Below are 57,671 nucleotides of genomic sequence, written 5' to 3'. Positions count from 1 at the left end.
AGTTGTGGCGAAGCCGGTGATTAATTGGTACAGCTTTGTGCTCACAGCTGACATGTACAATTACTTCACCAAATACTGGTTCCCAGGCTTACCGTGGGAGAACCAGGAACATTACATGAAGTATTCGCCGATTAGCTACGTGGGTAATGTAACAACACCAACCATGCTGTTAACCGGTGAGGCAGATTACCGCACACCAATTTCAGAATCTGAGCAGTATTACCAAGCGTTGAAATTAGCGGGTGTTGAAACCGCTATGGTGCGCGTACCGGATGCACCGCACGGCATCGCTGGGCGCCCATCAAATCTAATGGCAAAAGTTGCGTATATTCTGCATTGGTTTGGCAAATACGAATAAACGCAATAGGGTAAACTTTACCTTACAAGCGCGGCGTTTTACGTCGCGCTTTTTTATTATCAAAATACAAGCCAACTTGATGCTTCAGTCGCCGCCAACCGCTTTTACGCGCATGGTGCCTATTTTCGACCGCAAAAATATCGCTGCTGTGTTGATGAGTATTATCAACGGTATAAGGCACCAACCCGAACGTCCGAATGCCAAGTTCGTACGACCACTGCAAATCAACGTCCACGGGACGGAAAATCGGCGGACGCAACTTTAACAACTGCCGCGCACCCGAAGAACTTACGGCTTGAGCACAAGCACCCATAGGTGGCTTGCGTCGGTAGCTCACAACATGAAGGCGAGTACCCGCCTCAATAACGTCGTAGGGCTGGTCTTTAAAGGGCGCTGCAAGCTTGATGAAATCCCACTCTGCTTTAAAGGTGGCGATGCTATTTGGAACCTCGGTAAATAGCGCATTGATCGTGATATCGTCCTCAAGGACAATCCCAAAATCTAGCCCTTCATCTACAATCTTTTGCCAGGCTTTAAGGTGTGAAAGGTAACAAGCAATCTCGCCGCGCGTGAGGCGATAATGGAAATGCTTATCGGCAAGTTGGGTTGAGAATACGGCATTAATCTGAGCTTCCGTGAGTAATTTGCCGTTCACGGCATCAAGGCGCTCGTACGGCAGGTGAAGCCTATCGAGTTGCTGTGAAACATGCTTCCAGCGCTCAGTGGAGTGAGCTAAGTTGATAACAAATATCTTGAAATTTGGCTGAATAAATGGATTCACAGCACCCCCTCATGAACATCAACTACTCATTTTTTTGTGTACCCTTTTGCTGCTTTTGACGGTATTGAATTTCATAAAGTTTCGCTTCGGTTAAAAAGAAATGAAACGCATCAATATTGGCTTTAATAAACCCCCGCCAGCCGGACCAAATCATTTGACGGCCCAGATAAAACTTTAAAAACATCAGTGGAAAAATCAGTAACAAGCGCGGCAAGCTGCATGGGCGGCCTTGCTCTATACGCTGCTCAGCCTTGAGCAGTGAATATTTGTTGAGCTTGTCCATGTAGCCGTGCGCGGAATCGTAACCGTAGTGTTTTAGATAAATCGGCAGATAGGCGGTCGGCTCATCCACGTGAATGTGCTCATGCACTCGTACCGAAGTGTCCATGTGGCTACGATCTTTGCGGTACACCCGGCGGTATTTGTGATGCCGCGCTTTCTTCAAGCTGTGGCCCATAAAAATATCATCGTGGTGTATCCAAATACCATTGATATCGCCTTGGGCGATGCGCTCGCGAATCATCTGCAAGCCGCCTTCCGGCATCACTTCGTCGCCGTCCAAGTTCAACACCCAATTGTGGGTGCATTGCTCAATACCAAAAGCTTTTTGCTTGGCGTAGCCGGGCCAATCGTTGTGAACAACACGTGCACCATGCTTTTTAGCAATCTCCAGGGTACCGTCGGTAGAGCCCGAATCAATAACCACAATCTCCTCAACACCACGAACACTCGCTAAAACTTCATCCAAGTGTTCGGCTTCATTAAGTGTAATTACAAACACACTCATTGGCGGGTAGGGCTTACTCATTGGGCGCTCTCTTTTATTGGTACAACAATTTAGTACAGTGTTAGGATACATGCATAGTATGAACTACTAATAATACAAAGGTTAGTCGGTAAATGACAGAACAGGCATTAAGTTGGAGCGACTTGCTCAGCGAAGAAAAAAAGCAACCGTACTTTATTGATCTTTTGCAGCGTGTACAGAACCAACGCGATGCAGGGAAAGTCATTTATCCGCCCAGCGAGCAAGTATTCCAAGCGTTCAAAATTACGCCTTTGCCTGACTTAAAGGTGGTAATTTTAGGGCAAGACCCCTATCACGGCCCCGGCCAAGCCCATGGTTTGTGCTTTTCAGTGCCCGACGGTGCCAAGCATCCACCTTCGTTGCGTAATATCTTTAAAGCTATCCAGCACGACTATCCAGAGTATCAGGTACCAAAATCCGGCAATCTGGAGCATTGGGCCAAACAAGGCGTGCTGTTGTTAAATACCGTACTTACAGTTGAGCAGGGCAAGGCGCATTCGCATGCCAGTTGGGGTTGGGAAACGTTTACAGACAAAGTGGTTGAGCAAATCAATATACAGTGCAGCGGGGTGGTATTTCTGCTCTGGGGCGCGCATGCGCAAAAGAAAGGGGCGCTGATTGATCGCCAGCGCCATCATGTGTTGGAAACCGTTCACCCATCGCCACTGTCGGCGCACCGCGGGTTTCTCACCGCAGGGCATTTCCGCCGCACCAACGAGCTGCTGGCAGAGCAGGGCAAGGGCGTTATTCGTTATTAGTACGCTTCGCTGTTCGTGCGCGCTTCGCGCTGTTCGGAAAAACCAATATCGAATAGTGAGGCATCGCCGAACGGACGAACAGCGAAGCGCACGAACAACGAGTAACGAATTTAAAACTCCAAACTATCGAGTTCGGCATCGAACTCGAAATCAATATCCTGCAGTTCATCGCGTAAACGATATTTTTCTTTCAGCGTTTCAATTTCACGCCACTTACGCGGGGCACCTTTTTTATTCGACTTAGATTCAACTTGTTTTAGCTCTTGTGAATGATCCATGGGACCCTCCGGCTTTTGTGTTGTTATTCTAAATTAGCGCAACATCGTTATAACACGGTATGGGTAAAAAGTGAACAGATCCATTCACTTGGGTAATTCTTGCTTAAACTTTGTAAGCTGCGTATAATTCGCGCCCTCAAAATCGTTCTTTCACAGTACAGGTAATTGGTATGCATCCGATGTTAAACATAGCGGTGCGCGCAGCGCGTGTGGCCGGCAAAATTTTAGTCAAAAACTTTGGTGTTGAGGTTGATCTGAATGTTCAAACCAAAACCCAAAACGATTTCGTGACCGAACTCGACAAAGCGGCTGAAAGTGCCATCATTCGCACCATTCAAAAAGCCTACCCACAGCACTCATTCCTTGCGGAAGAAAGTGGTGAAGTGGTTGGCGGCGAGCCAGACCACCAGTGGATTATTGACCCGCTTGATGGAACCACCAATTACCTGCGCGGAATACCGCATTTCTCAATTTCTATCGCATACCTGCACAAAGGTGTGGTGCAAGCAGCCGTTGTTTATGACCCGCTGCGCGAAGAGCTATTTAGTGCTTCACGCGGTCAAGGCGCACAATTAAACGGCAAACGCTTACGTGCCACCAAACAACGTGACCTTAACGGCGCGTTATTAGCAACTGGCTTCCCATTCAAACGTAAAGACATGACCAAAGACTACATGGCCGTGTTTGCATCACTGTTCGAGTACACCTCAGACATGCGTCGCAGCGGTTCTGCAGCGCTCGATCTTGCCTATGTAGCTAATGGCCGCATTGACGGATTCTGGGAATTTAGCTTGAAGCCGTGGGACATTGCGGCAGGCCAGTTATTGGTGCGTGAAGCGGGCGGTATTGTTACTGATTTCGCTGGTGGCCATGGCTTTATGACCAGCGGCAACGTGGTTGCGGGCAACCCGAAAGTTGTGCAACATTTGCTAACTACTGCGCGTCCACATTTACCAGCAAGCTTAAAATAACATGAACAACATTCGTATTGTCTTAGTCAACACCAGCCACACCGGCAACATCGGGTCGGTCGCGCGTGCCATGAAAACCATGGGACTAAACGATTTGTATTTGGTTGATCCAGTACAAGCGCCTGACAGCCATGCTTCGGCATTGGCAGCCGGTGCTACGGATGTGTTACATCAAGCAAAAATCGTCAAAACCTTACCAGAAGCAATTCAAGATTGTGGCTTGGTGGTCGGAACCAGCGCCCGTAACCGCACGCTGGATTGGCCATTGCTTGGCCCACGAGAAACGGCGGCAAAAGTACTGGCAGAAGCACCGAATTATCCGGTGGCTATGGTATTTGGTCGTGAAAGTAGCGGTTTAACCAATGAAGAGCTGCAACAATGCACCCACCACGTGCATATACCATCAAACCCTGAGTACAGCTCATTAAATTTGGCCATGGCGGTACAAACACTGGCCTATGAAGTGCGCATGCAGTTCTTAGAAGCCGATGCCAAACCACCCGTCAGTGACGTGGACTATCCGCTGGCTGGCGACCTGGAACGCTTTTACCAGCACCTTGAAGACACTCTCGGTGAAACCGGGTTTATCATTAAAAACCACCCCGGTCAGGTTATGGCGAAGCTACGCCGAATGTTTAGCCGCGCTCGCCCTGAGTCAGCGGAACTGAATATCCTGCGCGGCATTTTGACGTCAATTGATAAGAAAAACAAAAACGATATTAGCTAAAAGATATTGGATATTAGAAGAAGTAGCCATTACCGCTAATAGCTAATATCCAATAGCTAATATCGACTTTGCCGTTCAAGTGAATACTTGACTAAAATAGTCGGGAATGGCACACTTAAGGCCTAAGACAAAGGAGGCAATACCGCTATGCGCTTAACCTCAAAAGGCCGCTACGCCGTGACCGCTATGATCGACGTCGCGCTTCATACAGAAAATGGTCCAGTACCATTGGCAGATATTTCAGAACGCCAAGGTATTTCTTTAAGCTATCTTGAACAATTGTTCGCGCGCCTGCGTAAACAAGGTCTGGTTAGCAGTGTGCGCGGCCCAGGTGGCGGTTATCGGTTGGGCCTTGAGTCGCACCAAATTTCCATCAGCGCCGTAATACAAGCCGTTGATGAAAGTATTGACGCCACACGTTGCCAAGGCAAAGGCGGATGCCAAAGCGGTAGCCGTTGCTTAACGCATTCACTCTGGACCGACCTAAGTGAGCGTATTGAAGACTTTCTCGCCAACATTAGTTTGGCAGAACTGGTCAAGCAAGAAGACATTGCCCGCGTGGCCTTACGTCAAAACAACTTAATTTCCGAACAGAAAAAACGCGAAAACCAAATTGCATTGAGCCAGTAAGCAGTCTGGCAAGAGGAGTAGCTTGATGAAATTACCGATTTATTTTGATTACGCAGCAACCACGCCGGTTGACCCGCGCGTGGCCGAAAAGATGATGCAATTCCTGACCCCAGATGGTCAGTTTGGTAACCCTGCATCGCGTTCGCACCGGTTCGGTTGGCAAGCTGAAGAAGCGATTGATATCGCCCGTAATCAGATTGCTGATCTGATCAATGCGGACCCGCGTGAAATTGTCTTCACCTCGGGTGCTACCGAATCAGACAACTTAGCCATTAAAGGCGCGGCTGAGTTTTACAGCAAGAAAGGTAAGCACATCATTACGGTTAAAACCGAGCACAAAGCTGTGCTGGATACGTGCCGCCAAATGGAGCGCGAAGGCTTCGAAGTAACCTACCTAGACGTTAAAGAAGACGGCTTGGTTGACCTTGATGCATTCAAAGCTGCCCTGCGTGAAGACACCGTATTGGTTAGCATCATGCACGTAAACAACGAAATTGGCGTGATTCAAGACATCGAAGCTATCGGTAACCTGTGTCGTGCAAACAAAACAGTATTCCACGTTGATGGCGCGCAGAGCACCGGTAAAATTGAAGTGGATATGGAAAAGCTACCAGTTGATATGTTCAGCATTTCAGCCCACAAGATGTATGGCCCGAAAGGTATTGGCGCATTGTATGTACGTCGTAAGCCACGGGTACGCTTAAATGCACAAATGCATGGTGGTGGGCACGAACGTGGTATGCGTTCAGGCACATTGCCAACGCATCAAATCGTCGGCTTCGGTGAAGCTGCACGCATTGCCAAAGAAGAAATGGGCGCAGAATTTGAGCGTTTCAAAATGCTCCACGACCGTTTATGGAATGGCGTAAAAGACATCGAAGAAGTGTACATTAACGGCAATCAAGAACACGCTGTGCCGCACATCTTCAACATCAGCTTTAACTTTGTTGAAGGCGAAAGCCTGATTATGGCGCTGAAAGACCTCGCGGTTTCTTCAGGTTCAGCCTGCACATCAGCAAGCCTTGAGCCTTCGTACGTATTGCGCGCCTTGGGCCGCAACGACGAACTGGCACACAGCTCAATCCGTTTCAGCTTCGGCCGCTTTACTACTGAAGAAGAAGTGGATTACGCCATTAAGCAAATTCAAAATTCTATTGGTCGTCTACGCGACATGTCACCCCTTTGGGATATGTACAAAGACGGCGTCGACCTAAGTAAAGTCGAATGGGTCGCACACTAAGAGAGGTAACACGGTATGGCATACAGCGAAAAAGTAATCGACCATTATGAAAACCCGCGCAACGTAGGCGCGTTTGACAAAAATGATCCGTCAATCGCAACCGGAATGGTCGGCGCACCAGCGTGCGGCGACGTTATGAAATTGCAGTTGAAAATTAATGCCGAAGGCATCATTGAAGACGCAAAATTCAAAACCTACGGCTGTGGTTCTGCAATCGCTTCAAGCTCACTTGTTACCGAGTGGGTTAAAGGCAAGTCAATTGCCGAAGCTGAGCAGTTGAAAAACACGCAAATTGCTGAAGAACTTGCATTGCCACCAGTGAAAATTCACTGTTCAATTTTGGCAGAAGACGCAATTAAAGCAGCAATTGCTGACTACAAAAAGAAACACGTAGCGTAATCGGGTTATAAGATGGCAATTACCATAACTGAAGCGGCGGCGCATCGCGCCCGCTCGTTTTTAGAACAACGCGGTAAAGGTGTGGGCATTCGGTTGGGTATTAAAACCACCGGCTGCTCCGGGCTCGCCTACGTGATGGAATTTGTTGACGAAGTGGACGATACCGATACGATTATCGAAGCCAACGGCGTGAACATTGTCGTCGACGGCAAGAGCTTGGTGTACCTTGATGGCACCGAAATCGACTTTGTCAAAGAAGGCCTAAACGAAGGTTTTGAGTTCCGTAATCCAAACGCCAAAGGCGAGTGCGGTTGCGGAGAAAGCTTCAACGTATAACAGGCAAGCAATGAATCATTTTGAACTGTTTGATATGCCCGCCGCATTCTCTTTAGATGCGGCGGAATTGCAACAGCGCTACCGCAAATTGCAGCAAACGCTGCACCCTGATCGCTTTGCCACTGGCAGTGAACGCGAAAAATTACGTGCCGTGCAACGTACCGCACAGCTGAACGATGCCTATCAAACCTTGCGCTCACCGCTCTCGCGCGCTGAGTACTTGCTGGAATTACGCGGTATTGATTTGGCGCACGAACAAACCACCCTGCAAGACCCTGACTTTTTAATGGCGCAAATGGAATGGCGCGAACGCATTGAAGAAGTCACTGACTTGGAGGCGCTTGATAACGCCTACAAAGACTTGCAAGAACAAATGAATGCGTTGCAAGGCGAGCTTGAGCAACACCTTGAAGCGGGTGCCAATGAAGACGCCGCCATTGCGATACGCAAGCTGAAATTCATGCACAAGCTGCATCACGAACTCGATTTAATCGAAGACAAACTCGAGTAACGTTCGCTACGCTATTCGTCCGCGCTTGTGCGCTATTCGAACAGCGAAGCGCACGAACAGCGAAGCGTACTAACAACGAATAACGAATTTGAGGTTTTAAATGGCTTTACTACAAATTGCGGAACCAGGTCAAAGCACCGCCCCGCACCAACATCGCCTTGCCGCTGGCATCGATTTGGGCACCACCAATTCATTAGTGGCGAGCGTGCGTAGTGGCGAAGCCGCAGTACTCAAAGATCAAGAAGATCGCGCCATTTTACCGTCCGTGGTTTATTACGGTGCCGATGAAATTCTTACCGGTAACGAAGCCCTGGCAAAACACGCCGACAAGAGCATTGAAACACAGAATACCATTGTTTCTGTAAAGCGCTTTATTGGCCGCACCATTGCCGACGTGCAGAAAAACTTCTCAAACTTGCCGTATCGCATGAGCGAAACCGACAATGGCGTGCCGGTATTCCATACCGCCGCGGGCGAGAAAAACGCAGTAGAAGTCTCTGCTGATATCTTGCGTACCTTGGCAGCACGCGCTGAAGCCTCATTAGGTGGTGAGCTTACTGGCGTGGTGATTACCGTGCCAGCTTACTTCGATGACGCACAGCGCCAAAGCACCAAAGACGCTGCGCAACTTGCCGGTTTAAAAGTCTTACGTCTATTGAATGAGCCAACCGCAGCAGCGGTTGCGTATGGTCTCGACTCAGGCCGTGAAGGCTTGATTGCGGTTTATGATTTAGGTGGCGGTACCTTTGATATTTCCATTTTGCGATTGCAAGGTGGGGTATTCGAAGTGCTGGCAACCGGTGGTGACAGCGCCCTTGGCGGGGATGACTTTGATCAGCTCATCGTTAACTGGTTTAAAGAGCAGTGGTCACTGCCCGAGAATGTTGATGCGCGCCATGAACGTGATCTGATCAATGCAGCCAAAGCGGCGAAAGAACAGCTGACGGAAGCTGAATCTGTGGTCATCAATCGGCCTTCTTCAGCCAGCGAAGACGATGCACTCACGTTAACCCGCGCCAAGCTTAATGAATTGATTGAACCTATGGTGCGCAAAACCTTAGCGTCTTGCCGCCGCGCATTGAAAGATGCCGAAGTTAGTGCCGATGAAATACTTGATGTCGTGATGGTTGGCGGCTCAACCCGCGTGCCACGTGTGCGCGAAGCTGTTGGCGAATTCTTCGGTCGCGAACCGTTAACCTCCATTGACCCAGACCAAGTAGTAGCCTTAGGCGCTGCCATTCAAGCTGACATTCTAGCCGGTAACAAACCTGACTCTGACATGTTGTTGCTGGATGTAATTCCACTCTCGCTAGGCCTGGAAACTATGGGCGGCTTGGTAGAAAAAGTCGTTGCGCGCAACACCACGATTCCAGTCGCAAAAGCGCAAGAATTCACCACCTTTAAAGACGGCCAAACCGCCATGATGATTCATGTGGTGCAGGGCGAACGTGAGCTGGTCGATGACTGCCGTAGTTTGGCTCGTTTCGTGTTGACCGATATACCACCCATGGCAGCTGGTGCCGCACACATTCGGGTAACCTTCCAAGTGGATGCAGACGGCTTATTGAGTGTTACCGCCATGGAAAAATCAACCGGCGTGAGCGCATCAATTCAGGTGAAACCTTCCTATGGTTTGGGTGATAATGACATCACTAAAATGATTGAAGCATCTATGAGCAACGCCAAAGAAGACATGGCGGCGCGCATGTTGCGTGAACAGCAAGTTGAAGCCGACCGCGTTATCGAGGCGCTTAGCAGTGCCTTAGCCGCAGACGGCAAACTGCTTGACGAGAACGAGCGCGCAACCCTGGATGCCGCCATGGAGCAACTTCGCGTGGCTCGAAGCGGCACAGATGTTGCAGCCATTGAACAAGCTATTGAAGCCGTAGACAAAGCCAGCGATGATTTCGCCGCGCGTCGCATGGACGCCAGCATTCGCAAAGCACTCTCCGGCACGAAAGTCGACGAATTATAAAAGCAAAAACGCAATTGGATAGCGATAATGCGATATTAGATCCGTTTTTTTAGGGGGTTAGCTAATATCGAATATCTAATAGCTAATATCGAACTTGAGGTTTTATTTATGCCAAAGATTGTATTTTTACCCCATGAAGAGCTTTGTCCAGAAGGTGCAGCCCTCGAAGCAAAAGACGGCGAAACTGTGCTTGACGTGGCTTTGCGCAACGGCATCGGCATAGAGCATGCCTGCGAAAAAGTGTGCGCCTGCACCACCTGCCACGTTTACATTCGCGAAGGTATGGACTCAATTAACGAAATTGAAGAAAACGAAGACGACATGCTCGATAAAGCGTGGGGCCTCGACCCAGATTCACGCTTAAGCTGTCAGGCTAAAGTTGACGGCGAAGACCTCGTTGTAGAAATCCCGAAATACAGCATCAACCACGCCAAAGAAAACCATTAGTAAGAAGGGGGTGCAGTCCAAGGACTGCACCCCTCTTAATTGTTTTATCCGTCGAGTTTCTCGGCGAAAGTACGTTTGAATTTTGCCAATTTCGGATGAACAACGGCTTGGCAATACGCGTTTTCCGGATTACGCTCCACGTAATTCTCGTGATAATCCTCAGCTGGCCAGAACTTCTCAAGCGGCTCAATGGTCGTCACAATCGGCGCATCCCACGTATGTTCGCGCTCCATTTCGGCAATAATTTCTTCCGCTAAACGCTTTTGCTCGTCAGTTTGATAGAAAATCGACGTGCGATATTGCGTCCCAACATCGTTACCCTGACGGTTCACTTGGGTTGGATCGTGCAGCGCAAAAAATATTTCTAAAATTTCCCGCACACTTAAAGCCGTTGGCTCAAAGGTTACCTGCAGCACTTCAGCATGCCCAGTGCTGCCTGAGCAGACTTCTTCATAGGTTGGGTTTTCTTTGTGCCCACCGGCATAACCAGACTGCACCTTTAACACCCCACGAACTTGCTTAAAAGCACCTTCAAGGCACCAAAAACAACCGCCACCTAAAGTAATTTGTTGCGTCATAACCACCTCATATACTGCAAAATAAATAGACGTCTAGATGCCCACACTTTACGCCCGTTGCACCCAAAGCGCAAGAGGAGGGGGGTAGTCCATGGACTGCACCCCTCTTTTATATCGGCACGTGCCAGGTGAGTACCCACAGATCGAGTCCATCATTCGGGCGCTTGATGTCGGCTTGCGAGTAATGTGAATAGCCGAAACTCAAACGTGCCTTGCTAACCGGGTCGTACTGCCAAGCGAGCGCAATACGATCTTCGAACTGAAACGAAATAGACAAATCACGATCGGAAATTTTCTGATCATCCAGTAATGATACACCAATGCCTGCTTCGAGCAGCAAAGGCTGCGAACCACCGGTTAATTCCCACTGCAGAACGGGACTGAAGGTAACAGCATTGATGCGGTCATTCGAGTTACGCGAATTCACCCAAGTATTGACTGCAACCTCCCAGTGTACGCGAGGCGAACCAATTAAATTGAACCAGCTTTGCGGCAATAGTTTCGGACCATCTGTCCAACGGTACCCAGCACGAACACCATTAATATGTTCAGCAGAATAGCTGACAGCCAAATGCGCCTCATCAGCATGCGCTTTAGGTGCAACCGTCGCGAAGAATGCAACACTATAAAATATCAAACCAAGAATAATATTCTGTAACCTTTTCATACGCCTACGTCCTTACTACAAGCGCTAATAACTCTGTAAATACAAGGCGGCATTTTACATACATTCACGTATGTATGTAAGCGAGCAAAGGCAACTAAAATTCGATTACAGCATTCGAAAAATTAGGATGAAATAAAAAAAAGAAGGGGGTGCAGTTCATGGACCGCACCCCCTTCTTTCACTTAACCGCCCACTAGCCGCGTAGACGGCTTTTATGTATAATCCGCGCGACTCTAACTTCGACAACCTTTCACTTATAAAACTTGATTGGAGAAAATCATGGCTCTAGAACGCACCTTATCAATTATCAAGCCGGATGCCGTTGGCAAAAACGTAATCGGCGCTATCTATAACCGTTTTGAAACTGCGGGCTTCCGTATCGTTGCAGCAAAAATGATGCACTTAAGCACTGAACAAGCTGAAGGCTTCTACGCTGAACACAAAGAGCGTCCTTTCTTCCGCGCATTGGTAGACTTCATGACTTCTGGCCCAATCATGGTGCAAGTACTTGAAGGCGAGAACGCAGTAAAACGTCACCGTGACATCATGGGCGCAACTAACCCAGCTGATGCATTGGCAGGAACTTTACGCGCAGACTATGCTGTATCTATCGACGAGAACGCAACGCACGGTTCTGACGCATTAGAATCTGCAGCACGTGAAATTGCATATTTCTTCTCTGACGAAGAACTCTGCCCACGCACGCGCTAATAACCAATAACGAATAACGCACTTAAGGTTTTATATGAATGCAGTAGACAAAAAAGTGAATTTACTCGACTTGAACCGTGAAGCAATGCGCGAGTTCTTCAAAGAGTTGGGTGAAAAACCATTTCGCGCCGATCAGGTCATGAAGTGGGTGTATCACTATTGTGTCGATGACTTTGACGAGATGACCAATCTCAACAAGGTGCTGCGTGAAAAACTGAAACAGGTGGCCGAAATTCGGGCACCTGAAGTGCGTGTTCAACAACAATCGTCGGACGGTACCATCAAGTTCGCGATGACCTTATTTGACGGTCAGGATGTGGAAACTGTATGGATTCCAGATCGCGACCGTGCCACCTTGTGTGTGAGTTCGCAAGTAGGCTGTGCACTGGAGTGCACCTTCTGCTCAACCGCGCAGCAAGGGTTCAACCGTAACTTAAAAGTGGCCGAAATTATTGGCCAGGTATGGCGGGTGAGCAAACTCATCGGGGCCTTTGGCGACACCGGCGTAAAAGCTGTCACCAACGTGGTGATGATGGGCATGGGTGAACCGCTGTTGAACCTGAATAATGTGGTTCCAGCTATGGACTTAATGCTCGACGACAACGCTTTTGGTTTATCGAAACGTCGCGTCACCTTAAGTACCTCGGGTGTGGTGCCAGCTTTGTATAAGCTGAAAGAGCAAATCGACGTTGCTTTGGCGATTTCCCTGCACGCGCCAAACGATGAATTGCGCAACGAGATTGTGCCAATTAATAAAAAGTACAATATTCAAGAATTCCTCAAAGCCAGCCGTGACTACATTGACGGCTCAAAGGCAAATAAAAACATCACCATTGAATATGTGATGTTGGACCACATCAATGACTCGATGGAGCAGGCGGCCGAATTGGCCGAAGTGCTGAAAGACACGCCGTGCAAAATCAACCTCATTCCGTTTAATCCATTCCCAGGTTCAGACTATGGCCGATCGAGCAATTCACGCATCGACCGCTTCGCCAAAGTGCTGATGGATAAAGGCTACATCGTTGTTGTACGGCGCACCCGTGGTGACGACATTGATGCTGCTTGCGGCCAACTTGTCGGGGATGTGATTGACCGCACCAAGCGCATCTTGAAAAAGCAACAAGCGCAACGCGGCGGCGACGGCATCGAAATCAAAGCGGTTTAATCGCACGCTGAAGACAAACTTAACATAGCTTTGACGCCACACAGCTTGATCTGCCGCCGATAAAGGTTAAGATAGTTTCTTTATGGGGGAGATTTACATGCGGATTCTGCTGTTAGCGCTGATCACCGTGGTGTTCAGCACAGGTTGTGTGAGCCAACGTACGGTCGATGGTAAACAAGAACCGGCACAGCAATTCAATGCACAAGAGGCTTCGCGCACGCGCTTGGCTCTTGGGTTGCAGTATTTGCGCTCCGGTAATTTTGAACAAGCTAAAGCAAATTTAGAACGCGCCCGCGAATACACCCCCAATAATCCAGATGTTTATACCGGTCTTGCTTACTATTATCAGCAAGTTCGCGACGTAAAAAATGCCGAAGCGTATTATCGTAAGGCCATTGATCTACGCCCCAATGACGGCGACAGCTATAATAATCTGGGCGTGTTGTTGTGCGGTCAAGATCGCTACAATGAAGCCGACCAAATGTTTCGTAAAGCAGTTGCGCAGCCCGGTTACGTTAAGATTGCCAGCACTTACCAGAATGCTGGGCGCTGTGCAGCCGAGCAAAAAGATATGGCCAACGCCGACCGATATTATCTGTTGGCGCTTAACCACAGTGGTGGCAGCGTCAATATTTTAGAGAATTATGCATCCTTGTTGCTCGAGCAGAAACGCTATGACAAGGCTGCGGACATGATAGAGCGCCGAGCCAATTACCCTCAGTTGTCGGCGCAATATTTATGGTTAGAAGTGCAGTTAGCTCACGCCTTAAACAATAAAAACAAACGGCAGCAATTCGGCGATCTGCTTGTGCAGCGCTTTCCGGCTTCTCAGCAAGCGCGTGATTATCAGCAATTAACTAAATAGCGAACGAGAATGGCATCAGATAAAGACTTATTCGAAGAGAACAGCGAAGAAGAACAGCCTAAGCCAGAACCTTATACAGGGGAGACGCCCGGCCAGTTATTTCGTGAAGCGCGTGAAGCGAAAGGGTTAACCACGCAGCAAGTGGCGGATAGCCTGCGCCTGCGCAAAACCGTCATTGAACTGCTCGAAGCCGATGAGTTTGACCAGCTATCGTCAGCAACTTATGTGCGTGGCTACTTGCGCTCAGTGAGTAAAGCGCTTGAGGTTGACGAAAAGCGCGTATTTGAAGCCTACGGTAAAATGGGTTTCGGTGAAGTGCCGGTCAGCACCATTACCATGCAAAGCTTTTCAAAACGCAAGGTGCGCGAGCGCAACGACAGCCGTTTAATGTTGTTTAGCTATTTTATTATTGCCATTGTTATCGCCATGGCGGTGGTTTGGTGGTGGCAAGATACCAATAACGGCAAAATCTTTAATGACAATGGCAACGGTTCTGCCAGCAATGGTAGTAGCCAGCAAGTCGATAATCGCACCGCAGTGCGTCGCGACTCACCCACAGAGCGGGTTACTGAAGACCAAGCTCGTGGCCAAACGACCAACAGTGACGACCAGCAGGCCAATGAAACCGAAGGCCTGACGGTTACCAGCCGTAACGACGACAGTGCACCTGTGGTGACAGACGAGCCCACGGAAACCCCAACCGAGAACACCACAGCAGCGCGCGATACCAATGAGCCAACCGTTGTGGCTGACACCGCAGCCGACGCCGAAGTTGTTACTGACCCCATTCCCAACAACCAGCCAAGCGCAACCCAAGGCGCGGATCTCGTCATGGCGTTTAGCGGTGACTGCTGGATAAAAGTAACCGATGCTACGGGCACCGACATTGCCATCGGCGTAAAAAAGGCGGGTTACACAATGCCGCTGACGGGCGAGCCTCCTTTTGATATCATTTTATGCAAGCCAGAAGTTGTCACAATGACGTATAATGGTGAACCGGTGGACTTAAGCAGTTATCGCCGCAACCGCAGCGTCACAATGACCGTTGAGTAAGAGCAACTAAGATATTAGCTATCAGATATTAGATATTAAAACCGAGCTGGTTTTTGCTAATATCCAATATCTAACAGCTAATATCGCACTAAGGTTTTAACCCAATGCATTCAAACCCGATCAAACGTCGACCTTCACGCCGCATTTATGTGGGCAACGTGCCTATTGGCGACGGCGCACCTATTGCCGTTCAGTCCATGACCAATACCGAAACCACCGACGTTGCCGCCACAGTCAAACAAATTAAGGCCATTGCCGCGGCCGGTGCTGACTTGGTGCGGGTGAGTGTACCGACTATGGACGCCGCTGAAGCGTTCAAACTGATCAAGCAGCAAAGCCCAATTCCATTGGTTGCTGACATTCATTTTGACTACCGTATCGCGCTGAAAGTGGCGGAGTACGGCGTCGATTGTTTGCGCATCAACCCGGGCAATATCGGCAACGAGCAGCGCATTCGCTCCGTTGTTGATGCAGCTCGTGACCGCGGTATTCCAATTCGCATTGGCGTAAACGGCGGCTCCTTAGAAAAAGACCTGCAAGAAAAATACGGCGAGCCAAACCCTGCCGCGTTGGTTGAATCAGCCATGCGCCACGTGGATATTCTCGACCGCTTAAATTTCCAAGACTTCAAAGTCAGCGTGAAAGCTTCTGATGTGTTTTTAGCCGTTGAAAGCTACCGTTTGCTGGCCAAACAAATTGAACAACCCCTGCATTTAGGCATCACCGAAGCTGGCGGCCTGCGCAGCGGCTCCGTGAAATCATCCATTGGGCTTGGCATGTTGTTGGCCGAAGGCATCGGTGACACCTTGCGTATCTCGTTAGCGGCAGACCCCGTTGAAGAAGTGAAAGTGGGCTTTGATATTTTAAAATCCCTGCGCATTCGCAGCCGCGGCATCAATTTCATCGCATGCCCAAGCTGCTCGCGTCAGGAATTCGACGTCATCGCCACCGTCAACGCACTGGAACAGCGCCTCGAAGACGTTGTTGTGCCCATGGATGTGTCCATTATCGGCTGCGTCGTAAACGGTCCAGGCGAGGCATTGATCTCCCATGTGGGCTTAGCCGGCGCCAAGAATAAAAGCGGTTTTTATCTGGATGGTGAACGCCAAAAAGACCGACTCGACAACAATGATTTGGTGGATGAGTTGGAACGCCGCATCCGTGAAAAAGTAAAACGTTTAGAAGCTGAACAGATTCCCGTGAAGCAAGCGTAAAGCTGCGGTATACTATGCGCCATTTTTCGAAATAAATTTTCGTCTTTACGTCGAACATAAGCAGAAAAGAATCCGAACGTGGCTAAAAATATACAAGCAATTCGCGGCATGAACGACATCCTGCCGAATCAGTCGCCAGCGTGGCAATACGTAGAAGGCGTGATTCGCCAGGTCGCGGCACAATATACCTATCAAGAAATTCGCATGCCGGTGCTGGAAAGTACCGACCTGTTTAAGCGATCCATCGGCGAAGTGACCGATATCGTCGAAAAAGAAATGTACACCTTCGACGATCGTAACGGTGACAGCCTGACCCTGCGCCCTGAAGGCACGGCCAGCTGCGTACGCGCTGGCAACGAACACGGCCTGCTGTACAACCAAACCCAACGGTTATGGTACATGGGGCCAATGTTCCGCCATGAGCGCCCGCAAAAAGGCCGCTACCGCCAGTTCCATCAGTTTGGTATTGAAGCCTTCGGTATGGAAGGCCCCGATATCGACGCAGAAGTAATTTTGCTGTCGGCGCGGTTATGGGAACGGTTTGGTATTCGTGACCAAGTGCAACTACAACTTAATTCATTAGCTTCTAACGAAGCGCGTGCACGTTACCGTGAGGCACTGCGCGAATTCTTGCGTGCTCATGAAGACAAACTTGACGAAGACTCAAAGCGCCGGTTAGACACCAACGTATTGCGCGTTCTGGACAGCAAATCGGAAGAAACCCAAGCGGTACTTGCCGATGCGCCGAAGCTCTCAGAATATTGGGACGACGCGTCACGTGAACACTTTAATGGTTTGTGCAAGCGTCTTGATGCTGCCGGTGTTCAGTACGTTTTGAATGAACGCTTAGTGCGCGGGCTTGATTATTACAACCGCACTGTGTTTGAGTGGGTGACCACAGAACTTGGCGCGCAAGGTACCGTGTGCGCTGGCGGCCGTTATGACGGCTTGGTCGAACAGCTCGGTGGCAAAGCAACCCCAGCAGTTGGCTTCGCCATGGGCATGGAACGTCTGGTTCTGTTGTTAGAGTCACAGGATAAAATTCCAACTGAACAAGCGGTTGATATCTATGTACTTGCGGCAACGGAAGCGGCGGAACTAATCGCACCGGGCGTTGCCGAACAAATTCGCAGTGCGCGACCTGATTTAAAAGTGCAACTGCACAGCGGCACCCAGAACATGAAGAAAAAATTGGCAAAAGCTGACAAGTCGGGCGCAACCTATGCGTTGATTGTCCGTGACACCGATTTCGAACTAAAACACCTGCGCGACCGCGACGCCGAACCTTCGGTCGGGGAAAGTGCAACGGCGCTATTAGATATTTGATATTAGAAAAACCGTTCTTGCTATCAGCTAATATCCAATAGCTAATAGCTAATATCATTTTTGGAGTTAAAAATGGAAACTGAAGATCAGCAAATCGAACGCATCAAGCAATTTTGGAACGAACACGGCAAAGGCATTATCGCCGGTCTGATTGTTGGTTTCGGCCTGTTTTACGGCTGGCGTTATTATGACGCGCAAACCCGTGCCAATCAGGAAGAAGCGTCGCAGCAGTTTGAAAGCATTTTGGTGCAACTCGAAGCTGGCCAGGAAAACAGCATGACAGCGGCACAGGAATTTGTGACCAATAGCGACACCACGTACGCGCAACTGGCAGCACTTGAACTGGCGAAGCATGCGGTTGATAACAACGACTATGCAACCGCTATCAGCGCGCTGCAAAGCGTGCGTGACAGCGCAGAGCCGGCAATTCGTGCCGTTGCTGACATCCGTCAGGCACGTTTGTTGCTTGCGCAAGAACAGTACGATGCGGCCATGGCAGCCGCTCAAGCCGCTGAATCAGTCACCGCATTCAAAGCGCAAGCCGCTGAACTGAAAGGCGACATTCTTCTGGCCCAAGGCGACACCACTGGCGCACGTAGCGCCTATCAAGCAGCGCTTGATGCTGGTGCTGAAAGCCTGGTAGAGATTAAACTCAACAGCATTGTGGCGGGTTCATGAAATTAGCACGGTTTAAAAGTTTAGGGTTCGCGGCACTGGCTACCACGTTAATCAGTGGCTGCTCGATGTTTAGCAGCGAGGAAATCACCTACAAAGAGCTGCAATCATTCAACCAACAGGTTACCCCGCGCGTTGTGTGGGAAAACAGCATTGGTGGTGGCGTTGACCATTTTTACTCACATCTGCATCCGGTGGTTGTCAACGACATGATTGTTGGTGCTGACCGTGACGGAATCGTTGCCGCGTTCAATCGCGACAATGGCGACCGCTTATGGCAAGTGGATTTGCGCGGCGCATTAAACTTGAGCAAAGGCGGTTGGTGGAGTGCGGGTGAACCCATGCGCATTGCCGGTGGTCTGGCTGCAAATAATGACGTGATTTACCTTGGCACCGAAAATGGTGACGTGGTTGCGCTTAATGCCAATGATGGCAGCGTGAAATGGCACGAAGTCGTGCGCTCAGAAGTCATGGCAACGCCTGCCGTTGGTGGTGGTGTGGTTGTGGTGAAAGGCTCAACGGGTGAAGTCATTGCTTTGTCGGAAGAAACCGGCGAACAGCGTTGGAAGCATGTATCTGAAGTACCACCGTTATCAATGCGTGGCACCTCGGCGCCTGTGTATGAGCAAGGCGGTGTGTTTGTTGGCACCTCAACCGGTAAAGTCATTGTTCTTATTGCTGAAAATGGCCAGCCAGCGTGGGAAGCACGTTTAGCGGTACCAAGCGGTAACACTGAACTGCAACGTATGGTTGATGTTGATTCCAAGCCAGTTTTAGCCGGTGCGTTTGTTTACAACGTGGCCTATAACGGTTCGTTAGCAGCGATTAGTGCCAACAGTGGTGAAATTACGTGGAAACGTGAGTATTCATCGTATCAGAACCTGCACTTTGCTGGCGGTCGGTTGTTTGTAACGGACGCCGAAGACACAGTGTCTGCATTGGATTCACAAGGTGGCGTTGAATTGTGGTCGAATAACGACTACAACGGCCGTCATTTAACCGCGCCAGTGCGTTTCGGTGACTACATTGTAGTTGGCGACCGTATGGGCTACCTGCATTTTATAAACCTTCTTAGCGGCGAAACTGAAGGCCGTTTAGAAGTGGATAGTGACGTCTACACAGCCCCTGTGGTTGCAGGCGACACCCTTTATGTACAATTACGCGACGGCAGTTTACTCGCGGTAAGGATTTAACCCTATATGTTACCCGTAGTTGCCCTGGTCGGGCGCCCAAATGTGGGCAAATCAACCTTGTTTAATCGGCTTACCCGTACTCGGGACGCCTTGGTTGCGGACTTTCCCGGCTTAACGCGGGATCGTAAGTATGGCCAGGCCAACTACGACGGATATCAGTTTATTGTCATCGACACCGCCGGTGTGCATGGCGATGAAGAAGGGATTGATGCCGAAATGGCATCGCAATCATTGCGCGCCATTGACGAAGCAGATGTTGTGCTGTTTATGGTTGATGCGCGCGACGGCATCACTTCTGCCGACATGGGCATTGCTGCGCACTTGCGCCGCATTGGCAAAAAAGCTTATGTGGTTGCCAATAAAATTGACGGCATTGACGCCAACACCGCCATGCTCGACTTCTTTGAGCTGGGTTTAGGCGAAGTGCATGGCATTGCTGCTGCGCACGGCCGTGGTGTTGAGCAGTTGCTGCAAGAATGTTTTGACCCACTGCTTGAAGAATACCCAGAAGTAGCAAAGCGCTCAGCGCAAGGCGGGTCTGAAGGTGCGGTAAACCTTGATGCTGAAGGCAATCCAATTGATGCCAACGGTGAAATTGTTGAACCTGATCCAGAAGGCAACGTATTCGACGTAGATGGCAACATAGTTGACGCCGATGGCAACGTAATTGACCACGAAGGCAACATTATAGGCCAGTTGGGCGATCGCAAGCACGATGAAATCGATTATGACGCGCTGCCATTAAAATTAGCCATTGTTGGCCGCCCGAACGTAGGTAAATCGACACTCATCAACCGTATTCTTGGCGAAGAGCGCGTGGTTGTGTACGACATGCCAGGCACCACCCGTGACTCGGTATATATCCCCATGGAACGCGATGGCCGTGAATACATTCTGATTGATACCGCCGGTGTACGTCGCCGTGGCCGGATTGATGAAACCGTGGAGAAGTTCTCGGTTATCAAAACTCTGCAAGCCATTGAAGATGCCAACGTGGTTATCGCAGTGATTGACGCCCGTGAAACCGTGTCAGATCAAGACTTAAACTTGATTGGCTTTGCGTTAAATGCAGGCCGCTCAATTGTTATCGCAGTGAATAAATGGGACGGCTTGTCCAATGATCACCGCGACGAAATAAAACGCGAACTCGACCGCCGTTTAGGCTTTGTCGATTTTGCCCGCTTGCATTTTATCTCGGCTTTGCACGGCAGCGGCGTGGGTAATTTGTTTGAATCGGTGCTCGAAGCTTACGCCTCAGCATCGGCGCGCGTTGGTACATCCAAGCTTACCCGTATTTTAGAAACTGCCGTTGAAGACCATCAACCACCGTTAGTTAGTGGTCGTCGGGTGAAGCTGAAATATGCACACGCCGGTGGTTATAACCCGCCGCGCATAATCATTCACGGCAACCAGGTCGACTCACTGCCAGGCTCTTATAAACGTTACTTGATGAATTACTTCCGTAAGTCATTGGGCGTTATGGGCACGCCAATTAAGATTGAATTCCGCGAATCTGAAAACCCGTACGCAGGGCGTAAAAACCAGCTCACGCTGTCGCAAACCCGCAAGCGCAAACGCTTAATGCGTCACCTGAAGAGAAGAAAGTAACGCAAACAGCGTTACTGATTTTTGAATTTGATTAAGTCCCGACGTTCTTTTTTGTCGGGCTTATGATCGGGGTGGGGGTTATACAGCGCATTCATCTTACGCAGCTCCGCTTCTTTCTCGCGTCGCGCAATTGACTCAGGCGTTTCAGCATAAAGCTTTTGCGCTTCGGGCGCGCCAAGCCGCCGTTCGCTAACGGCCAATACTTCCACTTCATAAATATCATGCCCGCGCGGTGCTTTAATAATATGCCCCGCGCTGATGGTTTTCGACGGCTTGCACCGTTGGCCGTCAATGGTCACCTTGCCCGACTGTACAACCTGACGGGCCAGCGCACGCGTCTTATAAAAACGCGCCGCCCACAACCACTTGTCAATGCGTACTGGCTCGCTCATCAGCTTATACCGTGAGGTCTTTTTCAGTGAAGCGGTATTCGGTTTGGCAATACTCGCAGTTCATGACCACCGCACCTTCTTCACGCAAAATGTCCTGCAATTCTTCCGGTGAAACCGAAGCCAATGCTTCCATGGTGCCTTCACGCGAACAACCGCACTTAAAGGTAACCGGCTGGGGTGGGTACACTTCCACGTGCTCTTCGTGATACAAGCGGTGGAGCACTTGTGCGCCTGGCAATTTAAACAATTCAGCAGCGGTCATGGTGCTGGTTAAGTGCTCCAGATGCTCGAAAGCTTCCAACGTGGTGCCTTGTGCGGGCATTACCTGCAACATCATGCCAGCAGCGTGCTCGCCGTCGGCAAATAACCAGATACGCGTACGTAATTGCTCTGACTGCATAAAGTAGTCTTCAATCACCTTGGAGATACTGTCGGCATCGGCACTCACCACGCCTTGATATCGCTCGCCGATTTCTGGTGTTAGGGTAATCACCAAAACCGCCTTGGCGCCCATCAGGGTACGCAAATCATTCAGGTCATCGGAAATCTCCGAGCGTACCCGTGCAATACCGCGCAGTTCTTGATGGTGTGAACCGTTCACCGCAATAAAATTAACCGGGCCATCGCCTTGAATTTGAATTGAAATACGGCCTTCAAACTTCAAGGTGGCGGTGAGCAACGACGTTGCCGCCATTAATTCACCCAGCAAGCGCTGAACTGGCGCCGGGTAATGGTGTCCTAAAATCATGCGCTGATAGCTGGTGCTCAATTGCACCAATTCACCGCGCACATCTTGCTCAAGAAACGTGTAGCGTAATAATTGGTCAGTTGGATAATTCGTTACTGGTTTGGTCATGGTGTTTGGGTGTCTGTCATACTTGTGTAAAAATTTGGCTGCATTATACCAGAATCCTCGTATTTGATCTGTTCACTTGTGTATAGTAAGGCTAGAATGACCAAAAGACGCAAGTGTCACATAATTATAACGAAAGCGTAGTAGTTACCCATGCAGATACAGAACACGCACGTCAATGCACTGGTTACCGCGGTCTGTGCGGTGGCCGCCGTGTGGTTTGGCGCGCAATTAACTTGGCAGATAATTATGCCAACGGCAGAAGTTCCGACAGGCCCGCTTACAGTTACCGCTGATACCGGCAAGCAGGCGGTGTCTGCGCGCCCAATTATTGCCCTTGACCTATTTGGCGCAGCAGCAGGTGCACCCCAAGTGGCTGCTTCGAATGCACCGAAAACTTCACTCAATATTCGTCTACTTGGCGTGTCCGCTTCCAATGTTCCTGAACGCTCTGCCGCGATTATTGAACGCAGTGGTAACCAAGAAGTTTACGTGGTGGGTGACAATCTAGAAGGCACCCAAGTTAAAATTAAAGAAATATATGCCGATCGCGTTATTTTAGATAACAATGGCCGTATAGAAACGCTTGAGCTTGAAGGCATTGGCGAGTTAAGCGAAGGCTTGTCGTTAACCATGGCCAATTCAGCTAGCCGTGACAGCGTACGCACCAGCTCACGAGCAGTCGCGTCAGACACCATTACAAATATTGTGCGCAGCAATGACATTAACGCTGAAAGCTTACTTGAGTTTATCCAAATTACCCCAGTACGCGGTGGCAATGGCATCAAAGGCTACAGCTTACGTGCGGGCAACAACCCAGAATTATTCCGCCAAGCCGGCTTCCGAGATGGCGATTTGGCGGTGGCAATTAACGGCCAAGATTTAACCAATATAAGTACCGCAATGAAGGTTACGGGCGAACTCGCCACCATGACCGAAGCCACGGTTACCGTGATGCGCGGCAATGAATATATCGACTTGCGTCTGGATATTCGCGACCTACCGGCTGACATATCAAAGCCAGCGGACGAAACCAAGCAAGACCAAGGGAATTAAGGGAACAGCTATGCGAAAAACCTCACTCGCAATTGCCATCGCAGTAGGCGCAGCACTTGCCGGATCGCTCCATGATGCGAGCGCGCAACAATCACGCCAAGCCGCGCAGCAGCAACGCCAGCAAGATGCAGAAACACCGGTTGAATATGCGGCTAGCTTTAAAAACACCGACATTACTGAGTTTATTCAAGTGGTTGGTCGTAATTTGGGGCGCACGATGATCATCGACCCCGATGTACGTGGCCGCATTGACGTACGTAGCTACGATGTCATGACCGAAGACCAGTACTGGCAGTTCTTCTTGAACGTGTTAGACGTGTACGGTTTTGCCACTATCGAAATGGAATCAGGCGTGATTAAAGTCATGCGCGACAAAGACGCCCGCAACGGCGCCATTCCAGTGGTTGATGACAATTCCCTAGGCGGTGACACTCTAATTACCCGCGTGGTTCCAGTTTCTAACGTCAGCGTGCGCGAACTCGCGCCCTTGCTACGCTTGCTCAACGACCAAAGTGGCGGTGGCAACGTGGTCAGCTATGACCCATCGAACGTGATTATGATCACCGGCCGCAGCGAAACCGTGCAGCGCTTAGTTGAAATCATTGAACGTGTCGACCGTGCCGGTAACCAAGACGTCAACGTGATTAAACTCGAGTACGCATCGGCGGCAGAAGTTGTGCGCATTGCGCTTAGCCTGTTCCAAAAAGCCAACGATGGCACCCCAGATTTATTGATTCCGAAAATTGTTGCTGATGAGCGCACCAACAGCGTTGTCGTCAGCGGTGAACCGCGCGCTCGTGAACGCGTAGTCACCTTGATTAACCAGCTTGATCAAGACTTAAAATCCGAAGGCAACACGCGGGTTTATTATCTGAAGTACGCCAAAGCGGCAGAGTTGGTTGAAGTGCTGCAAGGTGTTAGCCAAAGCTTACAGGCAGAAAAAGAGTCGGCTGCAACGGGCGCAGGAACATCTGCCGCAGCACGCCGCGTAAGCTCAAGTGGCGCTGAGATAAGTATCAGTGCGCACGAAGCTTCAAACTCCTTAGTGATTACCGCACAACCGGATTTACTCTCAAGCTTAGAAAGCGTGATTCGTCAGTTGGATATTCGTCGTGCGCAAGTGCATGTTGAAGCCATAATCGTAGAAATTATGGAAGGCGATGGCGTTGATTTTGGCCTGCAATGGATCAGTGAAGACGGCGGCATGGTGCAGTACAACAACGGCCGTCAGGCATCTATTGGCCAAGTGGCCGCCGGTGCTTACTTGGCGCGCGAGCAGCCAGGTCGTGAAACCACCACCGTGGTCGATGGTAACTTGGTAACCACCACCGAGCCGCCGCGCCCGGGTGACGTGTCGTTGCTGGCACAGGTGCTGCAAAATGTGAACGGCATGATGATTGGTGTGGTAAAAAATGACTGGGGCGCAATTTTGCAAGCCGTGACCACCAACACCAACTCGAACATTCTGGCCACGCCGTCAATTATGACGTTGGATAACGAAGAAGCGTCGTTCTTAGTGGGGCAAGAAGTGCCAACCATTACCGGTTCAACCACCGGTTCGAATAACGACAACCCATTCCAAACCGTGCAACGTGAAGACGTGGGTATCAAACTCAAAGTTACGCCGCAGATTAACGAAGGCAACGCGGTGCAGCTGATTATTGAGCAGGAAGTGTCGAGCATCAGCGGCGCGACTTCGGTGGATATCACCATCAACAAGCGTGAGCTGAAAACAGTGGTGATGGCCGACGACGGTGAAACCATTGTGCTAGGCGGCTTGATTGACGAAGACGTGCAAGAGTCGGTGTCTAAGGTACCAATTTTGGGCGACATTCCGTTCTTAGGGCATTTATTTAAGAGCACCTCAACCACGCGTCAAAAACGTAACCTGATGGTGTTTTTACGCCCGCGCATTGTCCGTGATGGCGCAACGGCTTCACAAATTTCCAGCCGTAAGTACAACTATATTCGTGCCGAACAACTGAAAGCGGAAGAAGATGGCATCGACTTAATGCCACTGAGCAAGCCGCCGGTGCTGCCTGAATGGAATGGGCCGTTAACCTTGCCACCTTCGTTTGAATCTTATATCGAAGAGGGGGGTGCAGTCCCTGCTCCGGAGCAGGGACTGCACCCCACCTCTCAAGAAGGGAATGGCAATGACTGATATCGCGAATGTGGCCGCGCAAGTGGCACCGCGACGGTTGCCATTTGCTTTTGCGAAACGCCACGGTGTGGTGGTGGCATTTGCCAACGCGCCGGCTGAAGGCGAAGCCGCCACGCAAGCTATTGTGCATGCGCGCCAAGGCGTTACCCCACAAACCTTGTCCGAAGTGCGACGGGTGCTGGGTGCGCCATTTATCTTGCAGGAACATGTTGCGGATGAATTTGAAGCCATTTTAACCCAGGCCTATCAACGCGATTCGTCCGAAGCGAAACAGCTGATGGAAGACATCGGCAACGAAAGTAACTTATTTTCACTGGCCGATGAACTGCCACAAACCGAAGACCTGCTCGAAAGTGAAGACGACGCGCCAATCATCAAGCTCATCAACGCCATGTTGTCAGAAGCCATTAAAGAAGGCGCATCGGACATTCACATCGAAACCTTCGAAAAAGACTTGTTGGTGCGTTTTCGTATCGACGGCGTGTTGCGTGAAGTGATTCGCCCGAACCGCAAACTCAGCTCACTGCTGGTGTCGCGGATAAAAGTTATGGCGCAGCTGGATATTGCTGAAAAACGCATTCCGCAAGACGGCCGCATCAGTTTGTTGATTGCTGGCCGCGCGGTGGACGTGCGGGTATCGACTATGCCATCCAGTCATGGAGAGCGCGTGGTATTGCGGTTGTTGGACAAAAACAACGCGCGCTTGAACCTTGAACAGTTAGGCATGACCGAAGCCAACCGCAAAATCTTCTCGCAAATCATTAAAAAGCCGCACGGAATTATTTTGGTAACCGGCCCCACGGGCTCGGGTAAATCCACCACCTTGTATGCGGGGTTGATGGAAATCAACTCGCGCGATCGCAACATTTTGACAGTTGAAGACCCCATCGAATATTCCATAGAAGGCATCGGCCAAATGCAGGTGAACCCGAAAGTGGACATGACCTTTGCCCGCGGGTTGCGCGCTATTTTGCGGCAAGACCCCGACGTGGTCATGGTGGGTGAGATTCGTGACGTTGAAACCGCGCACATTGGTGTGCAGGCCTCGTTAACCGGCCACTTGGTGTTGTCGACCTTGCACACCAATACTGCATCCGGTGCGATTACCCGTTTGGAAGACATGGGCGTCGAACCGTTCCTATTATCGTCGTCGTTATTGGCAGTATTAGCACAGCGCTTAGTGCGCACCTTATGTAACGACTGCAAAGAACCCTATGACGCCTCGGCCGAAGAACTAGCCTACGTGGCGGATGGCGCAGTTGACGGCGGTGCCCGCTTGTACCGTGCAGTGGGTTGCGACAAGTGCAACCACAGTGGTTATCGCGGCCGCACTGGCATTCACGAAATGTTGGTGGTGGACGAAAAAATTCGCGAACTTATCCACAATGGCCACGGCGAACAAGCCATTGATAAATACGCACGCAAAACCAGTCCATCGATTCGTGATGACGGCTTAGCCAAAGTGATGGCCGGTGTCACCACCTTGGAAGAAGTATTGCGCGTAACGCGCGAGGAGTAAGCCGTGGCAGCCTATGCATTTCAAGCGCTAAACGCCAGTGGCCGCAAAAGCAAAGGCGTGATTGAAGCCGACACCGAACGTCAGGTGCGGGCGCAGTTGCGTGAGCAAGGCTTGATTCCTGTGCACGTTGAGCTGGCCGAAGAAACTGGAGGCTCAGGGGGCAGAGGCGGCTCCGGAGCTGGGACTGCACCGCTGCTCAAACGGCTGCAAACGCGCGGTGTGAGTGCCTCTGACTTAGCCTTGATTACGCGTCAGTTGGCAACATTAGTCAGTGCGGCCTTACCGATTGAACAGGCCTTGTTTGCTGTTTCCGAGCAAACCGATAAGCCGCGGCTGCAAAAACTCATCATGGCGGTGCGCTCTAAGGTGGTTGAAGGCTACTCATTAGCCGAAGCCATGGCCGAGTACCCGCACGTGTTCGATAAATTATTTACCGCGATGGTCTCGGCTGGCGAAAAATCCGGCCATTTGGATGAAGTGTTAAACCGTTTGGCCGATTACACCGAGCAGCGCAACCGCCTCAAAGGTCAGTTGGTGCAAGCGTTGGTGTACCCGACCATTCTCACGTTAGTGGCTATTGGCGTCATTATTTTCCTGTTGGTGAGTGTGGTGCCGCAAATTGTTGAGCAGTTCAGCGGGCTTGACCAAACTTTACCGCCAACCACCACCTTCTTGTTAGCAGTAAGTGAATTCCTACAAAACTATGGCATTTATGCCTTGGTCGCAATTTTCCTGACCTTGATTATAGGCTCGCAGTTATTACGTAAACCCGAACGGCGCGATAAGTTTGATGCGTGGGTACTCAAAGTACCGCTGTTTGGGCGTGTGATTAAAGGCGTGAACACCGCGCGTTTCGCCCGCACCTTAAGTATTTTAGCGGCGTCAGCGGTGCCATTACTTGAGGGATTGCGCATTACCGGCCGCGTATTAACCAATCGCGCCATGCAAATCGCGGTGGAGGCAGCTGCCGACCGCGTACGCGAAGGTTCATCCTTGCGCGCGGCTTTAGCGCAAACCAAATTATTCCCGCCAATGATGTTGCACATGATTGCTGCTGGCGAAAAATCGGGCGAGTTAGAGCAGTTGCTTGGGCGCGCCGCCGATAACCAAGACCGCGACTTCGAAACCACCATGAACGTGGCACTGAAAATATTTGAGCCTGCTCTGATCGTTGTCATGGCTGGCGTTGTCTTACTCATTGTATTGGCCATCATTCAGCCAATACTCGCGCTCAATCAGAGCGTTGGCTTGTAACGAGGAACTTTATGAAAAAACAAACCGGATTTAGCTTAATCGAAGTGATGGTGGTTATCGCCATCTTGGGTTTATTGGCATCATTGATTCTGCCAAACGTGCTGGGTTCAGCCGACCAGGCGAACCGCCAAAAAGCGCGTACTGACATCATCGCATTGGAAAATGCCTTAGCGCAGTACCGCTTGGACAACAGTGTGTTTCCAACCACCGAGCAGGGCCTTGAATCCCTAATTCAAGAGCCAAACGTTGACCCGCGCCCACGCAATTACCGTCGTGGTGGCTACATCCAGCGTTTGCCAGCCGACCCATGGGGCAACGAATATTTATTACTTAGCCCAGGTGAATACGGCGATGTTGATATTTTCTCAGCTGGCCCTGACGGACAAACCGGAACCGACGACGACATCGGCAACTGGAATATCGAGTAATTTGTGAATCGCGGTGTATCCAAAGGCTTCACCCTTGTTGAAGTAATGGTCACCATAGCGGTGATTGCCATGCTGGCTGTCACCGTCAGTTTTGTGGTGCCTGATAACCGCGACGATAACCTTGAAGAAGACGCCCGCGTACTCTATGAACGCATCAAATATGCCCGCGAGTACGCCTTGGTGCGTAATGCGGTGCTGGGCTTGCGCATTGATCAAGGTAACAGCTACCGCTTTTTGCAATTCACCGACGGCCGTTGGCAGACCATAAACCATCGTGGTCTGCGCCGCACCGAGCTGGATGAAACCGTGCTGCTGGATGTGCAGGCTGCCGATTTAGAGCTACTCGAGCAGGACGACACCGACATTGATGCGGTGTTTGATATTGAAGACGACGAACGTGATGCCAATGACGCACAAACGAAGAGCGAGCCCACCCCCCAATTATTTATTTTTGGTAGCGGCGATTTGCCACCGTTTGAACTAACGCTGAGTGACACCGGGTTGTTTAATAATGGCGCGGGCGGCGCAAGCTGGAAAATTACTAGCACTGACGGCATTGAAATTTCATTACAGCGAGAGCCATTGTGATGCGCGCGCGTGGCTTTACCTTAGTCGAAGTGATGTTTGCGCTGGGCATTTTTGCCTTGGCGGCATTGGCGGCGGTGGCCTCAACCAGCCAGCATTTGCATAATCTGAACTACATGCAGGACAAATCCTTGGCGCAATATGCTGCATCGAACGCGTTGGCGCGAATTAGCCTGAATTATCCACCGGAAAATAACGCTAAAGGCACCGAAATTGTCGGTGACAAAGAATGGCACTGGCGCAGCGAAGTATTAGAAACCCAAACCGCCGACGTGTTTTACGTAACCGTGCGCGTTTATGAACAAGCGCCCGGTAGCGATAGCTCGGGTTCGGGCTCTGGCTCGATAGTCACATTAAGCCGCTACCTTGGGCCGAGCAACGACGGGGGCAGCACCAATGAGTAAGTTTGTGCGCCGCGAAGCCCGTGGCTTTACCCTAGTTGAAGTGCTGGTTACAGTGGTGATCATGGCCGTTATTGGGCTTGCATCAGCGGCAGTGATTAACGCGATTATGCGCACCAGTGAGCAAAGCGAAAAAGCGATTGATCAGCTGCAAAAGCTGCAGTACGCCATGCTGGTTTTAGAGCAAGACATACGCCAAATTGTGCCGCGCGATAACCCTACAGGTTTGTACATTTTTGCCGAAGAAGGGCGGTTAGGCTTTGTGCGCTCGGGCTGGTTTAACCCACAAGGCTTATTTCCACGCAGCGAGTTGCAACCGGTGGCTTACATTTTGCGTGACGGTAACCTAGTGCGTGAGCATTTCACTTTTGTGGATGTGAGCGAATCCAGCGAGCCATTTAGCCGCGTTGTGTTGGAAGATGTCGACAAGTTTGAGATTGAGTTTTTGCGCATCGGCTCTGATAAAGAGGGGCGTGCAGTCCCAGCTCCGGAGCAGGGACTGACTCCCACCTCATTACCGCCTGGCATCGAGATAACCTTAGATACCCAACGCTGGGGGCGTATTACGCGTGTGTTCTTAATTAACGGGGGCAGCTATGAATAACTGTGCTGCTCACACGAAACAGCGCGGCGTCGCGTTGCTAATGGTATTGCTGGTTGTGGCTTTGGTGTCGGTGATGGCGGTAACGCTAAGTGGGCGCTTACAAACCAGCGTGCTGCGTACCGGTAATTTGCAGCAAGCCGAGCAAGCTTACTGGTACTGGTTGAGTGCCGAAGAAATCGTCACCGAGCTACTACAAACCGAACTCAGCGAAAGCGACAACGTCGCGCATCAACAACAAATGTGGTACCAGCAAAGCGAGAGCGGCAATCTCTATCCCGTGGATGGCGGCGCCATTCAAGGCAAAATCAAAGATTTGCACAGCTGCTTTAATTTGAATTCGCTACGCGTCGACGACCGCGATGACTCCAGCAGTAGCGGCAGCAGCAACACCGTAACAAATGCCAGCGCTGATGCCGCCACCGATGCAGAGGAAGGAGCCAGTCCCAGCTCCGGAGCAGGGACTGCACCCCACCTGATACGGGAGCGGCGCAAGGCCCAGCTGCGCATGTTGATGCTCGCAAGCAATGACTCGCTGGAGCCGTACGCGGCGGATGTGATTGTCGATGCACTGGCCGATTGGTTGGATGACGACGACACCATTGATGGTAGCTACGGTGCTGAGTCGGTTGATTATCAAAGTTTGCAGTTTCCATACAGTGCGGCCAATACCTGGCTGATTCACGTGAGCGAATTGCGCCTGATTCGGGGTGTGAGCGCGAAAATATATCAACAGATTAAGCCGTACGTGTGTGTCATTCCGCGGGACAATACCTTGCAAATAAACCTCAATACGGTTAACGATGATCAGCCGGAACTGTTGCACGCGGTAACCCTTGGCGGCATGTCGGTGGACGACGCCAGCAATTTTTTAAGTAGCCGCCGCGCCGAGGGCTATGAAAGCATGGATGATGCACGTAATAATGGCGCGCTTAACGACGCAGCGACGCGTGGGCCACGACCGAATCTTGGTGGTGGTGCGACGCCGAACGGCGTAAGTGCGGAAACCATTGGCGGTGTGCTTGACGATTTGGACGTGAAAAGTAAATACTTCCAGTTGAACGCAAAAATTGGATACGGCGACCTCGTGATGGCCGCCGAAAGCCAGTTTTTAATCACCAGCGAAACAGCGAAGGTGCTGTATCGCGGTGCAGGAGAACCTTAAATAATGGAACAATTATTCATTCGCTTGAGCTCGCAACCGCAAGAGCCGCTGCACTGGCTGATTTGGAGTCCGGCGCAAGAAGAGCTTATAGCCAGCGGAACGCTCAACGATTTGTCCGAGCTCAACCAATTGAGCGATCATGCGCGCAGCCGTGAGGTGATTTGTTTCGCGCCAGGTACGGATGTGCTGATCACTGCCGTCGAGTTGCCCAATAGCGCGATGCGCATGCTGCCGCAAGTAATTCCCAATGCGTTGGAAGACGAATTGGCGCAAGACATCAGCGAATTGCATTTTGCGTGGCCACCCGTGAAAAAGAGCGGCACCGGGTTATCGCTGCACGTTGCCGTGGTGGCACACGAAGCCATGACCAAGTGGCTGCAAGCGCTCGATGCAGCCGACATCGATTGCGATGAAATCTATCCGGATATCTTTATGGTTCCGGCTCCGCAGGAGGGGGGTGCAGTCCCAGCTCCGGAGCAGGGACTGCACCCCACCTCGCTCACGCTTGGTGAAACCGTCATCATCCGTACCGGCCAATACAGAGGCTTCAGCACCGATATTTCGCTGTTGCCAGTTATGGCTGAAGGCATGCAGCTGCAAGCGGTTGAGCAAATGGACATTGAGGTGCCACTAAGCATTGTGGCAACCACCTACAACGCACGTAAATCTCATCCGGAAATGATTAACCTGCGGCAGCATCAATATCGGGTGCAACGTAAGAAGCGCAAGGGTGGGTCCAATGTGAGCACTTACAAACCGGCTGCGATAGCTGCAGCCGTGTTATTAGTTGTCGGCTACAGCTCGCAAGTGGTTGAATACGTGCAGTTAGGTAAGCAAAGTGCGCAGCTTGAACAAGCCATTGAGCAAACCTATCGCGATACCTTCCCGAATGAAAAACGCATTGTTAACGTGCGTTCACAGCTGAATCGCCACCTTGAAAGTCTTGGCGTTGAGGGCACCACCACGTCGCCATTGGAACTTTTGGCGCATCTGGAGCCGGCGTTTAAAGCCAACCGTGATGTACGCCTTGAGATGTTGCGCTTTGAAAACGAAACCTTACGTATGCAAGTAAAAGCCAATAGCTTCGGTAGCTTAGAGAATTTCCGCAAAGTGGCGAACGAGGGCGGGCAGGTAACTGTTGAGCAGGGCCCGGTGAATAACCAGTCGGGAGCCGTTAGCGGCGCCTTGACCGTGAAGAAGGACGTGTAATGGCCAATTTGCTACAACAACTTATCCAACGTGTGCCCGGACTTGAAGCGCGCGTGAACCAAATGAACCAACGCGAAAAATTGTTGGTGAGCACCGCCGCCGTGTTACTGGTCATCACATTGATGTACTTCCTGCTATGGAAGCCGATTTCCGACGGCATCGCCGAACGCGAAACCAAAATCAATGCACAGCAAGAACTACTGCAATGGGTGCGTGAAAACACCGGGCGGTATCTCGCGCAAAGCGGAGGTGGGGTGCAGTCCCAGCTCCGCACCCCCACCTCAAGTATGGGGGGCAGCGTCAGCGAGCGGGTGACAACTTTGGCAAGCGGCGCAAAAATTGAAGTAACGCGCATGCAACCGCAGTCCGACAGCCTGTTGGTGGTAATCGATCAAGTTGGTTTTAATGCCTTGCTGCAATTTATCGAAAGCCTGCAAACCGAAGCTGGCCTCACCATTGAGCACCTCGACGCCACTGAAGGCGGCGAACCAGGTATGGTGCGCGTGCGCCGACTGCAGGTGAGCGAATGATGTCGTGGCGTTGGTTGCTGTGGTTGATTCCACTTTATATTGTCGCGCTGGTCGCACTCACTCCCGCCGCCATTATTAAGTGGGGTGCAGTCCCTGGACTGCACCTCTCTTCAACGCAGGGCACGCTATGGCAAGGTAATACATCCATTCGTGCCGAGCTGCCAACCGGTGGAACGTTACACTTACAGGATGTGAGTTGGCGCTTAAGCCCTTGGCAGTTATTCTTGGGGCAAGCTAATATCGCACTGCAAATTCCTTCAACAAATTATATCCACGGCAACGCAACCATCAACGCCAGTGCAGCAAAGGCAACGATTACCGCGAACTTGCAAGGCGCCATGCAACCGGCGATCCAACAGCTTAAATTACCCGTACCCATCACCATAGCTGGTAATTGGGAACTGACTATCGCTGACTACCAACTATCTGATTTTCAAAGCGGAAAATTTTGCGATACGTTAGACGCACGCTTCAATGCACGCACCACAGAGATGCGCATCAATCAACAATGGCATGCGCTGGGCGATTATGTGTCAACGCTAAACTGCAACGATCAAAACGGCATTGCAGTGAAAATTGACGATAACAATTTGGTTGGGCTACGCTTAAACGCACAAGTAAATGGACGCATCGATGCGCCGCAGATTAGCTTAACAGGCAGTATGCAGCCTACCTTGCAAACGCCCAAGCCCATCACCGAGTTGTTAGTATTTCTCGGCAAGCCCGACGCCCAAGGCCGCTACAATTTTAAATGGTAAAAAGGAGTACACATGGAACAGGTCATGACATGGATTAGCGAGAACCAAGAGTTGATTCTCGGCTATACCTTAAAATTCATTGTCGCAATCATCATCTTGATTGTGGGTAAGATTATTGCGAATTCAGTTGCACGTCTGATGGGCAAAGGCATGGAAAAGCGCGGCACCGATAAAGCCGTGATCAGTTTCCTTGGCGCCATTGTGCGCTCAGTGATTTTCATCGCCGCAGTGCTCATGGCATTGTCGCAAGTTGGCGTTGAAACAACCTCATTTATTGCCATTTTGGGTGCCGCCGGCTTAGCCATTGGCTTGTCGTTGCAGGGCTCGCTGTCGAACATGGCATCAGGCGTATTGATTATTCTGTTCCGCCCATTTCGCGCCGGTGAATACGTAGATGCAGGTGGCGTATCGGGTACCGTGGAAGAAGTGAATATTTTCCAAACCATCCTGAAAACGCCTGACAATAAAGTGGTGTTTGTGCCCAACGCGCAAATCACCAGCCAACCAATCACCAACTACAACCGCGAAGACACGCGCCGCGTTGATTTGCTGATTGGTGTGTCGTATGACGCAGACCTGCACAAAACCAAAGAAGTGCTGGAAAATGTGTTGAAAGCGGAAAGCCGTCTGTTAAAAGACCCAGCGTGGAACATCCAGGTGCATGCATTGAATAATTCGTCAGTTGATTTCATCGTGCGCCCTTGGGTGAACAGCACTGACTATTGGCCGGTGTATTGGGATCTGATGCGCGAAATTAAAATCGCTCTCGATAAAGCGGACATCGGCATCCCATATCCACAAATGGATGTGCATTTACACAAGCAAGATTAAACAGCCCGCGTAAATAAAGAGCAAATAAAGGTGCAGTCCTAGGACTGCACCTCACTTATAGGTCTATACTGTGGAAAGGAACTCCACAGAAGGACTACAAAAATGAAAACATTATTTAAAATTTCTGCCATCGCCGCAGTAATGGCTACTGCAATGGGTACCACCGCAGCGTATGCGCAACAGGCTCCAAGCTTCGACAAGCTTGGTGTTAGCTATATTAGCTATGATCTTGATGGAGAAACCCTCAACGGCGCAGGCGCGCACTTGAATATGTCCATTAACCCGGAGTGGTTCTTCAGCGCTGAGTACATCTACGCCAGCGACGATTACAATGCAGGCGGCTTTGCGGTAGACGCTGAATCTGCCAGCTTGTACGGCAACATCGGCTATAAGTTTTACAACATGGGCAACACCGTAGGCTACGTGGCCGGCGGCCTGGTGTACAATGACGCCGAAGTGCGCACGTCAGGTTTTGGTAACTACAGCGAAGACGACACCGGTTGGAATGCACAGGTTGGCTTGCGTTCGCGCTTAACTAATGACATTGAAGTGGACGCGAACGTGCGCCACGTAGACATTTACGATGGCAGCGATCAAGAGTGGACTGTTAGCGGCCGCTACTTCATCACTCAAGAGTTCAGCTTGGGTGCTGGTTACACATTAATTGATAGTGATAACAGTTATATGGCATTAACTGGCAGCTTCCACTTTTAGACAAAAAAGCTTACAAAAATCACCTTTACAGTCTTATAACAAGCTGTTAAATTTGACGATAATCACCCACATAGATGTGGGCTGATTGGCCAATCAATAGTAAGGAAGAGGTATATTATGAAAACATTAACAGCATTATTTGCTGCAGCAGTGATGGCGCTTGCGCCAGCCGCTATTGCACAAGACGCTGGTTCTGCTGGTGGTAGCAACGCATCTGGTTCAGGTGCAGCTTATACTACTGGTGCTATGGTAGCTGCTGGTGTAGCTGCTGCGGCAGTATTAGTTGTTGCAACTGACGACGACGACGACTTCGTAGAGCCAACGCCTCCAGGTCCGGGTCCAGGCCCAGGTCCAGGTACCGGCACTACAACTAGCACTACTACTGGCACTAACTAAGTTAGAGCTAGCTAGAGATGCCAAAGCCGCGGGAGCAATTCCGCGGCTTTTTTATTTTGAACAGGCAACAAATATGCTACTATTCGTGCTACACGAGCGGCATACAAAAATAACGAAAACTACAACGAAGCGGACGCATGACAACCCAGCGCAAGCCATTCCAAATGCTCAAACAAGCAGCCATCATCGCTTTACTCGTCACCACGGCGAGTGGGTGCAGTGTGCGTGTAAAAAACTATGTCGAAATTGCACAACGCGCGTTCGAAACGCCCGATGACGTAAGTCTAAGCGTACAGGAAATTAAAGATTACCCGTATGCCGCCCAATATATTCGTGTGGATAATCGTCCTCGTGCACTCATGGCGCTGGCCTTTGACGACGACAACGTACTCAAGTGGCGCACCGGCGGCGACGAAATCATTCACACCCAGCATGGTCGTTTTATTGGCAGCGTGAACATCAGTGGCGCTATCGCGCACACGGATAACCTAGATGCTGATCCGCTTGTTTGCCTGAAGCACAACTTAAACGAACCCAGCCAGTGCCCAACCACCTGGCAGCGCAAAGTGTGGATAACCAGCGCCACCGAAAAGAACTTAAAAGACACAGTGCTAACCTACAACAGCGAATTCGCCGTGCTTGGCACCGAGCGGTGGACCCACCCCGACACCACCGAACTCACCGTATACAGAATTGAAGAAACCAGCGAGCTGTTCACGAATACCTTCTATCTTGAGCAAAACACCGGGCGCACCGTTAAGTCACGCCAATTTGTGGCGCCAAGCACCGGTTATGTTGAAATTGAAGAAGTGAAACCCTACGCGAATGACTTGAAGGCAGTGAACGAATGAACCAACGCCGTTTTATCAAGGCCGCAAACAAGCTGAGCACGATCGCTATTGCTGCCGTGTTCGCAACCAGCGTCAACGCGCAAGAGCCAGCGCAGCAACAGCCAAGCCAGCAACAAAAAGTCGCCATTAAAATCGAAGGCCCTGCGCAAAAGCAGCAGCTTGAATTTTTGGGTACCCCGCGCCTGCACCAAGTATACGAGCAAGCACAAATCAGCCAAACCGAAATATTTTGGCCTGGTGTGCGCTTAGTGAGCGCGAGTAAGCAAAACCAAATCATGCAGCAGCAACGGGAACTGGCACAACACCTGCATCAGTTGCAAATTTACTTTCTTGATAACAACGATCACAATTACGCGCAGCTAGTCGGCCGTGTTGCCGCGCAAGTGGCCAGTTGGCCGCTTATTGGTGCCGAGCCTATAGGGCGTGGCCACGTTGAGGAAGGCCCGAAGAGCATTACCTTTGGCGTCGATATCAACAAAAAAAGCGCGTTAACCAGCAGCTACGACGAAGCGCGCTTATTTTTAAACGCCAACCCAGCGCTTACCGAAAACCGTTATCAATTGTTGTTGCCGAGCATCAAGCAGCATCAGTTTGAACACTTGCAAATTATAGGTGCCGTGTGGGTTCCGTTTGCAATGACCTACCATCCGGATTTCACCGCGCGTGAAACGGCCAAAGCCGAAAAGCTCAAACAACGCTTTGAAGCCATTACGCTGAAAGAAAAAGTGGTGCAAATCACAGCCGCCGGTGACGTGCAAACGTTGTATATTGATCCGCACAACGCATACCAGCAAGAATTTTCAGCGGGTGCCAAAGTTGTTGCTTTGTTTGATACCAGCAAGCTGCCAAGCAGCTACCAGAACATCAACGAGCAGATGATTGAGCTGGCGCGTTACTGGAACCCCATGCAGCCGCAAATCAGTCAGCAGGGGCACTTCACCACCGTTAGCCAATACGTAAAAGACAAGCAAGAGCCGCCCCTGTTGTGGCTGGGTGAATCGAATAAACGCCAACAGCCAAGCACCAACGACTTCGGCAGCTGGGGCTTGCTGCAAATGCCAAGTGGCCGTCATGCCGACGTGGGTGAATTCGCCTTCACCTATTATGACTCCGAAGAATATCGCCGTTGGGCCATTAACCTGCAAGTATTTCCGTGGTTAGAAGCCACGCTGCGCTATAACGACATTCGTACAAGGCTTTACAGCGGTTTCGAAAGCTTTTCGGGCGATCAAACCTATAAAGACCGTGGCGTAGATTTTAAATTCCGCCTGACTGAAGAATCGCGTTGGGTACCAGAAACCAGCGTAGGCATCCGCGATTTAGCCGGTACTGGCTTATTTGCCGGTGAATATGTCGCCGCCAGCAAGCGCTTTGGCAATTTCGACTTCACTGCCGGCATCGGTTGGGGCTATTTAGGTAAAAATGGCAACATCAACAACCCGTTTTGTGAACTCGCCGATGAGTTTTGCCGTCGTGGTGGTGGCTACTCAGGCGAAGGTGGTAGTTTTGAAGCCGATAAATGGTTTAAAGGCAACGCCGCGTGGTTCGGAGGTCTGGAATATCAAACACCGTGGGACCCACTGACCGTAAAAGTAGAATACGACAGCAACAACTACATTCGCGAACCTTCAACCGTACCCATGCCGCAAGACTCGCGTTGGAACTACGGGCTTGAGTATGATCTTGGCCGCAACATGAGCCTGAAGTTCAGCTACGAGCGTGGTAACACCTTCATGTTTGGTTTCACCATTCGCACCAACTTTGATCAGATGTATCAACCGAAGCTGGACACGCCACCGCGCCAAGCTCAGCCAACCAAGGTTGCCAGCATTGAAGAGCTAAAGCAGCAAGAGCAGATGAACCAGCTGCGTAGCGCAATAAGTCAAGAAGCCAGCACGTGGGTTAGTGAAATTGCTCTCAACGAAGAGCAGAAAACCTTAACCTTATACGGTGGTCAGGCCCGTTACCGTGATAGCGAAATTGCGCTTGAGCGCTTAGGCCGTGTGTTGGCATCGGAAACACCGGAAAGCATTGAAACCTACCAGTTCGTGACCGTGTCAGGTAACACCGAATTGGCACAGGACAACATTGATGCTGAAATTTTCAAAGATGCGATAGCGCGTCGCACCATTAACGCGACCACGCAGCAGGCCTATAGCCGCAGCGAAGTCACCGACGCCCCGGGCGAAACCTTATATGGCAGCGAATTTGAGTTTGCAAAACTGCCAACCGTAAGCGTGAAACCATACATTAATCAAAGCTTTGGTGGGCCCGAAGCATTTTACATGTACCAAGTGGGGCTAGATGTTCGCGCCCATTACGCCTTAAGCAAGAATACCTTTGCTTACACCACAGTTAGCGGACGTATTCTGGATAACTACGACAAATTTAACTACCTTGGCGGTCGTGAAGAAGGGCCGCTGCCACGTGTGCGTACCTATGTGCGCGAATACGTAACCAGCTCCGACATCTACTTGCGCAACCTGATTATTGGCCATCAAGAACAGCTGAGCAAAGACCTATTTGCCTTTGGGTACGTGGGCTACCAAGAAGAAATGTTTGGCGGCTTTGGTGGCGAGTTGTTGTACCGTGAGCTCGACAGCAGTTGGGCCGTTGGCGTCGACGTGAACTATGCCCGTCAACGCGACTGGGAAAACCATTTTGGCTTCCGTGACTATGACGTAATCACTGGCCATGTAACCGGTTATTGGCGTCCGAATTTTATGCCGAACACCTTGTTAACCGTGGCAGCGGGGCGATTTTTGGCCGGCGACCGTGGTGTGCAAGTGGCGTTTGAGCATAAGTTCAAAAGTGGGATTATCGCGGGTGCCTATGCGGCGAAAACCAATGTGTCGTCAGAAGAATACGGCGAAGGCAGCTTCACCAAAGGTTTCTACATCAGTATTCCGTTTGACCTCATTCAATTGCGTCACAGCGCTGGCCGGGGCAGTATTGGTTGGAGCCCGCTAACGCGTGATGGTGGCCAAATGCTCGGCCGCGAATTCAGCTTGTTCGGCGCAACGGATAAGCGCAGTCCGTACTATGTTGACTAAAGAGGGAATTTAAGCATGGCTAAAGTTGTAATAGCCGGAACCGGATATGTTGGGTTATCGAACGCGGTGTTGCTTGCGCAGCACCACGAAGTAACCGCTGTAGACATTCAGCAAAGTCGTGTGGATGCCGTAAACAGCAAAAGAAGCCCAATTGAAGATAAGGAAATCGCGGACTTTCTAGCCAACAAAAGCTTAAACCTCACGGCAACCACTGAGCCGCAAGCTTACGCAAGCGCGGAGTGGGTGATTATTGCCACGCCAACTGATTACGACGCCAAGAACAATTACTTTAATACCAGCTCGGTTGAAGCCGTCATTGAAACTGTATTGGCGCATAACCCGCAGGCCGTGATGGTGATTAAATCAACCATTCCAGTAGGTTACACCAACGAGCTAAAAGCTAAGTTCAAAACTGACAATATTATATTCTCGCCAGAATTCCTGCGTGAAGGTAAAGCGCTGTACGACAACCTGTACCCGTCGCGCATTATTGTCGGTGAACGCTCACCACGCGCTGAAACGTTCGCGCAAATGCTGCAGCAAGGCGCCATCAAAAAAGACGTTGATGTATTGTTTACAGATGCCACCGAAGCTGAGGCCATTAAACTGTTCGCCAATACCTTTTTGGCAATGCGCGTGGCGTACTTTAATGAGCTGGATACGTATTCCGCAGTGCACGGCTTAGACAGCCGTCAGGTTATTGAAGGCGTGTGCTTAGACCCACGAATAGGCAACCACTATAATAACCCCAGCTTTGGCTATGGCGGCTATTGCCTGCCCAAAGACACCAAACAGTTACTGGCGAATTACGACGAAGTACCGCAGAATATGATTCGTGCCGTAGTGGATGCCAATCGCACCCGCAAAGACTTTATTGCCGAAGACATACTGCGCCGCAATCCGAACGTGGTGGGTATATACCGCCTAGTAATGAAACAAGGTTCGGACAATTTCCGTGCATCGGCCGTGCAAGGCATTATGAAACGCTTGAAAGCTAAAGGCATTGAAGTGGTGGTGTACGAGCCGGTATTAAAAGAAGAAACATTTTATAACTCACGGGTAATTCGCGATTTGAATGAATTTAAGCAAATGAGCGATGTGATTGTGTCTAACCGTCATCAAGAAGTTTTGAATGACGTGGCGGATAAGGTGTATACCCGTGATTTGTTTGGTAACGACTAATTCCGGCGAAAAACTTACAAATAGAAGATAGCGACAATGGATAAAAACATAGAACAACAAATCCGTGCTGAAGTTTGGAAGCAGGATCTAAACAAGAATGCAGATGCCGACCTGTCAGAAGTTTTCACAGAGCTATGGCGGAAAAAATTGCTTATCGTCATATTTGGAATATTCTTTGGTGTGTTGGGTATTATTTATGCACTTTCACAGCCTAACATTTATAAAGCTAGCACCGTCGTAGCTCCGGCAGGAGAGCAGTCTAACCAGAACTTATCGGGTCTTAATGGCTTGGGCGGCTTAGCCTCACTTGCAGGATTTAATCTAACGTCGGCTAATGCTGTTGATAAAACTCAAATGGCTTTGCAGATAATTAAGTCTAGAAAATTTATTGCGGATTTTGTTGAAAGACATAACTTGAAACCTTTACTTTTTGCAACGAAAGAGTGGTTACCTGAATCGAACACCATTGTTTTCGACCAAGAGGTTTTCGACGAAAACAATAAAACATGGACTCGGTCCGTCAAATTTCCATATGTTTCAGAGCCGTCTGATCAAGAAGTTGTGGAAGTGTTTAGAAACGTTTTAGAGGTGGAACCAGCTGAAGTGCAGGGGTTTTATCAAATATCCTTTTTACATCAATCTCCATATATTGCAAAAGAGGTTGTAGAGAGCTTAGTTCACGATTTGAATGACTATATGAGAAAGTCAGAGCAGGCCGAAGCGAACAAAAGTATTCAATTTTTAAATTCAAAATTACTGCAAGTCAATGCAGCGGAAATTCGCACGGTTATGTACGAATTGATTGAGGAACAAACAAAAACTTTAATGTTCACAGAAGTTCGTGAAGAGTATATTTTTCAAACCGTTGATCCCGCTGTCGCTCCGGAACAGAGAGATTCGCCTGCACGGACATTTATTGTATTATTTAGTGGGGTGCTTGGTGGTACCATCGGATGCCTTGTCGTTTTGGTATTGATGGTTATTCGAAAAACGAAGCAACCTAAATAGATTTGCCTGTCATTATGGAAACGGCGCGCCCCTCGAAAATTAAAGTAGAAATTGCGTTAGGCTGGCTGACACTTGCCGCTTTTACCTTTCCGTTATTTAAAGAATATATTGGTCTCGCGTTGGAACAAGTATTTACAATTGTTTTATTTAGCGCCTGCTTATTTTTAATTGCTACGACGGAGTTACGAGTAAAACGAGCAGTTACTCTTACCTTAATTGTGATGTTTGTGTTTTTGGCGTTAACAGCTTTCTCATTAGTTGTTTCTGCAAGCTATGTCGTAACAAGAGATGTGATAGAAATTATTAAGCCAATCTACTTATGCTGCTTTTTTTTGGCGAGCTATCTATGTAAGTGGAACCATCCAGAATTTGAACGCTTTTTGACTGTACTAATAGCGTCATTCCTATTGATAGCTTTGTGGGGAGTGCTCGAATCGAACGTTGGAATTATCAACGATATTTCTAAAATTCTCTATAAGGACTCTAGAGGATCGTTAAATTTTAAAGCAGTCGGTCCCTTTATTGTTCCATATGTTTTCGGCTCTCTAATTATATTGCCCATATGGTATTTTCTACTTGCTACGCTCTATCACAAAAAGAAATTGCTCAATGTACTTGGGTTTGCAATTTGCTTTGCCGCTTTGTTATTTACACAAAGTCGAACAATCATTCTTTCATTCGTGGCCACACTAATTTATTTCGTTGTTTTAACGATAGTTTGTAAATGGTTGCCGAAGCGTAATTTAGTATTGTTTACCCTTTACTCCATCGTAATAATAGTGGCGGGGTTAACCGTTGTTTATTACCAAGAAATCAAAGAAATTTTCGGTTATACCGTTATGGGATTGGAAGTTGTCTATAACGCATTAACTAGTGGTGGTTTACAAGCCGTTATAGAGAGGCAGCCCTCAGTTGGTCTGCGCTACGAGCAATTGATGTTTGCTGTGCAGGCGCAGATGTTATTTCCAATAGTCGGTGTCGGCATTGGTAAGGCATTGTTCATGCCTGAGTCATTTTACGCGCTTTATCTCTATCGTTACGGCTTGCTCGGAATCCTAATCCACACAGGTTTAGTGGTTGCAGGATGGTATGCGTCAATAAGATTAGCAAGAGCGCTTAAACATGCACCGCACTCAAGGGAGTTTGCGTTTTTTCTTGCGATATCAGCATATATGGCATCGCTTCCTGTCAGCTATTTTTCGTCATCATTGAATGACTTTACACGCACCGGCTTCTTCTTTTACGTTTTATTGGGCTTGTTGTTTGTGCTCTATCGTCGAATTATTCTTGGGAAGTTGTAGTTAAATGAATAACCTTGCTAAGCCAGAAGTAACGATCATTACACCTTATTTCAAATCCGGCTCAACGATTTGTCACACGATTAATAGCGTGCTTGCCCAGACATTTCATAATTGGGAGATGCTAATCATCGATGATCATTCAAATGATGATATTGACAAGCGAATTGAGAAGCTTACAGCGTCAGACTCGCGTATCAAATTATTAAAAAATACCGAACAAAAAGGCGCTGCCGGCGCACGTAATACAGGAATCAACGAAGCAAAAGGGCAGTATGTAGCGTTTCTCGATAGCGACGATATTTGGATGCCGGAAAAATTAGCTAAGCAACTCGCGTATATGAAAGAGAAAAATGTAGATTTTAGTTTCGGAAATTATCTTAGTTTCCAGAATGTGAATCAAAATGACGAGCCTATTGTCATAGGTACGTTTGATGCGCCTTCGCAAGTGACTTTTGAAGACTTGTGTAAAACATGTTCGATTGGCTGCCTTACTGTAATGTTAGATAGACATAGAATACCGAATTTAAGGATGCCTTATATTTTTAAGGAAGATTACGGGTTTTGGTTAAGCCTTACTAAAACAGGAATTGTTGCTAAGAACTATGGTGGAAATCATGCGTACTATCGCGTGAATATAAGTTCTCTCTCATCGAACAAATTCAAAGAAATTATGCGGCAATATAAGGTGCTTCGTAGTGTTGCGGAACTATCGATTAGCCGAACGCTATTTTCTCTTGCGCACTATATATATTTCGGTTTAAAGAAACATAAAAGGTATCGGAGTAGTAATGATTAAGGTCTGCCATTTAACCTCAGTACATCATTACCAAGACAACAGAATTTTTTTTAAGGAATGTGCTTCATTGGCAAAAGCTGGGTACCAGGTGCATCTATGCGCATCTGTTTCTAATGATTTTAACCAACAAGAAATAAATGTGCATGCAATCGGTGGTTTTAGATCTCGTTGGTCAAGAGTTTTTCTCGGCCCTTGGAAGCTATTTAAAAAGGTTCTAGAACTGAAGCCTAAGGTCGTACATATTCACGACCCTGAGGTTACCGTGATTATACCAGCTCTCAAACTTCTCGGTTACAAGGTGATCTACGACATTCACGAAGACAACAAAGCATTCGTGTTAGAAAAAGACTATCTACCGAAATTAATTCGTTTTCCACTTTCTTGGGTGCTGAGTGTTTGGGAACAGTTTGTTGTGTACTTGGCTGAACCAATAATTGCTGAAAAGTATTATGAGGACAGGTTTCCAAAGGCGCTGAAAGTTTTAAACTATCCACTTGATAGAGAAAAAGATGAGTTGTCAAAACCTACTAGTAGGGTATCGGATGTACAATTTGATTCGTGCTTTGATTGGTTCATTTATACTGGCAACGTAACTATCGAACGCGGAGCATTGAATAATCTACAGGTTCTAATCGACAAACCAAATTCTGCCATTTGCTACGTTGGCAAGTGCGATAGAGTTACTTATGAAAAAATCAACACGTTCTTGACATGGAGAAACATTTATCCAACGCGATTTGTGCTTATTGGGTTAGAAGAATATATTCCCCAGAGTGATATTGAGTACATGTTGCGTAAACACAAATGGTTAGCGGGCCTTGCATTATTCCCGCATTCCCCTTTTGTGGATCGTAAAGAACTCACGAAATTCTTCGATTATGCGGCAGCTGGCATTCCGACATTATGCTCTGATTTTCCGCATTGGCGTGAACTCGCTGAAACGAGAAAGCTAGGTGTGGCGTATTCTGAGAGCTGGCAACAAGAGTTGAAAAATTACTATGAAGCAAAATATTCGATGAACGTTCCTAATTGGACGTCTGAAGAACAAAAACTTCTGAAATTGTATCAGCGCCTTACTCGGTAAATCTTGCATCGCAAGCGTAGAAAACTAGTGCTTAATGGTGTAACATTTGCGTCAAATTGAACTATTATAAATAGCGAACTTTTCCGGAGAGCATTCAAAGTATGTCCATAGTTCCAATTCTGATCGCATTAGGTGCAACCGCGCTGATGCTCCGGCTGATGCATCCAGTAGCCGTGTTGATCGACCTTTTGGACAAACCTTGCAACCGTAAGCGCCATACGGGCTCTGTTCCCTTAATCGGTGGTGTCGCGGTGTTTGCAGGCGTCACCATTGCCATGCTGTTCAATGCTGAGCTGCCGCTGCAACCGCGTTTGTTCTTGGTTAGCGCCGCGATGATGGTATTCATCGGCATGCTTGATGATAAGTTCAGCTTGAGTGTTTCCATCCGTCTAGCAGGTCAATTTATTGCTGCGAGTGTCATCATTTTTGGTGGCGACATGTATATCTCCAACCTCGATAACTTGTTTGGCTTTGGCGTGGTTGACATGGGCGCGTGGGGTATCGTGTTTACCTACCTTGCAGTTTTAGCAGCAATGAACGCTTACAACATGATTGATGGCATTGACGGTCTACTGGGTGCAATGGGCATGGTTGCTTTCTTCAGCATCAGTGTGCTTTCAGCGCTGACCGTCCAAAGTGACCTGTATTTATTCAGCATGCTGGTCGGATTTGCATTAATCCCATTTATGATTTGCAATCTGAGTGTGTCCAGTAAATACCGTAAAGTATTTATGGGCGATGCCGGTTCGATGTTTGTTGGTTTAGCAATTGTTTGGATGTTAACGCAAGGTACCCAACCACAGTTTTCTGCAGTCGATAATTTTAATCCGGTTACCTCATTATGGGTGGTTGCTATTCCAATTATGGACATGGTGACTATTATGACGCGCCGTATCAAAAACGGTCGCAATCCGATGATGCCAGACCGTGACCACATTCATCATTTTTATCTGCGGGCAGGTTTTGCGCCGCGCAAAACCTTACTCATACTAACCGGCCAGGCAATAGCCTTCGCGGCAGTTGGTATTGTATTGGATTATTTGAACACACCAGCGTGGGCATCTTTAGTCTTGTTCCTTGGTGCGTATACGTTGTATTGTCAGCAGTTCAAGTTTTTAAAGAAAAAAGCAGCAACGGTTAATAATTACTAGAATAAGTCGAAGCAAGGAGACGACAGTGCGTCGCTTTTATATCAATTTCTGGCTGGTAGCGGCATTGCTGCTTACCAGCCTCAGTGTTTTTAGCATAACCGCGCAAGCGCAAGTCGCAGGCGTAACGCCGCAGCAACTGGAACAGTTTAAACAACTGCCACGCGCTCAGCAGGAAATGCTCGCACGCCAATATGGCTTTGACTTGTCATTACTTGACTCGCAAGGCGGCTTGTCAGGCAACAAAACCAACGAAGACCCGCAAACTATTTTCCCACGCGGCACCACCTTTGATGAAAACGGTGATCCGGTTATTCCGCAAGACGTTGCAGCGCAATTTGAAGAAGACGAAGGTGTTCCACAACCGTTCGGCTACAAATTATTTGCCGGTGAACCCAGTACATTTGCCCAAGTAACAGGCGCGCCAGTACCGAGCAACTATGTGATTGGTGTTGGTGATAAGTTACAAATTCAATTGTACGGCAAAGAATCAAAATCTCATGAGCTTGTAGTTGACCGTCAAGGTCGTGTGACCATTCCCAATTTGGGGCCTATTCAAGTATCGGGCTTAACCTTCGACAAAATGCGTGACTTGGTGCAGCATGAAGTGTCACAGCGTTTAATCGGTATGCAAGCCGCCGTGAGCATGGGCGAACTGCGTTCAATCCAAATCTTTGTGATGGGTGAAGCGCATAAACCAGGTGCTTACACCGTCAGCTCGTTGACCACTATGACCCAAGCGCTGTTTGTGAGTGGTGGTGTTTCGGATATCGCATCACTGCGTAACGTGCAGTTAAAGCGTGATGGTGAAACCATTGCCACGCTTGATCTGTATGACTTTCTAATTCATGGCAACATGGCTGGCGATCGTGTGTTGCAGTCGGGCGATATGGTATTTATCCCGTCGCGGGGCGAAATGGTCACGGTGCAGGGCGAAGTGGTACGCCCTGCAATTTACGAATTAAAAGATGAAAAGAATCTCGCGCAGGTGCTTGAACTAGCCGGTGGTGTATTGCCAACGGCCTATAAAAAAGCAACCCGCATTGAACGTGTGCGCGATGGCCGTCGATTAGTCAGCACCGTTGATTTAGCCAACGCAAAATCGCTAACCGTGGCTGACGGTGACAACGTTGATGTGCCTGCGGTTTCAAACGAAATTGTCGACTCCGTGATGTTAGTTGGTGCCGTTGCTCGACCAGGCTACTACGAATTCAATGAAGGCATGCGCGTTAGCGATGTGCTGAGTGACATAAAAACCAGTTTACTGAGCTATGCTGACCTTGGTTATGGCTTAATTGTGCGTGAGCGCGATCAGCGCCGCAATGTTGAGCTGCATCAGTTTGACGTGGCCGCTGCAATTAACGGTGATGCAGAACACAACAAGCCGCTGCAATCACACGACCAATTAGTTATTTTCTCGCGTTATGAAGATAAAAGATTGCAGAACCTGCAATTGACCGACTGGATAGTTAGCGAAACTGAAAAAGAACGTCGTGAGCGCGCACAACTGTTAAAAGACTACCGCCAAAACTATTTGCGAGGTCTTGTTGCTGAGCAACAACGTGAGTTAACCGAAAGTGAAGATGAGTCGCAAGAATCCGAAGCGCAGCAAGAGTTGCAAGGTTTGTTCACGCAACGTAGCTTAGACGAAAACCTCGAGAAAATGAAAATTGAAGAATACGCCGAGTATTCACGCAATAACTTACTCGAACCAATTCTCACCCGCTTACGCCACCAGTTTACCGAAAGCGGTAACTTGCCGTTGGTTTATGTGGCCGGCGAAGTCAAGTATCCGGGCGTTTACCCGTTAGTTGAAAATGCTGATGCGTCAGATCTTGTCGCAGCAGCAGGCGGTTTAAAGGAATCTGCCCATTTGGCACGCGCGGAAATTACGCGCACCCAAGTCAAAAACGGTGAAACTGTTACTGACTACCTAAGCTTCAATTTATTCGATGCGTTAATGGGCAAAGACAGCGTGCCGGTAAAAGGTCGCGACAGCTTGAACGTGTTCGCAATTCCAGATTGGCAGAACACCTTAGAAGTGACGCTAGAAGGTGAAGTACGCTTCCCAGGCAAATACACCATTCGCCGTGGTGAAACGCTGACAGCACTCATTGAACGGGCAGGTGGCTTAACTCAGTACGCGTTTGCACGCGGTGCGGTGTTTACGCGTGATGAACTAAAAGAGCTTGAGCGTCAGCGCATGCAGTCGCTCGCACGTGAGTTACAGCACGAAGTTGCAACCAATAGTATTACTGGTAACAACCAGAGCAGCATGAGTTACAGCCAAACCCGTCAGTTGCTGCAAGACTTAATGGAAGTAGAGCCAGTTGGCCGTTTGGTGATTGATCTGCCGTACATTATGAGCGGCAGCTTAAACTCAGACATTCAATTAAAAGACGGTGACCGTCTTGTCATTCCTGCGCAGCGCAACACGATTAACGTAATTGGCGAAGTGCAGTTGGCAAGCTCATTCTTGTACGACGGTAGCTTGAACGTGGAAGACTACTTGCGTCGTGCCGGTGGTACCCGTAAGAAAGCCGACGAAGAACGCATTTTCGTGGTTAAAGCCAATGGTGCGGTTGAAATGGTTGAGCTAGGCGGCTGGTTTAGCATGGCTTCTAACAACCGGTTAGAGCCGGGTGATACCATTGTGGTGCCACTTGACACTGAATACACCAACAACATGGAACTCTGGCGTGATGCCACACAGATTCTGTATCAGATTGGTGTCGCTTTAGCCGCATTAACAGCTATTTAACCCGTGTAGCAAAACATGGACACGTTATGATTATAGAAAGTGACTTTCTAAACTTGGATACCACTTACCAGGGCGTCGATATCGACGCCCTGCGTGACTTTGCAGACAAACGTTTACCTGAAAACTTCGACAAGCTGCGTACGCAGCTGATGCGTGGCGAGTTTTATAACGCCACCGAAGACCGTCACGTTAGCCATTGTTTAAACCGCTCCATTCATAACGTGGTGACTGCGGGCAACGGCAAAAACCGGTTCTGCACCATTGTGCGCGAACTGCGCGCGGGTAAATGGTTAGGTGCTACCGGTAAACCAATTACTGACGTTGTGAATATCGGCGTGGGTGGCTCTGATCTTGGCCCAATGATGGGCAGCTTCGCACTGAAAGAGTTTGCTGACGACAATAGTTTGCACAACTTAAGTGTGCATTTTGTCAGTTCAATGGACGGTGGTCAGCTGTACGCCGTGTTACCTATTACCGACCCAGAAACCACGCTGTTTGTGATCGCGTCAAAAAGCTTTGGCACCATTGATACCTTGGCCAACGTTGACACCGTGCGCCGTTGGGTTGAACCAACTTTAACCCAAGAACAATGGCTAAGCCGCCATGTGATTGGCGTGTCGGCCAATAACCAAGCCATGACAGACTTTGGCATACCGCCAGCACAACAGCTCAGCTTTGCTGAATCCGTGGGCGGGCGATTCTCACTGTGGTCAGCCATTGGCTTGCCGATTGCTTTAACCATTGGTTCGAACCAATTCGGGCGGATGCTTGAAGGCGCGAAGGCCATGGATGATCACTTTGCCAAGGCACCATTAGAGAAAAATATCCCACTGCAAATGGCACTGCTTGGTGTGTACAACCGCGAAGTACGTGAAATTAATAATCTAACCGTGCTGCCGTATGACGGCCGTTTGCGTTACTTACCCAACTACCTGCAACAGCTGGACATGGAAAGTAACGGCAAGCAGTGCGACTTTGAAGGCAATGCCATTGATTACCCAACTGGCCCAATCATTTGGGGTGGTTTTGGCCCGAACGGGCAACATGCGTTCTTCCAGCATTTGCACCAAGGCTATGACAAATTTTGTGCAGACTTTATTGCCGTACTAAAACGTGCAGCCCCCGATTTTGAACCACCAGTTCAGGAAGGTCTAGCTGAGCAACAACGCCTAGCCGTAGCCAACTGCTTAGCGCACCGCCGCTTAATGTGGTTTGGAGCCGAAAACGGTGAAGCACGTAATCATTACATTGGTAACCACCCTTCAAACTTGCTGTTTGTTGATGAACTGACACCACAAAGCTTTGGCGCATTGATAGCAGCTTATGAGCATAAGGTGTTTACTCAAGGGGTTATTTGGAACTTGAATAGTTTTGACCAGCCTGGGGTTGAGAAGGGTAAGAAGCTATCAATTGAGATACTTGATGTTCTTGATGCTAAAGCTGCGACAGAATTTGACGCATCGACTGATGCAGTGGTCAGCCGGTTAAAAATCTCCCCTGAAAGTAAGACCTAAAAATGAGCAGCTTAGGCAATCTTGCTAAAGGTGCCGGAGTTTATATAATTTCCAGCATTATCAATGCAGCAGTGCCATTTCTGCTGCTTCCAGTTTTAACCCGCTATTTATCGCCAGCAGAATACGGCGAAGTCGCTTTGTTTAATGTTTGGGTATCTCTTGCTGGAGCGTTGTGTGGACTAAGCGTGCATGCTGCGGCAAATCGCAAGTATTTTGACTACAAAGACAAACAAAATGAAATGGGTGAATTCATTGTCGCTTGCTTAACCATTCTAGCGATAAGCTCCGCGATATTATTTGTCGTCACCTTGATATTCGCGAACCCATTAAGCGAGCTATTGAACTTCCCCGTCAAATGGTTGCTGTTAGGTATTCCATTTGCAGCTGCAAACTTCGTGATTCAAATTCGCTTGGGGCAATGGCAAGTGCGAGAAAAACCTATCGTATTTGGTATCTTCCAAGTAAGCCAAAGCTTGTTAAATGTTGGCTTGTCGCTGTTGCTGGTGATCATTTTTACTCTCGGTGTAACGGGACGAATAGCGGGTTATAGTGCGGCAGTATTTTCGTTTTCATTAATCGCACTATTGTTTCTATATCGTGATCGATTGCTGACATTTACATGGCGGCCGGATTTAATAAAAGAAGCGTTAAGGTTTGGTGTTCCGTTAGTTCCCCATATCATTGGCGCATTTTTGCTTCTCTCTATAGACCGAGCCGTAATTAGCGCGCTTTTAGGCACCGATGCTGCTGGTATTTATATGGTAGCCTTACAAGTGGGTCTTGTGGCATCGCTATTACTGGATGCAATCAATAAAGCATTTTCACCATGGCTGTTCAAAAACTTAACGGACTCGAGTGCCGAAAGAAAAGTAAGTGTCGTTAAAGTAACCTACGGACTCTATGCGCTGTTGGTTGTTGGGGCTGGGCTGGGCTTCTTAATTGGCGATGATATTTTACTTCTGTTAGTGGGTCCAGATTTTACAGCCGCTGCGGACGTTGTCGGTTGGGTAATATTAGGACAAGCGCTGCGAGGCGCTTATCTATTCGTGACAAACTATATTTTTTACACGAAACGCACAGGCGTTATTGCCGTAATTACTATTACATCGGGCATTATTAATACAATATTATTGTTTGTAATGTTGGAGCTGCACGGCGTTGTTGGTGCGGCCTATGCTTTATGTATCAGTATGACCATTCAATGGCTGGCAACATGGATTATTGCACAACGTTTGGTTAGAATGCCATGGGCCTTTTATTTAAAGAAAAATATACCTTAATGCTACATAAAATTGCGAAATTACATCGAAAAATAAAACGTTACTTCTTCACTAAACTCGCGTTAAGAAAAGTGGGGAAGGTCGCAGGACCTGTATACGTAAATGGCCGAACAAGATTAACGCCAACAACCGAGTTAGGCTCAAATGTGCATTTTAATGGGCTAATTGCGAGTGGTGGTGGAAAACTAAAAATTGGTGATAACTTTCACTCGGGCGAAGAATGCATGATCATCACTCAGATTCACAACTACGATAAGGGCAACGCAATTCCCTACGATTCTACATATATCCATAAAGATGTAATTATTGAAGCCAACGTTTGGCTGGGTAGCCGTGTCATTATCTTGGGTGGTGTAACTATTGGCGAAGGCGCTATTATTCAAGCTGGAAGTTGCGTCGTTAAAGACGTGCCTAAATATGCGATTGCAGGCGGCCATCCCGCGCGTGTGTTCAGTCAGCGCAATATTGAACACTATGAATTATTAAAATCTCAAGGGAAATTTCACTAATATGACTACGGATATATTAGAGCTCATTGGACGCACCGAAGCGTTATTTGATGACGATATTATTAATCACGAGGATGAATTAAAGCGTCGGGTTCAACAATCAAGTTTTTTAGTGATTGGCGGAGCTGGTTCTATTGGGCAAGCAGTCACAAAAGAGATTTTTAAACGTAATCCGAGCAAACTACATGTCGTCGATATTAGTGAAAATAACTTGGTCGAACTGGTGCGGGATATACGCAGCTCTTTCGGTTACATCGACGGTGACTTTAGAACTTTTGCCCTAGATATAGGTTCGTTAGAGTATGATGCATTTATAAAAGATGACGGCAAATATGACTATGTGCTGAACTTATCGGCCCTGAAACATGTTCGTAGTGAAAAAGACCCTTTCACACTAATGCGAATGATAGACGTCAACATATTCAACACCGATAAAACCCTCGCACAGTCGATCGTGAACAAGACTAAGAAATACTTTTGTGTATCCACTGACAAGGCTGCGAACCCAGTGAACATGATGGGTGCCTCGAAACGGATCATGGAAATGTTTTTAATGCGCCGTAGTGAGCAAATCGACATTTCGACAGCACGATTTGCTAACGTTGCGTTTTCAGACGGCTCCCTATTGCACGGGTTTAACCAACGCATTCAAAAGCAACAGCCGATCGTTGCGCCAAACGATATCAAGCGTTACTTCGTTACACCGCAAGAATCCGGTGAACTTTGCTTGATGTCATGCATTTTTGGCGAAAATAGAGACATTTTTTTCCCAAAACTCAGCGAAGCGTTACATTTGATTACGTTTTCTGAAATCGCTGAAAAGTATTTACGTAAAATGGGTTATGAACCCTATTTATGCAGTTCTGAAGACGAAGCACGCGAGCTCACAAAAACGCTTCCGAAAAAGGGAATGTGGCCGTGCTTGTTTACATCTAGCGATACCACCGGTGAAAAAGATTTCGAAGAATTCTTTACCGAAAACGAAGTGTTAGATATGGAAAGGTTCCAAAACCTCGGTGTTATCAAGAATGAACCGAATTACAATATCAGTCTATTGACTACCTTCGAAAACGAAATAGGTACCATGAAAAGTAAGTTGGCATGGCGTAAAGAAGATATTGTTGCACTGTTTCATAAAATGATTCCCGCTTTTGGACATAAAGAAACCGGCAAATACCTCGACAGTAAAATGTAATTTGAGAACCTTATGTCACATGAATTAAGCGAGTTTATTCGTTCAATATATAACACTAACGAGTTTATACCTTTGCATGCGCCAACGTTCGGTGAGCAAGAGCGTGCAAATGTACTCGATACCATAGAAAGCACATTTGTTTCAAGTGTTGGTAAGTATGTTGATGACTTTGAAGCCCAGATCAAAAACTTTACCGGCGCGACTCGAGCTATTGCTACGGTAAATGGTACGGCCGCATTGCATACAGCAATGTATATGGCGGGCGTAAAGCGCGATGATTATGTTATTACTCAGGCGTTAACTTTCGTCGCAACCTGCAATGCAATTTATCATATGGGTGCCGAACCAATCTTTGTTGATGTTGCTCGAGAAACGTTGGGGCTTTGTCCAAAGGCGCTTGAGGAATTTTTAGAAGCCTCAGCAAAAGTAGATGGTGAGCGCTGCGTAGATAAAGCAACAGGACGCGTTATTCGGGCGGTTGTGCCCATGCACACGTTTGGTCATCCAGTGCACCTTGACGAACTGAATCAGCTTTGTAATAAGTGGCACCTAACATTAATTGAAGACGCTGCGGAAAGTTTAGGTTCATACTACAAAGGCAAACATACTGGCACCGTAGGTAAATATGCCGCACTTAGTTTCAATGGCAACAAGATTATCACTACTGGTGGCGGTGGCATGGTTCTGTGTTCCAGCGAAGAAGATGGGCAGCGAACTAAACATATTACGACCACAGCGAAAGTGCCTCACCCGTATGAATTTTTCCATGATGAAGCAGGTTTCAATTATCGGCTACCGAACTTGAACGCTGCACTTGGCTGCGCTCAAATGCAGCAATTACCACTGTTTTTGAAACAAAAGAGAGTGTTGGCTGACAAGTACCAAGAATACTTTAAAAACTCAACGTACGAGTTTGTTAAAGAACCGAATCATGGGAAGTCGAATTTCTGGCTAAACGCGATACTTTGTGAAGATCACGATGCCCGCAATGCATTGCTAGAAGAACAAAATAAGGCAGGAATAATGTGCCGCCCAATTTGGCAATTGATGCACCGTTTGCCTATGTTTAAGTCTTGTATTCGCGACAATCTCGCAGTTTCCGAAGATATTGAAGCGCGCCTTGTAAATCTTCCGAGCTCGCCAATTTAGGGTAACCTGATGAAAAGAATCAAAGTCGCAGTTTTTACCGGAACGCGTGCCGAATACGGTCTATTGTACTGGCTGCTAAAAGACATAAGTAGCGCCGAGGACATGCAGTTGCAGCTATTGGTTTCAGGAACTCATCTATCGCCAGAGTTTGGATATACGGTGCAGCAAATTGAGGCGGATGGTTTTGACATCGCGGAAAAAGTCGAGATGTTGCTATCTTCAGACTCAGCCGTGGGTACAGTAAAAAGTTTAGGGCTTGGGATTATTGGCTACGCAGACGCGCTTGAGCGTCAACAGCCTGATTTGGTTGTTGTGCTAGGTGACCGATTCGAAGCCTTAGGTGTTGCACAAGCAGCCATGCTGATGGGTATTCCAATCTTGCATCTTCATGGCGGAGAAATAACGGAAGGCGCTTATGATGACGCAATACGCCATGCAATAACTAAGCTGAGCTTTTTGCATGCCGTATCAACAGAAAAATATCGCCAACGAGTGATTCAACTTGGTGAAGCGCCAGAACGAGTCAAGAATGTCGGCGCGATTGGGCTCGATCATTTGCAACGCTCCATTTTAATGTCTCGTGATGAGTTAAGTGAATCGTTAAATTTTGACTTGAACAGTGATTTTGCTCTCGTAACTTACCATCCTGTAACCTTGGCTGATGAACCAGCTGAGGAAACATTTAAAAATATAATTGAAGCATTAGACACAAATCAACAGCTAAAAGTTATTATTACCTACCCGAATGCTGACACTGGTGGGCGAAAAATCATCCCTCTAATTGAACAATATGCAGCGAACCATCCGAAGCGCGTGATTGTGGTTCCATCATTGGGTCAACGACGCTATTTAACTGCAGTCAAATATGCCACGGTAGTTATCGGTAATTCATCGAGTGGAATTATCGAGGTGCCGTCTTTCAATGTACCAACGGTGAACATTGGTGTCAGACAACAAGGTCGTTTAGCTGCCAAGAGCGTAGTTCATTGTGAGCCAACCGCCGAAGCCATAAAATCTGCTTTAACTACGGCTCTGCAACGGAAAAAATCTGGCGCGCTAAAGTCGGTCGATAACCCTTATGGCAAGGGCGACGCATGCGAGAAAATTATAAGTATGATCAGGTACTCCAATTTGTCAGTTATGAAGAAATTTCACGATATAAGCCGACGGGAAGGGTAATTGTCATGACTCTAATTATTGCGGAAGCAGGTGTAAACCATAATGGCAGTGCCGACTTAGCTCGCGATTTAGTTCGTGCTGCCCACAATGCTGGCGCTGACATCGTTAAGTTCCAAACATTCAAAGCTAAGAACTTAGTCACTGACAAGGCAACTCAAGCAAGTTATCAAAAAAAGAATACGGGCAAAGAAGAATCACAGTTAGCTATGTTACAACGCTTGGAGTTAAGTCATGACTTACATTTTGAGCTGGTTGAGTATTGTAATGAGTTGGGTATTGAGTTTCTCTCAACAGCATTTGATGATGAAAGCCTCGATTTTTTGGTAAATAGGCTTCATCTGAAACGGTTAAAAATACCTTCTGGTGAAATCACTAATGCGCCGTTGGTTTTGAAACATGCACAAACCGGTTGTGATTTAATTGTCTCAACGGGCATGGCTACTATGGCCGAAATTGAAGCCGTGCTTGGTGTTATTGCTTTTGGTTATCTGAATTCGAAGGAAAGTAATCCAACGCGGGCTGATTTCGAGGCAGCTTACGCATCTGATGCGGGTCAACACATTCTGCGTGAGAAAGTTAGCGTATTGCACTGTACTACCGAGTACCCAGCACCAATGGAAGAAATTAATTTAAATGCCATGGACACTATCTCGAGCACGTTCAAGCTTGAAGTGGGCTACTCTGATCACAGTCATGGCATTACTATCCCAATAGCCGCAGTTGCCAAGGGAGCCAAAATTATTGAAAAGCATTTTACTCTTGACCGCAATCTTGAAGGGCCTGACCATAAAGCTTCGCTCGAGCCTTCGGAGCTGATGGCGATGATCAGTGCTATACGCGATGTCGAAATAGCCCTGGGTGATGGCGTGAAGCGACCAACTGTTTCAGAAGTGCATAACAAAGCGATAGCACGTAAAAGCCTCGTTGCCGCGAAGCCGATTGCGAAAGGCCAACAAATTGCAGCCGAAGATATTGCCGTTAAACGCCCTGGCAGTGGCCGGTCGCCTTTTGATTATTGGCAAGTTATCGGAAAATCGAGTACCCAAGATTACTTGGTGGGGGATTTGATTGTTGAATAAACCTTTCGTTGTTCTGGGTGGCGGTGGTCACGCACGCGTGTTGGCTGACATTCTGCTTGCACAAGGTGCTTCTATTGAATGCTTAGTTGCACCTGAACTGCAAAACGCAGAAGAATTTAGAGGCATCGCACACCACCGTGACGATGATGACATTTTATCTTTTGCACCAGATAGCATAATGCTGGTAAACGGCGTTGGTTTGCTTCCCAACGCTGGTGACTTGCGCACCAAGCTATACGTTCGCTTTAAACACGCGGGTTATAGTTTCGCGCAGATAACAGCGAATAGTGCCGTGGTTTCGCGATATGCTGAATTGGCAGAGGGGGTACAAGTATTTCCGGGAGCGATATTAAACGGCTGCGTAGTTGGTGAGAATAGTATTATTAACACAGGTGCTATCATCGAGCATGATGTGCGTATCGGAAGCAACTGCCATGTTGCACCTGGCG

The 57,671-nt window shown here is 48.7% G+C and carries 59 protein-coding genes (2 of these 59 running past the window's edge); 52 read left to right on the top strand and 7 right to left on the bottom strand.

The window, feature by feature from the left end:
* Window positions 1-358, top strand: partial view of a S9 family peptidase gene (locus ACN0UY_RS05770; protein WP_417665750.1) — the final stretch only. Its footprint begins 1,658 nt before the window's first position; only the last 358 of its 2,016 coding nucleotides appear in the window; its start codon lies beyond the left edge, outside the window; the stop codon is at window positions 356-358.
* A 22-nt stretch (window positions 359-380) separates the two neighbouring features.
* Here the strand turns inward: ACN0UY_RS05770 and ACN0UY_RS05765 are convergent, their stop codons facing one another.
* Window positions 381-1,139, bottom strand: coding sequence for a glycosyltransferase family 25 protein (locus ACN0UY_RS05765; protein ID WP_417665749.1), 759 nt, complete (start codon window positions 1,137-1,139; stop codon window positions 381-383).
* Between the two features lie 22 nt (window positions 1,140-1,161).
* Complete coding sequence (locus ACN0UY_RS05760; RefSeq protein ID WP_417665748.1) at window positions 1,162-1,947, bottom strand: glycosyltransferase family 2 protein; 786 nt, start codon at window positions 1,945-1,947, stop codon at window positions 1,162-1,164.
* A 92-nt stretch (window positions 1,948-2,039) separates the two neighbouring features.
* Here ACN0UY_RS05760 and ung point away from each other — a divergent pair, with 92 nt between their 5' ends.
* On the top strand, window positions 2,040-2,705 hold the full coding sequence (gene ung, locus ACN0UY_RS05755) for a uracil-DNA glycosylase (protein WP_417665747.1): 666 nt from the start codon (window positions 2,040-2,042) through the stop codon (window positions 2,703-2,705).
* A 110-nt stretch (window positions 2,706-2,815) separates the two neighbouring features.
* Here the strand turns inward: ung and ACN0UY_RS05750 are convergent, their stop codons facing one another.
* Window positions 2,816-2,983, bottom strand: a complete 168-nt coding sequence (locus tag ACN0UY_RS05750; protein WP_128351323.1) for a DUF3545 family protein — start codon at window positions 2,981-2,983, stop codon at window positions 2,816-2,818.
* Between the two features lie 170 nt (window positions 2,984-3,153).
* On the opposite strand from ACN0UY_RS05750, the gene suhB reads away from it, so the two are divergent.
* The 9 genes from suhB (at window position 3,154) to fdx (ending at window position 10,219) form a co-directional block, all read left to right on the top strand.
* Complete coding sequence (gene suhB, locus ACN0UY_RS05745) at window positions 3,154-3,954, top strand: inositol-1-monophosphatase (RefSeq protein WP_417665746.1); 801 nt, start codon at window positions 3,154-3,156, stop codon at window positions 3,952-3,954.
* A 1-nt stretch (window position 3,955) separates the two neighbouring features.
* Window positions 3,956-4,681: a tRNA (cytosine(32)/uridine(32)-2'-O)-methyltransferase TrmJ gene (trmJ, locus tag ACN0UY_RS05740; protein ID WP_417658800.1), complete on the top strand. Its 726-nt coding sequence runs from the start codon at window positions 3,956-3,958 to the stop codon at window positions 4,679-4,681.
* Between the two features lie 147 nt (window positions 4,682-4,828).
* Window positions 4,829-5,311 (top strand): Fe-S cluster assembly transcriptional regulator IscR, encoded by a 483-nt coding sequence (gene iscR, locus ACN0UY_RS05735; RefSeq protein ID WP_128351320.1) that lies wholly within the window; start codon window positions 4,829-4,831, stop codon window positions 5,309-5,311.
* A 25-nt stretch (window positions 5,312-5,336) separates the two neighbouring features.
* Window positions 5,337-6,551 (top strand): IscS subfamily cysteine desulfurase, encoded by a 1,215-nt coding sequence (locus ACN0UY_RS05730; RefSeq protein ID WP_417665745.1) that lies wholly within the window; start codon window positions 5,337-5,339, stop codon window positions 6,549-6,551.
* 15 nt (window positions 6,552-6,566) lie between these two features.
* Window positions 6,567-6,950, top strand: coding sequence for a Fe-S cluster assembly scaffold IscU (gene iscU / locus ACN0UY_RS05725; RefSeq protein ID WP_128351318.1), 384 nt, complete (start codon window positions 6,567-6,569; stop codon window positions 6,948-6,950).
* 12 nt (window positions 6,951-6,962) lie between these two features.
* On the top strand, window positions 6,963-7,286 hold the full coding sequence (iscA, locus tag ACN0UY_RS05720) for an iron-sulfur cluster assembly protein IscA (RefSeq protein WP_128351317.1): 324 nt from the start codon (window positions 6,963-6,965) through the stop codon (window positions 7,284-7,286).
* Between the two features lie 10 nt (window positions 7,287-7,296).
* The gene (hscB, locus tag ACN0UY_RS05715; protein ID WP_417665744.1) at window positions 7,297-7,797 is read left to right on the top strand and encodes a co-chaperone HscB; all 501 of its coding nucleotides are present in this window, start codon (window positions 7,297-7,299) and stop codon (window positions 7,795-7,797) included.
* Window positions 7,798-7,897: 100 nt separating this feature from the next.
* Window positions 7,898-9,772 carry a Fe-S protein assembly chaperone HscA gene (gene hscA / locus ACN0UY_RS05710; RefSeq protein ID WP_417665743.1) on the top strand — a complete coding sequence of 625 codons (1,875 nt, stop codon included), beginning with the start codon at window positions 7,898-7,900 and terminating at the stop codon, window positions 9,770-9,772.
* A 108-nt stretch (window positions 9,773-9,880) separates the two neighbouring features.
* On the top strand, window positions 9,881-10,219 hold the full coding sequence (gene fdx, locus ACN0UY_RS05705; protein WP_128351314.1) for an ISC system 2Fe-2S type ferredoxin: 339 nt from the start codon (window positions 9,881-9,883) through the stop codon (window positions 10,217-10,219).
* A gap of 44 nt (window positions 10,220-10,263) precedes the next feature.
* On the opposite strand, the gene msrA is transcribed toward fdx, so the two are convergent.
* Together msrA and ACN0UY_RS05695 are read right to left on the bottom strand one after the other, a co-directional pair.
* A complete protein-coding gene (msrA, locus tag ACN0UY_RS05700; RefSeq protein WP_417665742.1) occupies window positions 10,264-10,803 on the bottom strand; it encodes a peptide-methionine (S)-S-oxide reductase MsrA in 540 nt (179 codons plus the stop codon).
* A gap of 103 nt (window positions 10,804-10,906) precedes the next feature.
* The gene (locus ACN0UY_RS05695) at window positions 10,907-11,464 is read right to left on the bottom strand and encodes an acyloxyacyl hydrolase (protein ID WP_417665741.1); all 558 of its coding nucleotides are present in this window, start codon (window positions 11,462-11,464) and stop codon (window positions 10,907-10,909) included.
* Between the two features lie 279 nt (window positions 11,465-11,743).
* Between ACN0UY_RS05695 and ndk the strand changes: the two genes are divergently transcribed.
* The 9 genes from ndk (at window position 11,744) to der (ending at window position 21,277) form a co-directional block, all read left to right on the top strand.
* Complete coding sequence (ndk, locus tag ACN0UY_RS05690; protein WP_417665740.1) at window positions 11,744-12,175, top strand: nucleoside-diphosphate kinase; 432 nt, start codon at window positions 11,744-11,746, stop codon at window positions 12,173-12,175.
* A gap of 34 nt (window positions 12,176-12,209) precedes the next feature.
* Window positions 12,210-13,343, top strand: a complete 1,134-nt coding sequence (locus tag ACN0UY_RS05685; RefSeq protein ID WP_128351311.1) for a bifunctional tRNA (adenosine(37)-C2)-methyltransferase TrmG/ribosomal RNA large subunit methyltransferase RlmN — start codon at window positions 12,210-12,212, stop codon at window positions 13,341-13,343.
* A 97-nt stretch (window positions 13,344-13,440) separates the two neighbouring features.
* On the top strand, window positions 13,441-14,208 hold the full coding sequence (pilW, locus tag ACN0UY_RS05680; RefSeq protein ID WP_417665739.1) for a type IV pilus biogenesis/stability protein PilW: 768 nt from the start codon (window positions 13,441-13,443) through the stop codon (window positions 14,206-14,208).
* A gap of 9 nt (window positions 14,209-14,217) precedes the next feature.
* The gene (locus tag ACN0UY_RS05675; RefSeq protein WP_417665738.1) at window positions 14,218-15,261 is read left to right on the top strand and encodes a RodZ domain-containing protein; all 1,044 of its coding nucleotides are present in this window, start codon (window positions 14,218-14,220) and stop codon (window positions 15,259-15,261) included.
* Window positions 15,262-15,365: 104 nt separating this feature from the next.
* Complete coding sequence (gene ispG / locus ACN0UY_RS05670; protein ID WP_417665737.1) at window positions 15,366-16,475, top strand: flavodoxin-dependent (E)-4-hydroxy-3-methylbut-2-enyl-diphosphate synthase; 1,110 nt, start codon at window positions 15,366-15,368, stop codon at window positions 16,473-16,475.
* A gap of 78 nt (window positions 16,476-16,553) precedes the next feature.
* Window positions 16,554-17,801, top strand: a complete 1,248-nt coding sequence (hisS, locus tag ACN0UY_RS05665; RefSeq protein ID WP_417665736.1) for a histidine--tRNA ligase — start codon at window positions 16,554-16,556, stop codon at window positions 17,799-17,801.
* A gap of 72 nt (window positions 17,802-17,873) precedes the next feature.
* Window positions 17,874-18,479 (top strand): YfgM family protein, encoded by a 606-nt coding sequence (locus ACN0UY_RS05660; protein ID WP_417665735.1) that lies wholly within the window; start codon window positions 17,874-17,876, stop codon window positions 18,477-18,479.
* Window positions 18,476-19,669 (top strand): outer membrane protein assembly factor BamB, encoded by a 1,194-nt coding sequence (bamB, locus tag ACN0UY_RS05655; protein WP_417665734.1) that lies wholly within the window; start codon window positions 18,476-18,478, stop codon window positions 19,667-19,669. Before ACN0UY_RS05660 ends, bamB begins: the two co-directional genes overlap by 4 nt.
* Window positions 19,670-19,675: 6 nt before the next feature.
* Window positions 19,676-21,277: a ribosome biogenesis GTPase Der gene (der, locus tag ACN0UY_RS05650; RefSeq protein WP_417665733.1), complete on the top strand. Its 1,602-nt coding sequence runs from the start codon at window positions 19,676-19,678 to the stop codon at window positions 21,275-21,277.
* An 11-nt stretch (window positions 21,278-21,288) separates the two neighbouring features.
* Here the strand turns inward: der and hslR are convergent, their stop codons facing one another.
* Entirely contained in the window at window positions 21,289-21,669 is a 381-nt protein-coding gene (hslR, locus tag ACN0UY_RS05645) for a ribosome-associated heat shock protein Hsp15 (protein ID WP_417665732.1), read from the bottom strand.
* A 4-nt stretch (window positions 21,670-21,673) separates the two neighbouring features.
* Window positions 21,674-22,525, bottom strand: coding sequence for an Hsp33 family molecular chaperone HslO (gene hslO / locus ACN0UY_RS05640; RefSeq protein WP_417665731.1), 852 nt, complete (start codon window positions 22,523-22,525; stop codon window positions 21,674-21,676).
* Window positions 22,526-22,675: 150 nt separating this feature from the next.
* Between hslO and gspC the strand changes: the two genes are divergently transcribed.
* The 32 genes from gspC to ACN0UY_RS05480 form a co-directional block, all read left to right on the top strand.
* Window positions 22,676-23,578 (top strand): type II secretion system protein GspC, encoded by a 903-nt coding sequence (gene gspC, locus ACN0UY_RS05635; RefSeq protein WP_417665730.1) that lies wholly within the window; start codon window positions 22,676-22,678, stop codon window positions 23,576-23,578.
* Window positions 23,579-23,588: 10 nt separating this feature from the next.
* Window positions 23,589-25,742, top strand: coding sequence for a type II secretion system secretin GspD (gene gspD / locus ACN0UY_RS05630; RefSeq protein ID WP_417665729.1), 2,154 nt, complete (start codon window positions 23,589-23,591; stop codon window positions 25,740-25,742).
* Window positions 25,735-27,261, top strand: a complete 1,527-nt coding sequence (gspE, locus tag ACN0UY_RS05625; protein ID WP_417665728.1) for a type II secretion system ATPase GspE — start codon at window positions 25,735-25,737, stop codon at window positions 27,259-27,261. The genes gspD and gspE overlap by 8 nt, the downstream gene beginning before the upstream one ends.
* Before the next feature lie 3 nt (window positions 27,262-27,264).
* On the top strand, window positions 27,265-28,515 hold the full coding sequence (gene gspF / locus ACN0UY_RS05620) for a type II secretion system inner membrane protein GspF (RefSeq protein ID WP_417665727.1): 1,251 nt from the start codon (window positions 27,265-27,267) through the stop codon (window positions 28,513-28,515).
* Window positions 28,516-28,526: 11 nt separating this feature from the next.
* Entirely contained in the window at window positions 28,527-28,943 is a 417-nt protein-coding gene (gene gspG / locus ACN0UY_RS05615; protein ID WP_417665726.1) for a type II secretion system major pseudopilin GspG, read from the top strand.
* 3 nt (window positions 28,944-28,946) lie between these two features.
* Complete coding sequence (locus ACN0UY_RS05610; RefSeq protein WP_417665725.1) at window positions 28,947-29,531, top strand: pilus assembly FimT family protein; 585 nt, start codon at window positions 28,947-28,949, stop codon at window positions 29,529-29,531.
* Entirely contained in the window at window positions 29,531-29,932 is a 402-nt protein-coding gene (gspI, locus tag ACN0UY_RS05605; protein ID WP_417665918.1) for a type II secretion system minor pseudopilin GspI, read from the top strand. Before ACN0UY_RS05610 ends, gspI begins: the two co-directional genes overlap by 1 nt.
* Window positions 29,925-30,533, top strand: coding sequence for a type II secretion system minor pseudopilin GspJ (gene gspJ, locus ACN0UY_RS05600; RefSeq protein ID WP_417665724.1), 609 nt, complete (start codon window positions 29,925-29,927; stop codon window positions 30,531-30,533). Before gspI ends, gspJ begins: the two co-directional genes overlap by 8 nt.
* Window positions 30,526-31,695: a type II secretion system minor pseudopilin GspK gene (gene gspK, locus ACN0UY_RS05595; RefSeq protein ID WP_417665723.1), complete on the top strand. Its 1,170-nt coding sequence runs from the start codon at window positions 30,526-30,528 to the stop codon at window positions 31,693-31,695. Before gspJ ends, gspK begins: the two co-directional genes overlap by 8 nt.
* A gap of 3 nt (window positions 31,696-31,698) precedes the next feature.
* The gene (gspL, locus tag ACN0UY_RS05590) at window positions 31,699-32,904 is read left to right on the top strand and encodes a type II secretion system protein GspL (RefSeq protein ID WP_417665722.1); all 1,206 of its coding nucleotides are present in this window, start codon (window positions 31,699-31,701) and stop codon (window positions 32,902-32,904) included.
* Window positions 32,904-33,434, top strand: a complete 531-nt coding sequence (gene gspM / locus ACN0UY_RS05585) for a type II secretion system protein GspM (RefSeq protein WP_417665721.1) — start codon at window positions 32,904-32,906, stop codon at window positions 33,432-33,434. Before gspL ends, gspM begins: the two co-directional genes overlap by 1 nt.
* The gene (locus tag ACN0UY_RS05580; RefSeq protein WP_417665720.1) at window positions 33,431-34,192 is read left to right on the top strand and encodes a type II secretion system protein N; all 762 of its coding nucleotides are present in this window, start codon (window positions 33,431-33,433) and stop codon (window positions 34,190-34,192) included. The genes gspM and ACN0UY_RS05580 overlap by 4 nt, the downstream gene beginning before the upstream one ends.
* A gap of 12 nt (window positions 34,193-34,204) precedes the next feature.
* Window positions 34,205-35,023, top strand: coding sequence for a mechanosensitive ion channel domain-containing protein (locus ACN0UY_RS05575; protein WP_417665719.1), 819 nt, complete (start codon window positions 34,205-34,207; stop codon window positions 35,021-35,023).
* Window positions 35,024-35,125: 102 nt separating this feature from the next.
* A complete protein-coding gene (locus ACN0UY_RS05570) occupies window positions 35,126-35,737 on the top strand; it encodes a porin family protein (RefSeq protein WP_417665718.1) in 612 nt (203 codons plus the stop codon).
* A gap of 117 nt (window positions 35,738-35,854) precedes the next feature.
* Window positions 35,855-36,133, top strand: a complete 279-nt coding sequence (locus ACN0UY_RS05565; RefSeq protein WP_417665717.1) for a hypothetical protein — start codon at window positions 35,855-35,857, stop codon at window positions 36,131-36,133.
* Between the two features lie 137 nt (window positions 36,134-36,270).
* Window positions 36,271-36,984 carry a YjbF family lipoprotein gene (locus tag ACN0UY_RS05560; RefSeq protein WP_417665716.1) on the top strand — a complete coding sequence of 238 codons (714 nt, stop codon included), beginning with the start codon at window positions 36,271-36,273 and terminating at the stop codon, window positions 36,982-36,984.
* Complete coding sequence (locus ACN0UY_RS05555) at window positions 36,981-40,037, top strand: YjbH domain-containing protein (protein ID WP_417665715.1); 3,057 nt, start codon at window positions 36,981-36,983, stop codon at window positions 40,035-40,037. The genes ACN0UY_RS05560 and ACN0UY_RS05555 overlap by 4 nt, the downstream gene beginning before the upstream one ends.
* A gap of 15 nt (window positions 40,038-40,052) precedes the next feature.
* The gene (locus ACN0UY_RS05550; protein ID WP_417665714.1) at window positions 40,053-41,219 is read left to right on the top strand and encodes a nucleotide sugar dehydrogenase; all 1,167 of its coding nucleotides are present in this window, start codon (window positions 40,053-40,055) and stop codon (window positions 41,217-41,219) included.
* Between the two features lie 36 nt (window positions 41,220-41,255).
* A complete protein-coding gene (locus ACN0UY_RS05545) occupies window positions 41,256-42,227 on the top strand; it encodes a Wzz/FepE/Etk N-terminal domain-containing protein (RefSeq protein WP_417665713.1) in 972 nt (323 codons plus the stop codon).
* 14 nt (window positions 42,228-42,241) lie between these two features.
* Complete coding sequence (locus tag ACN0UY_RS05540) at window positions 42,242-43,528, top strand: hypothetical protein (RefSeq protein WP_417665712.1); 1,287 nt, start codon at window positions 42,242-42,244, stop codon at window positions 43,526-43,528.
* Between the two features lie 4 nt (window positions 43,529-43,532).
* Entirely contained in the window at window positions 43,533-44,324 is a 792-nt protein-coding gene (locus tag ACN0UY_RS05535) for a glycosyltransferase family 2 protein (RefSeq protein WP_417665711.1), read from the top strand.
* Complete coding sequence (locus tag ACN0UY_RS05530) at window positions 44,317-45,408, top strand: glycosyltransferase (protein ID WP_417665710.1); 1,092 nt, start codon at window positions 44,317-44,319, stop codon at window positions 45,406-45,408. The genes ACN0UY_RS05535 and ACN0UY_RS05530 overlap by 8 nt, the downstream gene beginning before the upstream one ends.
* A gap of 101 nt (window positions 45,409-45,509) precedes the next feature.
* Window positions 45,510-46,559, top strand: a complete 1,050-nt coding sequence (wecA, locus tag ACN0UY_RS05525) for a UDP-N-acetylglucosamine--undecaprenyl-phosphate N-acetylglucosaminephosphotransferase (RefSeq protein ID WP_417665709.1) — start codon at window positions 45,510-45,512, stop codon at window positions 46,557-46,559.
* Window positions 46,560-46,584: 25 nt separating this feature from the next.
* Window positions 46,585-49,317: an SLBB domain-containing protein gene (locus tag ACN0UY_RS05520; RefSeq protein ID WP_417665708.1), complete on the top strand. Its 2,733-nt coding sequence runs from the start codon at window positions 46,585-46,587 to the stop codon at window positions 49,315-49,317.
* On the top strand, window positions 49,302-50,831 hold the full coding sequence (gene pgi / locus ACN0UY_RS05515) for a glucose-6-phosphate isomerase (RefSeq protein ID WP_417665917.1): 1,530 nt from the start codon (window positions 49,302-49,304) through the stop codon (window positions 50,829-50,831). The genes ACN0UY_RS05520 and pgi overlap by 16 nt, the downstream gene beginning before the upstream one ends.
* 2 nt (window positions 50,832-50,833) lie before the next feature.
* Window positions 50,834-52,111 (top strand): oligosaccharide flippase family protein, encoded by a 1,278-nt coding sequence (locus tag ACN0UY_RS05510; protein WP_417665707.1) that lies wholly within the window; start codon window positions 50,834-50,836, stop codon window positions 52,109-52,111.
* Window positions 52,078-52,620: an acyltransferase gene (locus ACN0UY_RS05505; RefSeq protein WP_417665706.1), complete on the top strand. Its 543-nt coding sequence runs from the start codon at window positions 52,078-52,080 to the stop codon at window positions 52,618-52,620. Before ACN0UY_RS05510 ends, ACN0UY_RS05505 begins: the two co-directional genes overlap by 34 nt.
* Window position 52,621: 1 nt before the next feature.
* Entirely contained in the window at window positions 52,622-53,815 is a 1,194-nt protein-coding gene (locus tag ACN0UY_RS05500) for a UDP-N-acetylglucosamine 4,6-dehydratase (protein ID WP_417665705.1), read from the top strand.
* Between the two features lie 12 nt (window positions 53,816-53,827).
* Entirely contained in the window at window positions 53,828-54,964 is a 1,137-nt protein-coding gene (locus ACN0UY_RS05495) for a LegC family aminotransferase (protein ID WP_417665704.1), read from the top strand.
* Window positions 54,965-54,973: 9 nt separating this feature from the next.
* Window positions 54,974-56,143 carry a UDP-N-acetylglucosamine 2-epimerase gene (gene neuC, locus ACN0UY_RS05490; protein WP_417665703.1) on the top strand — a complete coding sequence of 390 codons (1,170 nt, stop codon included), beginning with the start codon at window positions 54,974-54,976 and terminating at the stop codon, window positions 56,141-56,143.
* A 5-nt stretch (window positions 56,144-56,148) separates the two neighbouring features.
* On the top strand, window positions 56,149-57,222 hold the full coding sequence (neuB, locus tag ACN0UY_RS05485; RefSeq protein ID WP_417665702.1) for an N-acetylneuraminate synthase: 1,074 nt from the start codon (window positions 56,149-56,151) through the stop codon (window positions 57,220-57,222).
* A protein-coding gene (locus ACN0UY_RS05480) for an acetyltransferase (RefSeq protein ID WP_417665701.1) crosses the window boundary here: on the top strand, window positions 57,215-57,671 show its 5' portion. It continues 182 nt past the right edge of the window; only the first 457 of its 639 coding nucleotides appear in the window; it begins with the start codon at window positions 57,215-57,217; its stop codon lies off the right edge, out of view. Before neuB ends, ACN0UY_RS05480 begins: the two co-directional genes overlap by 8 nt.

This window comes from Pseudidiomarina sp., from assembly GCF_048268165.1.
Taxonomy (GTDB): domain Bacteria; phylum Pseudomonadota; class Gammaproteobacteria; order Enterobacterales; family Alteromonadaceae; genus Pseudidiomarina.
Note: the sequence above shows the minus strand (reverse complement) of the source record. Positions and strands in the feature narration are given on the sequence as shown.

Bases quoted from the DNA above. Each gene is read 5' to 3' on its own strand.
- ACN0UY_RS05560 (WP_417665716.1), top strand. From the start codon at position 36,271: ATGACAACCCAGCGCAAGCCATTCCAAATGCTCAAACAAGCAGCCATC.
- ACN0UY_RS05505 (WP_417665706.1), top strand. From the start codon at position 52,078: ATGGGCCTTTTATTTAAAGAAAAATATACCTTAATGCTACATAAAATT.
- neuC (WP_417665703.1), top strand. From the start codon at position 54,974: ATGAAAAGAATCAAAGTCGCAGTTTTTACCGGAACGCGTGCCGAATAC.
- iscR (WP_128351320.1), top strand. From the start codon at position 4,829: ATGCGCTTAACCTCAAAAGGCCGCTACGCCGTGACCGCTATGATCGAC.
- ACN0UY_RS05550 (WP_417665714.1), top strand. From the start codon at position 40,053: ATGGCTAAAGTTGTAATAGCCGGAACCGGATATGTTGGGTTATCGAAC.
- gspG (WP_417665726.1), top strand. From the start codon at position 28,527: ATGAAAAAACAAACCGGATTTAGCTTAATCGAAGTGATGGTGGTTATC.
- iscA (WP_128351317.1), top strand. From the start codon at position 6,963: ATGGCAATTACCATAACTGAAGCGGCGGCGCATCGCGCCCGCTCGTTT.
- ACN0UY_RS05570 (WP_417665718.1), top strand. From the start codon at position 35,126: ATGAAAACATTATTTAAAATTTCTGCCATCGCCGCAGTAATGGCTACT.
- suhB (WP_417665746.1), top strand. From the start codon at position 3,154: ATGCATCCGATGTTAAACATAGCGGTGCGCGCAGCGCGTGTGGCCGGC.
- gspD (WP_417665729.1), top strand. From the start codon at position 23,589: ATGCGAAAAACCTCACTCGCAATTGCCATCGCAGTAGGCGCAGCACTT.
- ispG (WP_417665737.1), top strand. From the start codon at position 15,366: ATGCATTCAAACCCGATCAAACGTCGACCTTCACGCCGCATTTATGTG.
- ACN0UY_RS05580 (WP_417665720.1), top strand. From the start codon at position 33,431: ATGATGTCGTGGCGTTGGTTGCTGTGGTTGATTCCACTTTATATTGTC.
- gspL (WP_417665722.1), top strand. From the start codon at position 31,699: ATGGAACAATTATTCATTCGCTTGAGCTCGCAACCGCAAGAGCCGCTG.
- iscU (WP_128351318.1), top strand. From the start codon at position 6,567: ATGGCATACAGCGAAAAAGTAATCGACCATTATGAAAACCCGCGCAAC.
- ACN0UY_RS05540 (WP_417665712.1), top strand. From the start codon at position 42,242: ATGGAAACGGCGCGCCCCTCGAAAATTAAAGTAGAAATTGCGTTAGGC.
- ACN0UY_RS05510 (WP_417665707.1), top strand. From the start codon at position 50,834: ATGAGCAGCTTAGGCAATCTTGCTAAAGGTGCCGGAGTTTATATAATT.
- der (WP_417665733.1), top strand. From the start codon at position 19,676: ATGTTACCCGTAGTTGCCCTGGTCGGGCGCCCAAATGTGGGCAAATCA.
- ACN0UY_RS05545 (WP_417665713.1), top strand. From the start codon at position 41,256: ATGGATAAAAACATAGAACAACAAATCCGTGCTGAAGTTTGGAAGCAG.
- ACN0UY_RS05575 (WP_417665719.1), top strand. From the start codon at position 34,205: ATGGAACAGGTCATGACATGGATTAGCGAGAACCAAGAGTTGATTCTC.
- trmJ (WP_417658800.1), top strand. From the start codon at position 3,956: ATGAACAACATTCGTATTGTCTTAGTCAACACCAGCCACACCGGCAAC.
- ndk (WP_417665740.1), top strand. From the start codon at position 11,744: ATGGCTCTAGAACGCACCTTATCAATTATCAAGCCGGATGCCGTTGGC.
- hslR (WP_417665732.1), bottom strand. From the start codon at position 21,669: ATGAGCGAGCCAGTACGCATTGACAAGTGGTTGTGGGCGGCGCGTTTT.
- gspE (WP_417665728.1), top strand. From the start codon at position 25,735: ATGACTGATATCGCGAATGTGGCCGCGCAAGTGGCACCGCGACGGTTG.
- ACN0UY_RS05535 (WP_417665711.1), top strand. From the start codon at position 43,533: ATGAATAACCTTGCTAAGCCAGAAGTAACGATCATTACACCTTATTTC.
- ACN0UY_RS05530 (WP_417665710.1), top strand. From the start codon at position 44,317: ATGATTAAGGTCTGCCATTTAACCTCAGTACATCATTACCAAGACAAC.
- gspJ (WP_417665724.1), top strand. From the start codon at position 29,925: ATGAGTAAGTTTGTGCGCCGCGAAGCCCGTGGCTTTACCCTAGTTGAA.
- ACN0UY_RS05760 (WP_417665748.1), bottom strand. From the start codon at position 1,947: ATGAGTAAGCCCTACCCGCCAATGAGTGTGTTTGTAATTACACTTAAT.
- hscB (WP_417665744.1), top strand. From the start codon at position 7,297: ATGAATCATTTTGAACTGTTTGATATGCCCGCCGCATTCTCTTTAGAT.
- ACN0UY_RS05500 (WP_417665705.1), top strand. From the start codon at position 52,622: ATGACTACGGATATATTAGAGCTCATTGGACGCACCGAAGCGTTATTT.
- neuB (WP_417665702.1), top strand. From the start codon at position 56,149: ATGACTCTAATTATTGCGGAAGCAGGTGTAAACCATAATGGCAGTGCC.
- gspI (WP_417665918.1), top strand. From the start codon at position 29,531: ATGCGCGCGCGTGGCTTTACCTTAGTCGAAGTGATGTTTGCGCTGGGC.
- ACN0UY_RS05565 (WP_417665717.1), top strand. From the start codon at position 35,855: ATGAAAACATTAACAGCATTATTTGCTGCAGCAGTGATGGCGCTTGCG.
- ACN0UY_RS05675 (WP_417665738.1), top strand. From the start codon at position 14,218: ATGGCATCAGATAAAGACTTATTCGAAGAGAACAGCGAAGAAGAACAG.
- ung (WP_417665747.1), top strand. From the start codon at position 2,040: ATGACAGAACAGGCATTAAGTTGGAGCGACTTGCTCAGCGAAGAAAAA.
- hscA (WP_417665743.1), top strand. From the start codon at position 7,898: ATGGCTTTACTACAAATTGCGGAACCAGGTCAAAGCACCGCCCCGCAC.
- ACN0UY_RS05750 (WP_128351323.1), bottom strand. From the start codon at position 2,983: ATGGATCATTCACAAGAGCTAAAACAAGTTGAATCTAAGTCGAATAAA.
- ACN0UY_RS05660 (WP_417665735.1), top strand. From the start codon at position 17,874: ATGGAAACTGAAGATCAGCAAATCGAACGCATCAAGCAATTTTGGAAC.
- wecA (WP_417665709.1), top strand. From the start codon at position 45,510: ATGTCCATAGTTCCAATTCTGATCGCATTAGGTGCAACCGCGCTGATG.
- pilW (WP_417665739.1), top strand. From the start codon at position 13,441: ATGCGGATTCTGCTGTTAGCGCTGATCACCGTGGTGTTCAGCACAGGT.
- gspK (WP_417665723.1), top strand. From the start codon at position 30,526: ATGAATAACTGTGCTGCTCACACGAAACAGCGCGGCGTCGCGTTGCTA.
- bamB (WP_417665734.1), top strand. From the start codon at position 18,476: ATGAAATTAGCACGGTTTAAAAGTTTAGGGTTCGCGGCACTGGCTACC.
- ACN0UY_RS05730 (WP_417665745.1), top strand. From the start codon at position 5,337: ATGAAATTACCGATTTATTTTGATTACGCAGCAACCACGCCGGTTGAC.
- gspC (WP_417665730.1), top strand. From the start codon at position 22,676: ATGCAGATACAGAACACGCACGTCAATGCACTGGTTACCGCGGTCTGT.
- hslO (WP_417665731.1), bottom strand. From the start codon at position 22,525: ATGACCAAACCAGTAACGAATTATCCAACTGACCAATTATTACGCTAC.
- fdx (WP_128351314.1), top strand. From the start codon at position 9,881: ATGCCAAAGATTGTATTTTTACCCCATGAAGAGCTTTGTCCAGAAGGT.
- gspM (WP_417665721.1), top strand. From the start codon at position 32,904: ATGGCCAATTTGCTACAACAACTTATCCAACGTGTGCCCGGACTTGAA.
- ACN0UY_RS05695 (WP_417665741.1), bottom strand. From the start codon at position 11,464: ATGAAAAGGTTACAGAATATTATTCTTGGTTTGATATTTTATAGTGTT.
- ACN0UY_RS05685 (WP_128351311.1), top strand. From the start codon at position 12,210: ATGAATGCAGTAGACAAAAAAGTGAATTTACTCGACTTGAACCGTGAA.
- ACN0UY_RS05495 (WP_417665704.1), top strand. From the start codon at position 53,828: ATGTCACATGAATTAAGCGAGTTTATTCGTTCAATATATAACACTAAC.
- ACN0UY_RS05555 (WP_417665715.1), top strand. From the start codon at position 36,981: ATGAACCAACGCCGTTTTATCAAGGCCGCAAACAAGCTGAGCACGATC.